This window comes from Pseudomonas sp. BRG-100 (genome assembly GCF_000737955.1).
Classification (GTDB): Bacteria; Pseudomonadota; Gammaproteobacteria; order Pseudomonadales; family Pseudomonadaceae; genus Aquipseudomonas; species Aquipseudomonas synxantha_A.
In genome coordinates, this window is sequence record NZ_JPRX01000001.1 from 4,814,753 (window position 1) to 4,868,643 (window position 53,891).

Below are 53,891 nucleotides of genomic sequence, written 5' to 3' on the forward strand. Positions count from 1 at the left end.
TGAAAAGTACCGAGCTATTCAATACCCACAGCTTTTTGCAAAGCCTCAAAGATCAGTCGAACCTTGCAGCGCTTCAGGGTTCACAGCAGGGGCGTCATGTATTTATCTCTATCGTTGTGTACCTACAGACACAGGTGCAACGTCTGAGCTCTTATGCAAAATAATCCCCGGAAACAGGCCGCACCGCCTGTCCGGACCCGACCACCCGGACTATCATGCCGATAGCCCAATCCCTTACCGCAAGGAGCCGCTCGGAACGCCGATGCGCCAGATCTGGAAATCTTTTCGAGCCCTTTATTTCGCCTCTTTGATGATGCTGATTGGCTCCGGCCTGCTCAGTACTTACCTGGCCTTGCGCCTGGCGGCAGACAATGTCGACAGTTTGTGGGTCGGTGCGCTGATGGCCGCCAACTATTTTGGCTTGGTACTGGGCGGCAAGATCGGGCATCGCCTGATTGCCCGCGTTGGACATATTCGTGCCTACGCGACTTGCGCCGGAATCGTCGGCGCGGCAGTGCTGGGTCATGGCTTGATTGATTGGCTACCTGCCTGGATCGTGCTGCGGATAATCGTCGGCCTGGGGATGATGTGCCAGTACATGGTTATCGAAAGCTGGCTCAATGAACAGGCGGATGCCAAGCAGCGTGGCGTAGTGTTCAGCGGCTACATGATCGCGTCCTACCTCGGGTTGGTACTGGGGCAGTTGATCCTGGTTATGCATCCTCACCTTGGGCTTGAACTGCTGATGTTGGTCGCGCTGTGTTTTGCGTTGTGCCTGGTGCCTGTGGCCATGACCCGACGCATTCACCCCGCGCCCCTGCACCCGGCCCCGATGGAGCCCCGTTTTTTTATAAAGCGTGTGCCACAGTCTCTTAGTACGGTGCTGGGCGCGGGCTTGATCGTTGGGTCGTTCTACGGTTTGGCGCCGCTCTACGCGTCTCAGCAGGGGCTGACGACTGAGCAAGTCGGCTTGTTCATGGGGAGCTGCATTTTTGCCGGCTTGGTCGTTCAGTGGCCGCTGGGATGGCTATCGGACCGCTATGACCGCGCGCTGTTGATTCGCTGCTTTGCGTTGTGCCTGGCCGTAACAGCGTTGCCGCTGGCGATCATGACTCAAGTACCGCTGGAAGTGCTGTTTGTGGCAGGCTTCTTCTGTTCGCTGGTGCAGTTCTGCCTTTACCCATTGGCAGTGGCTTTTTCCAACGATCATGTAGAAGGTGATCGTCGGGTTTCGCTGACGGCCATGTTGTTGGTGACCTACGGCATAGGCGCCAGTATCGGCCCACTGCTGGCGGGCGTAGTGATGAAGTTGTTCGGCAGCCAGATGCTCTACGCGTTTTTCAGTTTGTGTGCGTTGATCCTGGTATGGCGCATCCGCCCCAAAGCAGTGACCAACCTGCACCAGGTCGACGACGCCCCGCTGCATCACGTGGCGATGCCTGACAGCATGTCCAGTTCACCGCTGGTAGCAGCGCTAGACCCACGGGTGGATGAGCAAGTGGTACAGGAGCAGATGCAGGTCACTGTCCCTGACCCGGAACCCGAGCCAGACCCGGTAACTGATGAGCCAGCCAATGAAGAGCCGCAGGAGCCGGTGGACCCGGATGAACATCCCCATGACTTGAGCAGGGCACGCCCCTGAACGAAAAACGGGCAGTTCCTATCAGGAACTGCCCGTTTTTTATTTCAGCGTCCAAACCTTAAAGATCATCGTCCTTGTCGAAGCGCCGAGCCTCGCGCTGCAGCTGGTAGACAAAACGCTCCACCTGGCGCTGCACCAAACCACTCATGTTGTGAAAGCGCACGCCAGCAAAGGTCGTGTTGATCTTGTCTTCGAAGTGCAGGTAGCGCAGTTCGACGGAGGTGGTCATGCTGCCAAAGGGCAGGGCGGCGATAAAGCGGTCATAGACCTGGCCCAACTGCAGGCGCTCGGAGATATCGCCCTCAAAGCGCAATTTGCAGCCGGTGGCGGAAATGTCCAGAAGTTTGCCGCTGATCGGTGCCTTGAGCTTCTCGCCGCCCAGTTCGATATTCACCAATTGCGCAAGTTTCAGCGCGGCGCGAAATGCATTGCGCCGCTGATGGTAAACCACTTCATCAGGCATGCTGCCGCTATAGATACGGTGGCCGTCTTTTTCGCTGATGTTCAGCGTGCCATTGCTTTCCCAGGCAACCCGTACACCTTCATGGAAGCCTTCGATACGAAAGGGTTCGCCGTTCTCGAGGTAGCGCTCACCGTCTCGGGGGATCATTTCATCCAGGGCCAGCGTTTTGCTGTCCCGATCAATATCCACCAAATAGCTTTGAAAGCGCTGGCTGCGTTCGTGGAAAGTGATGATCAGCGGATCATGGCTTTCTTGCAGCATCCGTAATGTGCTGGCGACTTCCAGAGGCGTAGTGAGCACCTTCGGTGGCTGCGGTGCATCTTCCGCATTAGGGGCGTTGAACACGGTTCTTCCATCTCCAGACAAAGTACGACTACACGCAAGAACCGGCATTTTGCCAGTATGTAGCGCTCCTTGGATAGGTCGCGCTGTAAACCGGTGTCAGGCTTGGCTGCGGGTACTTGGCTTGACCAGGCGAGAGGTGGAGCCTTGGGCGTTGTACAGGGCCGGAGGCTCACCACCGTGCAGTATGCGCAACTGATTGGCGGTCGTGGCTTGCTGAAGCTGGATTGATTGGCCGTTGAGCAGGTTGGCTTCCTGGCACTGGGCAAGCAATTGATTGAGTTCTTTGCTTTGCGCCAGTAATTGATCACCGACCGAGGAATGGCTGGCCAGTTGTGCCAGGCCTTCGTGATCGGCAGGCAGGCCCAGGCTGATGAGTATCTGGCTGCGCTTCTTGCCGTGTTGTTCGAGCAACACAATCAGCGACTGCTTGCGCGCCAGGATTTCTTCGAGCAAGGGCATGTCCCGGCCGTACAGGGCCAGGGATTCTTCCTTGAGCAGCTCAAGCAACTGGTGCGTGGGCGCCAGATCATCAATGATCAGTTGAAGCAGATGTTCGTCGTGGTGCATGGCTGGCCTTGGGTTTTAAGCGTCCAAAAGCCCTGCGCAGGCTTTTGCCTAGCGCTCGGCTTCGAAGTTAAGCAGCTTACTGGCTACACGGCTGCTGTCGACTTTATAGCTGCCGTCGGCGATGGCCTGTTTCAACTCAGCCACGCGAGCTTTATTGACAACCGGCTGATCACGCAGCGAGTCAGTGACCTTCTGCAACTGTTGAGCCTCATTGCTCAGGTGTACCGATTCCCCGCTCTGGCTGGCGCTGGCCTGCTCTGCCTTGGCGGGCAGGGGCTGGGACTTGGCTTCTACGCTGTCCTTGGCACCGTTGGTGCGCGTATTGCCCGGCAAAGCCTGGGTGCTATTCAAACGACTGAAATCAATGACCATGGTGAAAAAAACCTCTGGGTATTTGGACGCTTGCCATGTTTTCGGCCATACCCGGGCAAACTTTAGGCTCGATTGACAATAAACCTGTACCGCTCGACATCCAATACACAGTGTAGGAAAAGCCGGGCTGTGATTCCAGTGATCTATAAAGCAACTTCGACCTGACCTGGCGCCGTGACCCGCGCCTTGATCACGCGATTGGAGTTGAGGTTCTTGACGCGAATCTGTTCGCTCATGCCGCCGTTGGACAGTGCCTCCCCTGGCATCCTTACGTTCAGCCCGCCACTGCTGGCAGAAATCACCACCTGGTCACCCTTGCGAATCACTTCGGCCTGTTCCAGATGAACCAGTGTGATGACTTGATCGGTGACCATTGGTCGGGTGAGTCTCTGCCCGATAGCCTGGTCCACTGAGGTCAGGTAGCCCTGGTTGATCAGGCTGATATCGCGCTCGCGCAGGGCCACATCTTCGTAGCCGATGATGCCGGTGCGTTTCAACGGTCGCGCGACCACTACCACATCGCGGAACAGCTTGACCTGAGCCGGCACGAATACCGTCCAGGGCGAGGCGCCTTCACAGCGAACTTTTACCGTTACGCGTCCGATCGGCTGGGCAGGGCTTTCCAGCGTGGCTGTCAATTCCTTGTCGCACATCGGCATGCGCAAGCGCGGGTCCAACTGGCTGACCTGAATTTCATAACGTCCCGGGGTCTGCGTGGTCGCCAGATAATCTTCTACAGTGAATTCAAGAAAACCCTGGGTGACGCCGATAAGGAGATCAGGCAGGGTGACATTGTCGGCGCGTGCGGTAGCGCCAATGCTCAAGGCAAGCAGCGCCATCACGGTGCTGAACAGCCTGCGGTGGCTAGGGCGTCGGGAAACTGTCGTTTTAATATCCATGTTTAATAAATAGCAAAGCTCGTGCCGTTTAGTGTTGGGTGCGCGTCGTACCCCCAGGATTTAGGAGTCAGGGCATGGCAGGTGTAATGGATTCAGTAAACCAGCGCACACAGCTGGTAGGGCAGAATCGCCTGGAGTTGTTGCTTTTTCGCCTGGATGGCAAGCAGTTGTACGGCATCAACGTATTCAAAGTGCGGGAAGTGCTGCAATGCCCCAAGCTGACGATCATGCCCAAGTCCAGCCCAGTGGTGTGTGGCGTAGCCAACATCCGTGGTGCAACTATTCCCATTCTTGACCTGGCGATGGCCACGGGCTCGGCGGGTTTGCAAGACCGCCAGAACCCCTTTGTAATCATCACCGAGTACAACACCAAGACCCAGGGTTTCCTGGTGCGCTCGGTGGAGCGTATCGTCAATATGAACTGGGAAGAGATCCACCCGCCGCCCAAGGGCACGGGGCGCGATCACTACCTGACGGCGGTGACACGGGTCGATAACCAGTTGGTCGAAATCATCGACGTGGAGAAAATCCTCGCCGAAGTGGCGCCCACCTCGGAAACCATCTCTGTGGGTGTGGTGGATGCCGAGACTGCACACAAGGCGGTGTCTCTGCGCGTATTGACCGTGGACGACTCCTCAGTGGCGCGCAAGCAGGTCACACGCTGCCTGCAGACCGTTGGTGTAGACGTGGTGGCCCTCAATGATGGTCGTCAGGCCTTGGATTACCTGCGCAAGCTGGTGGACGAAGGCAAGAAGCCCGAAGAAGAATTCCTGATGATGATCTCCGACATCGAGATGCCGGAAATGGACGGCTACACGCTCACGGCCGAGATACGCAACGATCCACGCATGCAAAAACTGCATATCATCCTGCATACTTCGTTGTCGGGGGTATTCAATCAGGCAATGGTCAAGAAGGTTGGTGCTGATGACTTTCTGGCCAAATTCCGTCCTGATGACCTCGCATCCCGGGTAGTCGACCGGATCAAGGCAGCAGATCACGGCTAGGGGATTTCCCCCGGCGATCACACGATTTAAGAGGCGGTATCATTGTCTACGGGTAATTTGGATTTCGAACAGTTCCGGGTCTTCCTGGAAAAAGCCTGTGGCATATTGCTCGGTGAAAACAAGCAGTACCTGGTATCCAGCCGTCTCAACAAACTGATGGAACAGCAGGGCATCAAGTCCCTGGGTGAGTTGGTCCAGCGGATCCAGGGGCAGCCGCGCAGCGGGCTCAAGGAAATGGTGGTCGATGCCATGACCACCAACGAAACCCTGTGGTTTCGAGATACCTACCCCTTTGAAGTGCTCAAGAACAAAGTGTTGCCGGAAGCCATCAAGGCCAGTCCTGGCCAGCGCCTGCGTATCTGGTCGGCGGCTTGTTCCTCGGGGCAGGAGCCGTACTCGATCTCGATGTCCATCGACGAGTTCGAGCGAACCAACATGGGCCAGTTGAAAGCCGGCGCGCAAATTGTTGCTACCGACTTGTCCGGCACCATGCTCACCAACTGCAAGACCGGTGAGTACGACAGCCTGGCCCTGGGCCGCGGTTTATCCCAGGAGCGCCTGCAGCGTTACTTCGACCCCAAAGGCGCCGGGCGCTGGGCGATCAAGGCACCGATCAAGAATCGCGTGGAGTTCCGCTCGTTCAACCTGCTCGACAGCTACGCCAGCCTGGGCAAGTTCGACATGGTGTTCTGCCGCAACGTGCTGATCTATTTCTCGGCCGAAGTGAAGAAAGACATCCTGTTGCGTATCCACGGCACGCTCAAGCGCGGCGGTTACCTGTTCCTCGGTGCTTCCGAAGCGTTGAATGGCCTGCCGGACCATTACCAGATGGTGCAGTGCAGCCCGGGGATCATCTACCAGGCCAAGTAAGTCGCACGCAGTTAAAGTGTGGGAGGGGGCTTGCTCCCGATAGCGGTGGTTCAGTTGATGTCTTTATCACTGATACACCGCTATCGGGAGCAAGCCCCCTCCCACATTTGTTTCTGCGGCAACGTTGAAGAAAGCGGCAACTCCCCATTGCCGCTTTACTGGCGCCACGCGGAAACCCGTTGCCGCTTTTCTGGCATAGTCGCCGGCACCTACCCTCGAAACCCTTGATATACGGGCCTCCGCAAGACTGGCACGCACCTTGCTATAACCCTGCTAACGAACAGCAGGTCAGCCTAAAGGTTTCCGCCATGAGCATCAGCTTCGATAAAGCGCTCGGTATCCATGAACAAGCCCTGGGCTTTCGCGCCCAGCGTGCCGAAGTCCTGGCCAATAACATTGCCAACGCCGATACCCCGAACTACAAGGCTCGGGACCTGGACTTCTCTGCCGTGCTCGCCGCACAGCAAGACAAGACCAAGAACGGCACCTTCGCCTTGAACATGACCAACAGCCGTCATATCGAAGCGCAAGGCCTGAGCAAGGGTGACGAGTCGTTGCTGTATCGCACGCCGATGCAGCCGTCGATCGACCAGAACACCGTCGACGCGCAGTTGGAGCAATCGAACTACGCCGAGAACTCGGTGAACTTCCAGGCCAGCTTTACCCTGCTCAACAGCAAATTCAAAGGGCTGATGTCAGCCCTGCGTGGAGAATAAGCCATGTCCCTGTCCAGTGTTTTCAATATTGCCGGCAGTGGCATGAGCGCGCAGACCACGCGTTTGAACACCGTCGCCAGTAACATCGCCAACGCCGAGACCGTCTCTTCGAGCATTGACCAGACTTACCGTGCCCGTCACCCGGTGTTTGCCACCATGTTCCAGGGTGGCCAGGCCGGTGGCAGCGATTCGTTGTTCCAGAACCAGGACGCAGCCGGCTCCGGCGTGCAGGTGCTGGGTGTGGTCGAAGACCAGAGCAACCTGGAGGCCCGTTACGAGCCCAACCATCCGGCCGCGAACGAAAAGGGTTACGTCTACTACCCCAACGTCAACGTGGTCGAGGAAATGGCTGACATGATCTCCGCCAGTCGTTCGTTCCAGACCAATGCGGAAATGATGAACACCGCCAAAGCCATGATGCAGAAGGTCCTGACCCTGGGTCAGTAATAAGGGGCGCCAAATAATGGCCATCGTTGATACGTCAAACAACACGGCAGTCCAGGACCTGTTCAATTCCAAGGTCAAGGACGCTTCGAACAATGTCTCGAATGTTTCCAAAGCGGCCACTGGCAACCAGTCGCTGGGCAAGGACGCATTCCTGCAGTTGCTGGTAACCCAGCTGAAAAACCAGAACCCGCTGTCGCCCCAGGACAACGGCGCGTTCGTGGCCCAACTTGCCCAGTTCAGCAGCCTGGAAGGCATCAACACCCTGAACGACTCGGTGAATAACATCTCCAGCAACTTCAGCTCTTCGCAAGCGCTGCAGGCTTCATCGCTGGTGGGGCGGTCGATCATTATCCAGACCGACAAAGCCATGGTTGATACCAGCAAGAGCATGAACGGTTCGGTAGAGGTGCCATCGGCGGCGGGTAACGTTTCCGTCAAAATCACCGACAAGGACGGCAACGTCGTGCGCACCGTGGATATGGGCGCGCAGAGTGCCGGCAGCCAGAGCTTTATTTGGGACGGCAAGAATGACAAGGGCGAGGTCGCCCCAGCCGGCACCTACACCTTCAATGCCTCCACCAAGAACGACAAAGGTGACGCGGTGGCCCTGGCCACCTCGCTACCGGCCACGGTCACCAGCGTGACCTTGAGCAAGACCGGCGGCGAAATGCTGCTCAACCTTGCAGGCGGCATGGGCAGCGTCAAGCTGTCGCAAATTCAGACTATCGGTACATAGAGCCGGCTAAATACGGCAGAGGGAGAGAAACATGTCTTTTAATATCGGCCTTAGCGGCCTCTATGCGGCCAACAAACAACTGGACGTGACCGGCAACAACATCGCCAACGTCGCGACCACTGGCTTCAAGTCATCCCGTGCGGAATTCGCCGATATCTACGCGGCTTCCAAGTTGGGCACCGGCCAGAACAGTATCGGCAACGGTGTGAACCTGGCGGCAGTGTCCCAGCAGTTCACCCAAGGCGATGTCAATGGTAGCGGTGGCATCCTCGACATGGCGATCCAGGGCGGTGGCTTCTTCGTGCAGAAGGGCAGCGACGGCTCGCTGGAATACACCCGTAGCGGTGCCTTCCGCGCGGACAAAGACGGCTATATCACCAACAATACCGGCACCTCGCGCCTGCAAGGCTATGCCGCGGACGAGAATGGCAAGATCACCAAGGGTGGCCTGGTCGACCTGCAGCTGAACCTGGCCAACCTGCCCCCGAAGGCGTCTACCAAGGTGGACTCTTCCAGCAACCTGAACTCCTCGTCGCCGGTGATCGATCAGTCCAAGAACCCGTTTGATCCAACCAAATCCGAAACCTTCACCACGCAATACAGCACCACCTTGTACGACTCCCAGGGCAACGCGCACCCGATGGTGCAGTACCTGGTGAAAACCGATGCCAACCAGTGGCAGGCCTACACCTTGATCGATGGCCGCAATCCTGATGGTTCGGCGCCTACCGGTACCGGTGCTGACGTGAAGGCGCCTGTGCCGTCGACGTTGAGCTTCGATGGTGCTGGTAACCTCAAGAGCATCGTGACCGGCGGTGTTGCCGGTAACACCTTGACCATCAAGGATTGGGTACCTGGCACGGTGACCGATGGCGTATGGAAGGCTAACGATGCGACGGCGAACAAGGACGGCATCGCCATCAACATGGGCACCGTCACCCAGTACAACTCGGCCAGCTACCGTAACCCGCCGGTCACAGATGGTTACGCCACCGGCCAGATCACCGGCTTGAAGATCGATGGCAGCGGTGTGCTCTTCGCCACCTTCAGTAACCAGCAGAGCAAGGCCATCGGCCAGATTTCTCTGGCCAGCTTCAACAATGAGCAGGGCCTGCAGCCCGCCGGCGGTACGACCTGGAAAGAGACCTTCGCGTCGGGTCAGCCGGGCTTCGACGCACCGGAATCTGGCACTCTGGGGTCGATCAAGGCCACCTCCCTGGAGAACTCCAACGTCAACCTGACCAACGAGCTGGTTGACCTGATCAAGGCCCAGAGCAACTACCAGGCGAACGCCAAGACCATCTCCACCCAAAGCACCATCATGCAGACCATCATCCAGATGACCTGATAGGTTAGTGCTTCAAAATGTGGGAGGGGGCTTGCCCCCGATAGCGGTGTATCAGCCAAGTATCCATTGACTGACACCACCCTATCGGGAGCAAGCCCCCTCCCACATTTGCATCTGCTTCACGCTGCCAATCCAGTTATTGACCGAACCGCAGTACCGCAACAAGGGCTTTATGCCCGCCCAAGAAAAAGCCCCCGATACACCCTAGGTGTATCGGGGGCTTTTCTGCCTTAAGTGGTTAAACCCTCGGCAGGTTCAGCTTATTGGCAAGCTTCGCAATCCGGCTCGTCAATCGCGCAGGCCTTTGGCACAGGTGCCGGACCGGCAGGAGCTGCGAGAACCGAATCATCACCATGGTTGCCGCTGGAAACAGCGTTCAACTTACCGGTGTTGATGGTCGACTTCTCGGTGCTGGTCGCGGCCAGGGCACGGAGGTAGTAAGTGGTTTTCAGGCCACGGTACCAGGCCATGCGGTAGGTCACATCCAGCTTCTTGCCCGAAGCGCCGGCGATGTAGAGGTTCAGCGACTGAGCCTGGTCGATCCACTTCTGACGGCGGCTGGCGGCGTCAACGATCCACTTGGTATCCACTTCGAAGGCGGTCGCGTAGAGCTCTTTGAGTTCTTGCGGGATGCGTTCGATCTGCTGCACGGAACCGTCGTAGTACTTCAGGTCGTTGATCATGACCGAGTCCCACAGGCCGCGGGCTTTCAGGTCGCGAACCAGGTATGGGTTGATCACGGTGAATTCGCCCGACAGGTTCGATTTCACATACAGGTTCTGGTAGGTCGGTTCGATCGACTGCGACACGCCAGTGATGTTGGCGATGGTGGCGGTCGGTGCGATGGCCATGATGTTGGAGTTACGAATACCTTTTTGCACGCGGGCACGAACCGGCGCCCAGTCCAGGGTTTCGTTCAGATCAACGTCGATGTACTTCTGGCCACGGGCTTCGATCAGGATCTGTTGCGAATCCAGCGGCAGGATGCCCTTGGACCACAGCGAACCCTGGAACGTCTCGTAGGCGCCGCGCTCGTCGGCCAGGTCGCAGGACGCCTGGATCGCATAGTAGCTCACCGCTTCCATGGATTTGTCGGCGAACTCGACCGCAGCATCCGAACCGTAAGGAATGTGCTGCAGGTACAGCGCGTCCTGGAAGCCCATGATACCCAGGCCCACTGGACGGTGCTTGAAGTTGGAGTTCTGCGCCTGTGGCACCGAGTAGTAGTTGATGTCGATTACGTTATCGAGCATGCGTACTGCGGTGTTGACGGTGCGCTCCAGCTTGGCGGTGTCCAGCTTGCCGTTGACGATGTGGTTCGGCAGGTTGATCGAGCCCAGGTTGCAAACGGCGATCTCGTCCTTGTTGGTGTTCAAGGTGATCTCGGTGCACAGGTTCGAACTGTGGACCACGCCCACGTGCTGCTGCGGGCTGCGCAGGTTGCATGGGTCCTTGAAGGTCAACCAAGGGTGGCCGGTTTCGAACAGCATGGACAGCATTTTGCGCCACAGGTCTTTGGCCTGGATGGTCTTGAACAGCTTGACCTTGCCTGGGTACTCGGTGAGGGCTTCGTAGTACTCGTAGCGCTCTTCGAAGGCCTTGCCGGTCAGGTCGTGCAGGTCCGGCACTTCGGATGGCGAGAACAGGGTCCACTTGCCGTCATCGAAGACGCGCTTCATGAACAGGTCAGGGATCCAGTTGGCGGTGTTCATGTCGTGGGTACGACGACGGTCATCACCGGTGTTCTTGCGCAGCTCGATGAACTCTTCAATGTCCATGTGCCAGGTTTCCAGGTAGGCACACACAGCGCCTTTGCGCTTGCCACCCTGGTTAACGGCGACGGCGGTGTCGTTCACCACTTTCAGGAACGGTACAACGCCCTGGGACTTGCCGTTGGTGCCCTTGATGTAAGAACCCAGTGCGCGCACCGGGGTCCAGTCGTTACCCAGGCCGCCGGCGAATTTGGACAGCATGGCGTTGTCGTGGATCGCGTGATAGATGCCCGACAGGTCATCCGGCACGGTGGTCAGGTAGCAGCTCGACAGCTGAGGACGCAGGGTGCCGGCGTTGAACAGGGTCGGGGTCGACGACATGTAGTCGAAGGACGACAGCAGGTTGTAGAACTCGATCGCACGGTCTTCTTTGTTCTTCTCTTCAATCGCCAGGCCCATGGCCACGCGCATGAAGAACACTTGCGGCAGTTCGAAGCGGATACCGTCCTTGTGGATGAAGTAACGGTCGTACAGGGTTTGCAGGCCCAGGTAGGTGAACTGCTGGTCGCGCTCGTGGTTGATCGCCTTGCCGAGTTTTTCCAGGTCGAAGGTGGCCAGGATCGGGTTCAGCAATTCGAACTCGATACCCTTGGCGATATAGGCCGGCAGGGCTTTGGCGTACAGGTCAGCCATCTCGTGGTGAGTGGCGCTGTCGGCGACTTTCAGGAAGCCCAGGCCTTCGGCACGCAGGGTGTCCATCAACAGGCGCGCGGTCACGAACGAGTAGTTCGGCTCGCGTTCAACCAGGGTACGGGCGGTCATCACCAGCGCGGTGTTGACGTCGGTCAGGGCCACGCCGTCGTACAGGTTCTTCAGGGTTTCGCGCTGGATCAGGTCACCGTCGACTTCTTCCAGACCTTCGCAGGCCTCGGTGATGATGGTGTTCAGGCGGCCCAGGTCCAACGGGGCAAAGCTGCCGTCAGCCAGGGTGATGCGGATCGACGGGTGCGCTTGTACGGCAGCTTCTTCGGCCGGGGAGCGTACGGCACGTTCCTTGGCGCGCGAATCGCGGTAGATCACGTAGTCGCGGGCCACTTTTTGCTCGCCGGCACGCATCAGGGCCAGTTCAACCTGGTCCTGGATTTCTTCGATGTGGATGGTGCCGCCCGAAGGCATGCGACGCTTGAAGGTCGCGGTGACCTGTTCGGTCAGGCGGGCAACGGTGTCGTGGATGCGCGACGAGGCAGCAGCGGTGCCGCCTTCAACTGCAAGAAACGCTTTGGTGATGGCGACGGTGATTTTGTCATCGGTATAAGGAACGACAGTGCCGTTACGCTTGATCACGCGCAGTTGGCCAGGTGCGGTGGCGGACAGATCCAGATTCGAATCAGCGGCCTGCGGCACGGAGCCTTGCGGGTTCTCGCGAGTTGTGTCGGTTTGCATGGGGGGTTGTCTCCACATTCTATATTTATTTGGGCACCATCAAGGTGCCCACCGTTCCGTCCTGAAGCACTTACAGCAGGCCAGGGCCTGGCATAACAACTTCGGGACAGGAGGAAGGGAGCTCATCGCGCCGCTTCCATGCCGAAGTCTTTGGCTTGGGGCCGGGAGCCCTTCGCCGTATTCCTGCTGGGTGACAGTGGCCTGGTTCAAGCCCTGCAACACCCGTACCGTCTTCAGCCAAGCGGGCTTGAAAACGGCTGCCATCCGCGTGCGCGGTTTGGGCTTTGAAAAAATGCTTTGGTTCAACCAAACGTGAGCAAGAAAGCGCTTGAGTTTCTGGTCTGACTTGTGTTTGGTTTTTTCGCTTAAAACCCTACATGTAGGGTTTTTTTAGCGCCGAGGTACAAGATAATGCGTTTTTGGGGGGTTAGCAACGCACTACCTGTGGATAACGCTGTGAGTAAAATGTGTATGAATCGTGGAACACCCGTGTAGGCCGCATTACTACTGGATCACACCGTTTGTCACCGAATATTCCGAGGTGCAAACCGTTGGTTGGAATTTTGAGGGCGCGAACCCTATCACAAAAAAACGCCATCACCGAATGGAATTCCTGGCTTGTATTTAAGGGTTGGGGCATGGCTACAATCGGGCTTTGTTATGCCCTTAAAACATGACAAACAGGGTATGGGCGGTGGAGGCCGCGTGAGCCAAAGAATTTCTAATAATAATGAGGTGGCGCGTGGAGCAAGATGCCTGGCAGATACTGATCATCGAGGACGACGAGCGACTCGCCGAGTTGACCCGTGAGTACCTGGAAAGCAACGGCCTGCGCGTGTCGGTGGAAAGCGATGGCGCCCAGGCTGCGGCGCGCATCATCGCCGAGCAGCCGGACCTGGTGATCCTCGACCTGATGCTGCCCGGCGAAGATGGCCTGAGCATCTGTCGCAAAGTTCGCGAGCGCTATGAGGGCGTGATCCTGATGCTTACCGCGCGTACCGACGACATGGACCAGGTGCAGGGCCTGGACATGGGCGCTGACGACTATGTGTGCAAGCCCGTGCGCCCGCGCCTGTTGCTGGCGCGTATCCAGGCGCTATTGCGGCGCAGCGAGCCGGCGTTACCGGCGGCGGGGGAAAACCAGCGCCGCCTGCAGTTCGGCCCGCTGGTGGTGGACAACGCGCTGCGCGAAGCCTGGCTGCACGATGGCGGGATCGAACTGACCAGCGCCGAATTCGACCTGCTGTGGCTATTGGTTGCAAATGCCGGGCGCATCCTGTCCCGGGAAGAAATCTTCATTGCCCTGCGCGGCATTGGCTACGACGGCCAGGACCGCTCCATTGATGTGCGCATCTCGCGCATTCGGCCGAAAATCGGCGACGACCCGATCCACCCGCGCCTGATCAAGACCATCCGCAGCAAAGGCTACCTGTTCGTCCCCGAAGCCGCTGCCGACATGCCGCTGTGAATTCGATCTTCCTGCGCATCTACGGCGGCATGTGCGCGGCGCTGATCCTGGTGGCGTTGCTCGGCGCCCTGGCGTTGCATCTGCTCAACGACGTGCGCAGCGGCCAATACCGCGAAAGCCTGGCCCACGGCACCTTTGCCTTGATGGGCGATAACCTGCAAGCCATGAACGCCATCGAACGGCTGCGTGCCTTGGCGGTATGGGAGCGTTTGCTGGGCATTCCGCTGGAGCTGCGCACGTTTACAGAGGCGCAACTGGACCTGGGCCAGCGCAACCGCTTGCAACGCGGCCAGGTGCTGGTGGAACAGACCGGCCCTCATGCGGCGCGGGTGCTGCGACTGGTCAGCGAGCAGGAACAGCTGGTGCTCACCGGTGAAGTGCAGCAGATCAGCGAGCAATTGGCCCGTGCAACTATCTACCTGCTGGCCGACGAACTGGTGCGTTTTCCGGTGGCTGAGCAGCCACAACGCCTGGCCGACATCAAGCAGGCCAAGGGCTTTGGTTTTGAGATGCACTTGATGGCCCTCGACCAGGCCGATATGGACGACGACCAGCGCCGTCGCGTGGCGGAAGGCGATACGGTGATGGCTCTGGGCAAGGGTGGCGATTCGATCCGCGTATTTGCCGGCATGGTCGGTACGCCGTGGGTGCTGGAAATCGGCCCGCTCTATCAAATGAACCCCTATCCGGCACAGTGGCTGATTCTGATCACCTTGATCGGCCTGACCCTGATTGGCTTGATCGTTTATCTGCTGGTGCGCCAGCTGGAGCGTCGGCTCAAAGGCCTGGAGGCGGCAGCGACGCGGATCGCCAAGGGCAACCTGGAGGTGCGCGTGCCGGCCCGGGGCGCCGATTCGGTAGGGCGCCTGGCTGCCGCGTTCAATGGCATGGCCGAGCACTTGCAGCAATTGCTGGCGATTCAGCGCGAACTGGTGCGTGCGGTGTCCCATGAGCTGCGCACGCCGGTAGCGCGCCTGCGTTTTGGCCTGGAGATGATTGGTGACGCCGCCACTCCCGAGGCGCGGCGTAAATACCTGGAAGGCATGGACGGCGATATCCAGGACCTCGATGGCCTGGTGGATGAAATGCTCACCTATGCGCGCCTGGAGCAGGGCGCGCCGGAGTTGAATTTCCAGCGAGTGGACCTCGATGCGCTGCTTGACCAAGTGATTGGCGAATTGTCGCCACTGCGCCCGCAGGTCACCGTGACTCGCGGTGTCTGCCTGTCATCGGCCCACTGGGAGGACGCCTGGGTCGACGCTGAGCCGCGTTACCTGCACCGCGCCCTGCAAAACCTTGTCAGTAACGCCATGCGCCACGCCAAGGGCCAGGTGCTGATCAGTTATCAGGTCGGCCAGCTGCGCTGCCGTATTGATGTGGAAGACGATGGCCCCGGCGTGCCGGAGAGTGCCTGGGAGCGAATTTTCACGCCGTTCCTGCGCCTGGACGACAGCCGTACCCGCGCCTCGGGGGGCCATGGCCTTGGCCTGTCGATTGTGCGGCGGATCATCTATTGGCACGGCGGGCGGGCGTTGATCAGCAAGAGCAACAACCTGGGCGGGGCATGCTTCAGCCTGAGTTGGCCAAGGGATCAAGACAAACCCTGACACCGCTATCGGGACCAAGTCTACCTAGCGCCGATGGCCACCAGGCTCAACAACTGCTCCCCTTCCACCCCAAACTGCCCCTCCAACTCTTTGCCATCACCCCATTCTTCAGAAAGCTCCGTGAGCAACCGCAGCCGCACATGGCCCGCCTGTGACCACTCCAACAGCTCGGCATGTTCAAAATAAAAGCGCTTTTGCACGATGGGGTAGAGCGCCTTGAACAGACTCTCCTTGATCGAAAACGTCAGCGTCACCAGCAACCCATGCAGCTCACGCGGTATGGTCGCCATACGCTGCAGCTCGTTGGCTGTCAGAATTTCCCCGGCCAGGCGCTCCGCCCGCTCCAGAGTCAGCACATTCTCCAGGTCCATGCCCAGCCCGCGCCATTGCGCCTTATGCCCGACAATCGCTGCGGCGTGCCCGGTGCTGTGGGTGATGGAACCACTGATATGCCCTGGCCAGACCGGCGCGCGGTCTTCACCGATGGCTGGAATGCAGTTGAGGTTATCCAGGCGTTGCAGCGCTTCTCGGGCGCACAGGCGCCCTGCGAGAAACTCCGCCTGACGCTTGGCAACCGAGCGCTGGATGCTCGCCGGCGGCGGCACAGCGCTGCGTTGGAAATCGCCTGCGTCCAATAAGGCCGGATCAAATCGGGTGCTCAAAAACACCGTGCCAGGTAAGGCGACAGGCAGCGGCCAACGGGCATCGAGCGGGGTGCAGCAAGAGGGTAGGGGCGTCATGCGCGGTATTTTGCCGAGTTGGCGCGCCAGTGGATAGTCCGGCGCGGTTCAGGTGTGGTTAAGAGCCTGTTCAGGGGGAGTTCAGGGGCGCCTGCGTAGTCTGGACCTCACAGGCCAAACGCATATGAGGTAATGACCATGACTGCGATCAAGAAGCTGATGTTGGCGTTAACCATGCTCGGTGCCACCGCCGGCGTGCAGGCCAGTGATGGCGCCTTTGCGGCCTTTGGCGGCGAAAAAACCAGGAAATCCGGCAACCTGATCCATCGTGTCAGCTTCGAAGACGTCGGCACCCAGGCCGCGCCGTGGGGTCAGGCCCTGGGCGTTACCGCTGCGCAACCCGACTATCGCAGCGGCTACACGCACCTGACGGGCCAGTACAATGGCATTAAACTGCGCCCGCAAGACGTGCAGGGCCGCTATGATATCCCTCTGTCGGACAGTTGAATTGCCTTGGAGAGCCTTATGAAATTGCTGGTGGTGGAAGATGAGGCGCTGCTGCGTCATCACCTGTTTACCCGCCTGACCGACAGTGGGCATGTGGTCGAAGCTGTGGCCAATGCCGAGGAAGCCCTGTACCAGACCGGCCAGTTCAACCATGACCTGGCGATCATCGACCTTGGCCTGCCCGGCATGGGTGGCCTGGACCTGATCCGCCAATTGCGTACCCAGGCCAAGACTTTCCCGATCCTGATCCTGACCGCTCGCGGCAACTGGCAGGACAAGGTCGAAGGCCTGGCGGCCGGTGCCGACGACTACGTGGTCAAACCCTTCCAGTTCGAAGAGCTGGAGGCGCGCATGAATGCCTTGCTGCGCCGCTCCAGCGGCTTTACCCAGTCCACTATCATCGCCGGGCCGTTGCTGCTGGACCTCAACCGCAAGCAGGCCTCCCTGGATGAACAGCCGCTGGCGTTGACCGCCTACGAATATCGGATCCTTGAGTACTTGATGCGTCATCATCAACAGGTGGTGGCCAAGGATCGCTTGATGGAGCAGCTCTACCCTGATGATGACGAGCGCGATCCGAACGTGATCGAAGTGCTGGTCGGTCGCCTGCGCCGCAAGCTGGAAGGCCCCGCCGGGTTCAAGCCGATCGATACCGTGCGCGGCTTGGGTTACCTGTTCAATGAGCGCTGCCGTTGATTCGCTCGCTACGTGTGCGCCTGATGCTGGCGGCCGCCACCCTGGCCGTGCTGTTTATGCTCGGCCTGTTGCCGGCCATGCAAGGCGCCTTCAGCCTGGCCCTGCAGGATTCCATCGAGCAGCGTCTGGCGTCGGATGTGACCACCCTGATTTCTGCGGCGCGGGTGGAAAATAACCGCCTGCTGATGCCGGCGCAGTTGCCTGACGAACGTTTCAACCTTACCGACAGCCGCCTGCTCGGCTATATCTACGACCGCGAAGGCCATCTGGTGTGGCGTTCGCGGGCGACCCAGGAAGAAAACATCAACTACAAACCGCGTTACGACGGGCGCGGTAATGAGTTTGCGCGCATCCGCGAGGCCAATGGCCAGGAATTCTTCGTGTATGACGTCGAGGTCCGGTTGCTGGGGGGCAAGAGCGCCGCCTTCAGTATCGTCGCCCTGCAACCGGTGCGTGAGTACCAGTTGACCCTCGAAGGCTTGCGCGAGAACCTTTATCTTGGATTCGGCGCGGCCCTGCTGGTGCTGTTGACGCTGCTGTGGCTGGGCCTGACCTGGGGCCTGCAAGCCTTGCGGCGCCTGAGTCAGGAACTTGACCAGATCGAAGGCGGTACCCGCGAAAGCCTCAGTGAAGAACACCCCCGCGAACTGTTGCGCCTGACCGGCTCGCTCAACCGTTTGCTGCACAGCGAGCGCGAACAGCGTACGCGCTACCGTGACTCCCTTGACGACTTGGCCCACAGTTTGAAAACCCCGCTGGCGGTCTTGCAGGGGGTGAGCGAAGACATGGCCCAGCGTCCCGAAGAGCGCAGCCAGGCGTGGGTATTGCAATCGCAGATTGAGCGCATGAGCCAGCAGATCGGCTACCAATTGCAGCGTGCGAGTCTGCGTAAAAGCGGACTGGTGCGTCACCAGGTACGTCTGGAGCCCGTGCTGCAAAGCCTGTGCGATACGTTGGAGAAGGTTTACCGCGACAAGCGTGTCACCGTCACCTTTGATCTGCCACCTGAGTGCGACGTGCCCATCGAGAAAGGCGCGCTGCTCGAAATGCTCGGCAACCTGCTGGAAAACGCCTATCGCCTGTGCCTCAAGCAAGTGCGAATCAGCTTGGTGGAAAACCTGGACGGCCTTGAGCTGTGTATCGAAGATGATGGCCCAGGCGTGCCACCGGACCAGCGCGCCCGGATCCTGCAAAGGGGCGAACGTCTGGACCGCCAGCACCCGGGGCAGGGCATCGGGTTGGCGGTGGTCAAGGACATCATCGAAAGCTATCACGCGCGTTTGACGTTGGGGGATTCAGCGTTAGGGGGGGTTGCGTTCAGGATTCATTTTCCGGCCTTGTGATCTGCACTGGCCTCTGAATGTATTCACACATCAGATTTTGTAAACCCGATCAACTGTGGGAGCTGGCTTGCCTGCGAAGAGGCCCTCCCAGGCGCTATACCTTTAACTCTCCTGCGCCCTGTAGGCCCCCGGCGTCAACCCCGTCCACTTCTTGAACGCCCGATGAAACGCCGACGGTTCGGAAAACCCCAACTGTTCAGCGATCTCCTGCAAAGACAAATCCGCCCGTCCCAGGTGGTAAATGGCGATATCCCGGCGTAACTCATCCTTCAACGCCTGAAAGCTCGTGCCTTCTTCGCGCAGATGCCGGCGCAGGGTTTGCGGGCTGATGTGCAAATGCTGGGCGACGGCTTCCAGGTCCGGCCAGGGCGTGCGGTCGCGGCTGAGCAAGCGGCGCAACTGGCTGCTCAGGCTGTCGCCTTCATCCGGCCGCGACAGCAAGTCGGCAGGGGAGCGCTGCAAAAAATGCTTGAGAGTGCGTTCATCCTGCAACAACGGCAGGCTCAGGTAGCGGCTGGGAAACACCAGGCTGCTGGTCGGCGCACCGAACACCAAGGGGCAGGGGAACAGCAGGTCGTACTCGCCAGCATGGTCCGGCATCGGGTAACTGAAGGTGGCCTGTTGCAGCCGGATTCGCTGGCCGATCAGCCAACTGCCCAGGCGATGCCAGATCACCAGCAGGCATTCACTGAGGAAGTGATCCGGGTCCCATAGCTGCGAGTCATCCAGGCTCAGCCGCGCCATATCGCCTTCTTTCGTCAGCTGCCAGCGCGGGCCCTGTGGGAATAGGCTATAAAACAATAAGCCGCGTTCCAGAGCCTTTTCCAGCGTGCGGCAGTGGATCAGGGCGTGGCACATCATGGCGAAGGTGCCACGCTTGCTCGGGCCTTCGGCGAACCCCAGGTATTCGTCATCCAGCCCCAGCCAGAGCATTTGCAGCAACCGCGTAAATTGCTCCGGAGCGATACGGGCGCGGGGCTCGGTCAGCAGTTCGGGGCTGATGCCCACCTGCTGCAACAGCCCTGAGTAGTCGTAACCCACACGACGCGCACCGCCGAGGGCGGCTCGGGCGTAGTGACTGGCGATGGTACGTTCACGCATGAAAGGGCCTCATCCATGGAGTGGCGGATGGTAGTCAGACCCCGGCGCGACGGCAAGGCGGATATCCGCCAAATTGTAGGACGAGACGGGGTGGGCGGGCGGAAATCCGCCACCTTGTTCCACGGCTCAAGCGCGTCAATAAACGCCAAGCCCCGATGTTGAAGGGCCTTCAGGGTGTTTAAGCAAAGTGGCACGCTGTTTGCGATAGGGATTGCAGCGCAGGCTCTCTCCTACAGGCTTCGCAAACAACAAATCCCTCCAGTGCAGGAGGGTTCGCAATTCAAGTGTCGTGGGCAATGGCGGATATTTGCCACACGGGACGATTGAGGAACTTTGCAATGACGACTCGTCAGCCAATCTACAAATCCCTGTATTTCCAGGTGATCGTTGCAATCGTTATCGGTATTTTGCTCGGCCACTTCTACCCGCAGACCGGCGTGGCCCTCAAGCCACTGGGTGACGGCTTTATCAAGCTGATCAAAATGGTCATCGCCCCCATCATCTTCTGCACCGTTGTCAGCGGTATCGCTGGCATGCAAAGCATGAAATCGGTCGGCAAAACCGGTGGCTACGCACTGCTGTACTTCGAAATCGTGTCCACCATCGCCTTGCTGATCGGCCTGGTCGTGGTCAACGTTGTGCAGCCGGGCGCCGGCATGCACATCGACGTCGCCACCCTGGACGCTTCCAAAGTGGCGGCCTACGTCACCGCCGGTAAAGACCAGAGCATTGTCGGCTTTATCCTCAACGTCATCCCGAACACCATCGTCGGCGCCTTTGCCAACGGCGACATCCTGCAAGTGCTGATGTTCTCGGTGATCTTCGGTTTCGCCCTGCACCGCCTGGGTGCCTACGGCAAGCCGGTGCTGGACTTCATCGATCGCTTCGCCCACGTGATGTTCAACATCATCAACATGATCATGAAGCTCGCGCCAATCGGTGCCCTGGGCGCCATGGCGTTCACCATCGGTGCCTACGGTGTGGGTTCGCTGGTGCAGCTGGGCCAGTTGATGATCTGCTTCTACATCACCTGCATCCTGTTCGTCGTGCTGGTGCTGGGCGCAATCTGCCGCGCTCACGGTTTCAGCGTGTTGAAACTGATTCGCTACATCCGTGAAGAGCTGCTGATCGTACTGGGTACTTCGTCTTCCGAATCCGCACTGCCGCGTATGCTGATCAAGATGGAGCGCCTGGGTGCGAAGAAGTCCGTCGTCGGGCTGGTGATCCCAACCGGTTACTCCTTCAACCTCGACGGTACGTCGATCTACCTGACCATGGCTGCCGTGTTCATCGCTCAGGCGACCGACACCCACATGGACATCACCCACCAGATCACCCTGCTGCTGGTGCTGCTGCTGTCCTCCAAAGGCGCTGCAGGTGTGACTGGCTCGGGCTTTATTGTCCTGGCTGCCACCCTGTCGGCTGTCGGCCACCTGCCGGTTGCCGGCCTGGCGCTGATCCTGGGTATCGACCGCTTCATGTCCGAAGCCCGTGCCCTGACCAACCTGGTGGGTAACGCCGTAGCCACCATCGTTGTGGCCAAGTGGGTCAAGGAGCTGGACACCGACAAGCTGCAAAGCGAGCTGGCATCCGGTGGTACCGGTATCTCCGAAACTCGCGAGCTCGATGACCTGGGTGTGGCCGAAGGCCCTGCTCCTGTGGTCAAGTAAGCCGCTGATGGCGTGATCTGACGCTTAGGCAATTGGCAAACGCCCCGACTGGTTCGGGGCGTTTGCGTTTGTGCGCGGCCACTTTTTGATTATTTTGCTTTACAGTAAACGACGATTTTTCAACGCTGGCAGGAAGGTTTGATGGACAGTGTGGATTTGAATGTCCTGCGTAGCGTCCTGGAATGGCGCCGCGCCGGGCAGCGCGTGGTGCTGTACAGCGTGGTACAGACCTGGGGCAGCGCGCCGCGCCCTCCGGGGGCGATGCTGGCCTTGCGTGGCGACGGTGTGGTCATTGGTTCTGTGTCCGGAGGCTGCATCGAAGATGACTTGATCGCACGCCTGCAGGACGGGCGGCTGGCGGACGACGGACCACCAGTGCAGCTGGTGACCTACGGCGTCACCCGCGACGAAGCGGCACGTTTTGGCTTGCCGTGTGGCGGCACGCTGCGCCTGACCGAAGAGCGGGTGGATGATTGGGCCTGGGTCGAGCAACTGTTGGCGCGCTGTGAAGACCACCAGGTCGTCGCACGTGAATTGAACCTGGCCACGGGCGCGGTAACCCTGAGCGCTGCGAGCAAGACTGATGTGGTGAGCTTCGACGGCGAACGCCTGCGCGCCATTTACGGCCCGCGCTGGCGGCTGCTGCTGATCGGCGCCGGGCAACTGTCGCGCTACGTCGCCGAAATGGCGCGCTTGCTGGATTTCGAAGTGCTGATCTGCGACCCCCGCGAAGAGTTCGTCTACGGCTGGGAAGAGCAACATGGCCGCTTTGTACCTGGTATGCCCGACGAGGCGGTGTTGAACATCCACACCGATGAGCGCACGGCCATCGTTTGCCTGACCCATGATCCGCGTTTGGATGATATGGCGCTGCTGACGGCGCTGAACTCCGCTGCGTTCTACATCGGCGCCCTGGGTTCGCGGGTCAATACCCAGAAGCGCCGGGAGAACCTGGCGGCGCTGGGCTTGTCGGAGGATGCGATTGCGCGCTTGCACGGGCCGATTGGTTTGCATATCGGCAGCCATACACCGGCGGAGATTGCCCTGTCGTTGATGGCGGAAATTGTCGCGATCAAGAATGGCGTGGCACCGATGCAGAAAAAGCCCCTGGCGGTAGCGGCGCAGTGACCGTTACAGCGATTGTGCTGGCAGCGGGGCAGGGCAGTCGCTTTCGCGCCGAAGCCGGGGCGGATCAAGACAAGTTACTGGCTGCTTGCGTGGGGCTGGATGGCGTTATCCGGCCGGTCATCGAGCAGGTGCTGCGCAACTTGCCTGAGCGTGTTGTAACGCGCTGGCTGGTGACGTCGCCGGGGCGCGGGGAGGTTATCCGCCTGGCAGAGGCTTATGGCTGTCAGGTTGTACTGCTGGACTCGAGCGGGATGGGCGACAGCATTGCGGCCGCGGTCAAGGCCAGCGGTGCAGCGGATGGGTGGCTGGTGGTGTTGGGGGATATGCCGTTTATCCAGTCATCGAGTATCGAGCGGGTTATTGCCAGCGTGGAGGGCATCACTGTGCCGGTATCTGCCGGGCAGTATGGGCACCCGGTGGCTTTCGATCACACGTTTGGGCCGGCGCTGATGGCTCTGAGTGGGGATCGTGGGGCCAAGCCGTTGTTTGCACAAACACAGGTGCGAGAGGTGCAGGTAGATGATCCTGGTGTGCTTTGGGATGTCGATGTGCCGCAACGGTTGAGTTTTACTGCAGGTTAAGTGTGGGAGCTGGCATTCCAAGTAGCCATAAAAAAGCCCCGCCTGATTGCTCAGGCGGGGCTTTTTAGTGGCGGATGGAATCAGACGAGGGGTTTAGGCTCTTCTTCCACGGCCTTGTGCTCTACCGCCTGGGCAGCCGCTGCGGCAGCTGCTTCAGCTTCCTTGCGACGACGACGCACTTCACGCGGGTCGTTCGGCGCACGGCCATTTTCGGTAAGGGCGCTGGCAGGTGCAGCTTCAACCACTGGGGCAGCCACTTCGGCAACCACTGGGGCTTCAACTTCAACCACGGGTGCGGGCTCCACAACCGGCGTCGGCTCAACCACTGGGGCTGGCTCGGCGACGACTTCAGCAACCGGCGTCGGCGCTTCTTCTACCGCAGGGGCAGGCGTTGGCGCATCAACCGGGGCAGCTGGCTCAGCGGTCCACTGGAAGGCGGTCTGTTCTTCGCGAACTTCACGCACAACCGGGGCGGCTTCTTCGGCAACCGGTGTTTCTACAGCCACTTCAACCACTGGCGCAGGCTCGATAACCGGTGCGGGCTCAACAGCAACCACTTCGGTTTCTGGCTGTGCGTCGCGAACCGGAGCAACTTCCACTTGCGCAACCACTGGGGCTTCGATAGGGGTCGTGGCTTCAACAACTGGCGCTTCCACAACCGGCGCTTCAACCACTGGGGTCTGGACAACGGGTGTTTCTACGGCAGCAGTTTCTTCGACAGCGGCGGTAGCACGCTCGGCTTGCTCGTGAGCCTGGGCTTCAGCAGGTGCGCTGATGACCGAGCTGGCGACGGCAGCGGTAACGGCCAAGCCGGCAGCCAGTTCGGCGCCCGTTGGTTCGTTGCTGGCCGCTTCTGCGTTTTCGCCGGCTTCTTCCGAGCCTTCGATCACGTTGCCGTTGGCGTCACGCTGACGCTCACGACGGTTGCTGCGACGACGCTGGCCACGGGAGCGGCGGCGTGGACGATCGCCTTCGGCGTTGTCCTGGCCGTCTTCCTGCAGTTGCTCTTCGCCGGTCAGTACTTCTTCTTCGCTGGCGGCAGCGGCTTGCTCGGCGCGTGGTTGACGCTCTTCACGCGGCGGGCGCGGCTGGCGCTCTTCACGTGGGGCACGCTCTTCACGCGGCTGGCGCGCCGGGCGTTCTTCGGTGGTTGCGGCAGTGGCAGCAGCGACGGCAGGTGCCGCATCCAGCGGCTCGCGCAGTTCACGCACACGCTCTTCACGCTCGCCACGCGGCTTGCGATCTTCGCGCGGGGCACGCGGGGTACGTGGTGCGCGCTCTTCACGCGGTGCACGTTCTTCACGGGCTACGGCCGGGGCTTCTTCACGGGCTTCGCGAGGAGCGCGCTCTTCACGGGGGGCGCGTTCTTCACGCGGTGCACGTTCTTCGCGTGGCTTGCGTTCTTCGTCACGGCGGCCGTTGCGGTTGCGGCTCTGCTGGCGGCCGTTGCGACGCTCTTCGTTGCGCGCCGGGCGCTCGGTGGCAGGCTTTTCAACCACAACCGGGGCGGCAGGCTCTTCCTTGGTGGCGAACAGGCTGACCAGCGACTTCACCAGGCCCTTGAACAGGCTTGGCTCAGGCAGGGCGGCTGGCGCGGCAACCGGGGCGGCGGCTTCGGTCGGTACCGGTGCGTTGGCGCGGGCCGGCGCAGTCTTGACGGCCGCTTCCTGGCGAACCAGGGTGCGGGTCGCAGCGGCTGGCTGGACTTCTTCGACTTCGGCAGCAGCCGCGGCGATTTCATAGCTGGACTGGCCGCTGTGGGCTTCCGGGCTGTCATCACGCAGGCGCTGGACTTCGAAGTGCGGCGTTTCGAGGTGATCGTTCGGCAGGATGACGATACGGGCACGGGTGCGCAGTTCGATCTTGGTGATCGAGTTGCGTTTTTCGTTGAGCAGGAAGGCGGCAACCGGAATCGGCACTTGTGCGCGAACTTCGGCGGTGCGGTCTTTCAGGGCTTCTTCTTCGATCAGGCGCAGGATTGCCAGGGACAGCGATTCAACGTCACGGATGATGCCGGTGCCGTTGCAACGCGGGCACACGATACCGCTGCTCTCACCCAGGGACGGGCGCAGGCGCTGACGGGACATTTCCAGCAGGCCGAAGCGCGAGATACGGCCCACTTGTACGCGGGCACGGTCGGCTTCCAGGCACTCGCGGACTTTCTCTTCCACGGCGCGCTGGTTCTTGGCAGGGGTCATGTCGATGAAGTCGATCACGATCAGGCCGCCGATGTCACGCAGGCGCAGCTGGCGGGCGATTTCTTCAGCCGCTTCCAGGTTGGTCTGCAGGGCGGTTTCTTCGATGTCGCTGCCTTTGGTGGCGCGCGCCGAGTTGATGTCGATGGACACCAGGGCTTCGGTCGGGTCGATGACGATGGAGCCGCCGGAAGGCAGTTCGACCACGCGCTGGAAGGCGGTCTCGATCTGGCTTTCGATCTGGAAACGGTTGAACAGCGGAACGCTGTCTTCGTACAGCTTGATCTTGCTGGCGTACTGCGGCATCACCTGGCGGATGAAGGTCAGGGCTTCGTCCTGGGCTTCAACGCTGTCGATCAGCACTTCGCCGATGTCCTGGCGCAGGTAGTCGCGGATGGCGCGGATGATCACGTTGCTTTCCTGGTAGATCAGGAATGGCGCGGAACGATCCAGGGACGCTTCCTTGATAGCGGTCCACAGTTGCAGCAGGTAGTCGAGGTCCCACTGCATTTCTTCGCTGCTGCGGCCCAGGCCTGCAGTGCGAACGATCAGGCCCATGTCGGCCGGTGCGATCAGGCCGTTCAGCGCTTCGCGCAGTTCGTTGCGCTCTTCGCCTTCGATGCGACGGGAAATACCGCCGGCACGCGGGTTGTTCGGCATCAGGACCAGGTAACGGCCAGCGAGGCTGATGAAGGTGGTCAGGGCGGCGCCCTTGTTGCCACGTTCTTCTTTCTCGACCTGGACGATGACTTCCTGGCCTTCGCTCAGGACGTCCTTGATGTTCACGCGGCCTTCGGGGGCTTTCTTGAAGTATTCGCGGGAGATTTCTTTGAGGGGCAGGAAGCCGTGGCGCTCGGAGCCGAAATCGACAAAGGCAGCCTCAAGGCTTGGTTCGATGCGAGTAATACGGCCTTTATAGATGTTGGCCTTCTTTTGCTCGCGTGCACCGGATTCGATGTCCAGGTCGTAGAGGCGTTGGCCATCTACCAGTGCAACACGCAACTCTTCGGGTTGAGTCGCGTTAATCAGCATTCTTTTCATGTTGTACCGTCGGTTTCCGGGCTGCCGGAAACGGCGTTCGGCACACACGACTTCTCACGGTCGGTGTCAGGTGCGTCAAGAGTGGTTGGCCACTCCAGTGTCCAGCAAAACCTGCCAATTGGGCCGGTATCGCGACGGACGCGTCCTGCTCGTTAGCGGTGGTGACAAAGGCACCACTTCAACAAAAGCTAAGGTCAGGAGGAGGAATCAACCGGCGACTGTGGACGAGATGAAGCGTCTGAAACAAGCCTAGTGCTACACAGTCCGACGGTTGTGCATCTCCACCCTACACGTATCCCTGATAATTCGGGTGCTGCCGCGCGCAGAATCCGCAGCGGGTTGGCATTTACCGTGGGCTCCAATGGGGAGTCCACGCTCATGGCTAAACAAGACTAGGTGTGGGCGACTGCGCTCTCACTCAGCTCTTAACAGGCGTTGTTTCCGAAGCATCTGCCATGGTCTGGCTCAAGACTGACTGCACTTTGTGAACTGGCCGTAAATATCGGCGCAAAACGCGAGTATTCACTCTGCTTTTTGCACTCGCTTCAGGCCTCATGTCACCTGCGCTTGTTACAATCCCGAGCCTTCCAAGGTGGCCGAAGCCCCGTAGGACGGCCTCGCGTCCTGATGAATTGCGATGGTCAGGGCCGGCAATTTGCCGCATGTCCTCTGCCCAGGCCGCTTTTGGCGGCGTTCGCGACTATAGCAGCAATGATTAAGTGCTTCAATTCCATAAAAAATTGTTATCATCGCGGCCATGACGACTACCACCCCCCCGACCCCCAGCGTCCAGCTGCTTGAGGTCTCGCCGGAATATGCCGGCCAACGCATCGACAATTTTCTCCTGGCCCGGCTCAAAGGCGTGCCCAAGACCTTGATTTACCGCATTTTGCGTAAAGGCGAAGTGCGCGTGAACAAGGGGCGGATCAAGCCTGAGTACAAGTTGCAGGCGGGCGATATCGTCCGTGTGCCGCCCGTGCGCGTGCCTGAGCGCGACGAGCCTGTGCCCTTGGCCCAGGGGCTGTTGCAGCGCCTGGAAGCGTCGATTGTCTTCGAAGACAACAAACTGATCGTGATCAACAAGCCGTGCGGCATCGCAGTTCACGGCGGCAGTGGCCTGAACTTCGGCGTGATCGAAGCCTTTCGCCAGTTGCGCCCGGATGCCAAGGAACTGGAGCTGGTCCATCGCCTGGACCGTGATACCTCCGGCCTGTTAATGATCGCCAAGAAGCGCAGCATGTTGCGCCACCTGCACACCGCCCTGCGTGGCGACGGTGTGGACAAGCGCTACATGGCGCTGGTGCGTGGCAATTGGGCCAGCTCGATCAAGAGCGTTCGTGCACCGCTGCAAAAGAGCAACCTGCGTTCCGGTGAGCGTATGGTCGAGGTGGACGAGGAGGGCAAAGAAGCCCTGACCCTGTTCAAGGTACTGCGCCGCTTCGGCGACTTCGCCACCATGGTCGAAGCCAAACCGGTCACTGGTCGTACTCACCAGATACGCGTGCACACCCTGCACGCGGGGCACTGCATTGCCGGTGACACCAAGTACGGTGATGAGGGTTTCTCCAAGGAGATCCGCGATCTGGGCGGTAAACGTCTGTTCCTGCACGCCTACATGCTCACTGTGCCGCTGCCCGATGGTGGCGAGCTGAAATTGCAGGCGCCGGTCGACGAGATGTGGGCCAAGACCGTGGAGCGTTTGAGTGTCGCACCCTGACTACAAACTGCTGATCTTCGATTGGGATGGGACGCTGTGCGATTCCATTGGTCGGATTGTCGAGTCGATGCATATGGCTTCGACTCGCTCGGGTTTTGAGTTGTGCAGCGACATCGCGGTCAAGGGCATCATTGGCCTGGGCTTGCCTGAAGCAATCCGCACGCTTTACCCGCAAATTGCCGACGACGAGCTGATAGCGTTCCGCGAGCACTATGCCGATCACTACATTGCGCTGGAGGCCGAGCCTTCGCCGCTGTTCGACGGTGTGGTGCAGTCGCTGGAGGCTTTGCGTGCCGAGGGCTTTCAGCTGGCGGTCGCCACCGGAAAAGCCCGTCGCGGGCTGGATCGGGTGCTCAAGGCGCATGGCTGGAAAGACTATTTCGACATTACCCGTGCGGCTGATGAAACCGCCAGCAAGCCCCATCCTCTGATGCTGGAGCAGATCCTGGATCATTGCGGTGTATCGCCGCGCCAGGCATTGATGGTGGGTGATGCGTCTTTCGACCTGATGATGGCGCGCAATGCTGGCATGGACAGCGTGGCGGTCAGCTATGGCGCCCAGGCTGCCGAGGCGTTGCAGCAATACGAGCCGAGGCTCACGATTGATCATTTTTCTGAATTGCAGGCCTGGCTCAGCCGGGCCCGATAAGTCTTTGCTGGGGTTGATGGCATGAGTGACGAGTGGAAAGCGCCCGAAAAGGCCGAAAGCAGTGATGATAAAAGCTGGAAGCTGCTGGAGAAGACCCTCCTGGCCAGTGTCCAGGAACAGCGTCGTTCGCGGCGCTGGGGGATTTTTTTCAAGCTGCTGACCTTTGTTTACCTGCTTGGGATGCTGGCGCTGTTCAGTCCGCTGATGGATATGGAAAAAAGCGCTACCCGCGGTAGTCACTACACCGCCCTGATTGAGGTGCGCGGTGTGATTGCCGACAAAGAGCCCGCGAGTGCCGACAATATCGTCACCAGCCTGCGCGCCGCCTTCGAAGACCCCAAGGTCAAGGGCGTGATCCTGCGTATCAACAGTCCTGGCGGCAGCCCTGTGCAGTCGGGCTATGTGTATGACGAGATTCGCCGGCTGCGCGCACTCCATCCGGATACCAAGCTCTACGCGGTAATTTCCGACCTGGGCGCCTCGGGGGCTTATTACATCGCCAGTGCCGCTGACCAGATCTATGCCGATAAGGCCAGCCTGGTGGGCTCCATTGGTGTGACGGCGGCCGGTTACGGTTTTGTCGGCACCATGGAGAAGCTGGGGGTGGAGCGTCGCACCTACACCTCGGGTGAGCACAAGGCGTTCCTGGATCCTTTCCAGCCGCAAAAGGCGGATGAAACCGCGTTTTGGCAGAGCGTGCTCGATACCACTCATCGCCAGTTCATTACCAGCGTCAAGCAGGGCCGTGGTGACCGGTTGAAGGATAAGGATCATCCGGAGTTGTTCTCCGGGTTGGTGTGGTCGGGCGAGCAGGCATTGCCGCTGGGCTTGATTGACGGATTGGGTAGTGCCAGCTCGGTGGCGCGGGATGTGGTTGGCGAGAAGGAGTTGGTGGATTTTACGGTCGAGGAATCGCCGTTTGATCGCTTCTCTAAAAAGCTCGGCGCCAGCGTGGCTGAGAAGCTTGCGCTGTACATGGGCTTCCAAGGCCCGACGCTACGCTGATACCCCGAGCCTGCTGTAGATCAAAAGGTGGGAGGGGGGCTTTCTCCCTCCCGCATTTGGCCGGTGGTGTATTTAAGGGATTTGCACGCCCTCAGCGAGCAGCATATCCACCAGCCGAATCAGCGGCAGCCCGACAAGGCTGGTCGCATCCGGCCCTTCGGTGCTTTGGAACAGGCTCACGCCCAGCCCCTCGGCCTTGAAGCTGCCCGCGCAGTCATAGGGCTGCTCGATCCGCAGGTAGCGCTCAATACGCTCTGCATCCAGCTCGCGCATGGTTACCGTGAAAGGCACGCAGTCGACCTGGCAATGCCCTGTGTTGCTGTTGAGTAGTGCCAGCCCGGTAAGAAAGCTCACACGCTTGCCACTGGCCGCCAACAACTGTTCGCGGGCGTTTTCAAAGGTGTGAGGCTTGCCGATGATCCGGCCTTCCAGTGCAGCGACCTGGTCAGAGCCAATGATTAAATGGCCAGGATGGCTGGCGGCGAGGGCGCGGGCTTTTTCTTCGGCCAGGCGCTTTACCAGTTCGATGGCGGATTCGTCCGGGCGGTGGCTTTCGTCGATATCCGGCGAGCTGCAGGTGAAAGGCAGGTGCAGGCGGCTCAGTAATTCCCGGCGATAAACCGAGCTGGACGCGAGTAATAAAGGCAGCATATACGTCTCCTCAAGGCAGTCATCGATTCTAGCGACGCGACCGGCTGACGCACAGGGCTGAATTTCCTTTGACATGGCTGGGTGCATCCCTATAATGCTGCGCCTATGTTGAATGACCCGATTCCACCTCACGTTGACCCGCGCAAATTGGCTGATCGTGGCACCACCCTTCAAGGTGAAGTGCTGCTGGCCGATTTGGAGAGACTCTGCGACCCGCTTTCCGACACTGTCGGTACGGTGCAGGCTAAATTCGTTTTTGAACGAGATGAACGTAAGTCTGTGGTAATCCACAGCTTTATCGACACCGAAGTCAAAATGGTTTGCCAGCGTTGTCTTGAGCTGGTCACCCTGCCGATCCACAGCGAATGCAGTTATGCTGTGGTGAAAGAGGGTGCGAATACCCAGTCGTTGCCGAAAGGTTATGACGTGCTGGAACTGGGCGAAGATCCATTGGATCTGCATGCACTGATCGAGGAGGAGCTTTTGCTCGCCTTGCCCATTGTGCCTGCTCATCATCCGGAAGAATGCCAGCAGCCGGAGGGTCTCGATGACGAGGCCGAGCCGAGCGAGGACGAGGTAACGCGGTCCAACCCGTTCAGTGTATTGGCGCAGTTAAAGCGTGACCCAAACGTTTAGGAGTTAATCAATTATGGCTGTTCAGCAGAACAAAAAATCCCGCTCTGCCCGTGACATGCGCCGTTCGCACGACGCTCTCGAGGCTAGCACCCTGTCCGTGGAAAAGACCACTGGTGAAGTTCACCTGCGTCACCACGTATCGCCAGAAGGCGTATACCGTGGCCGTAAAGTGATCGACAAGGGCGCTGACGAGTAATCACTTGTCTGCCCAAGTCATCGCGATTGACGCAATGGGCGGGGACTTCGGTCCCCGCAGCATTGTTCAGGCCTGCATTGCCAGCCTGTCTGCTACGCCCTCGCTGCACCTGACCCTCGTCGGTCAACCTACCCTTCTTGAAGAACTGATTGCCAGCCATCCGGCGGTGGATCGTGCGCGCCTGACCATTACGCCCGCCAGCGAAACCATCAGCATGGATGAAAAGCCGGCCGCAGCCTTGCGCGGCAAGCCCGACTCTTCAATGCGTGTGGCTCTTGAGCTGCTGCGTGATGGCAAGGTGCAAGCCTGTGTCAGTGCCGGTAATACAGGGGCGTTGATGGCCTTGTCGCGGCATGTGCTCAAGACCTTGCCGGGTATCGACCGCCCGGCGATGGTGGCGGCGATCCCGACGCAGAAGGGCTATTGCCAGTTGCTGGACCTGGGCGCCAATGTCGATTGCAGTGCCGAGCACCTGTTGCAGTTCGCCGTGATGGGCTCGGTGGCCGCTGAAGCGCTGGGCGTAGCCCGGCCAAGGGTCGCCCTGCTGAATATCGGCACCGAGGACATCAAGGGCAACCAGCAGGTCAAGCTGGCCGCCACGTTGTTGCAAGGCGCGCCGGGCTTGAACTACATAGGTTTTGTCGAAGGTGACGGCTTGTACCGTGGTGAAGCCGACGTGGTGGTGTGTGACGGGTTTGTCGGCAACATCCTGCTCAAGTCGAGCGAGGGCTTGGCAACCATGATTGCCACGCGTATCGAAGCCTTGTTCAAGCAGAGCCTGGTATCGCGCATGGTCGGTGCCCTGGCGCTGCCGTTGATGCGCCGCTTGCAGGCCGACCTGGCACCGGCACGGCACAACGGAGCGAGCTTTCTCGGCTTGCAGGGCATTGTGGTCAAAAGCCACGGCTCGGCCGGCGTGCAGGGGTTTCAAAGTGCGATTGCGCGGGCGTTGATCGAGATACAGGAAAACCTGCCGCAACGCCTGCACGGCCGTCTTGAGGATCTGTTGCCTTAGGCGAATTGGTCCGGGAGTGCTTAAATGTGACCGGCCAGTTCAATTGACCATCCAATCTGTCAGTTTCGCGCGCTCCCACCGTTGGAGTGCGCATTTTTGACGACCAGATCATTAGGGGCTTGTTACATGTCTACATCCCTCGCATTCGTCTTTCCAGGGCAGGGTTCGCAGTCCCTCGGCATGTTGGCCGAGCTGGGCGCGCAATACCCGCTGGTCCTGGATACCTTCAAGGAAGCTTCCGATGCCCTGGGTTACGACCTGTGGGCGCTGACCCAGCAGGGGCCGGAAGAGCAGCTCAATCAAACCGATAAAACCCAGCCGGCCATTCTGACCGCTTCGATCGCCCTGTGGCGCTTGTGGCTGGCAGAAGGTGGGGCGCGTCCGGCATTTGTTGCCGGGCACAGCCTGGGCGAATACAGCGCCCTGGTGGCGGCGGGCAGTCTGACCCTTGGTGAAGCGGTCAAGCTGGTCGAGCGTCGTGGCCAGTTGATGCAAGAAGCCGTTCCGGCCGGGCAGGGCGGCATGGCCGCGATCCTGGGCCTGGATGATGCGGTGGTAATCGAGGCCTGCGCCGAAGCGGCGCAAGGTGAGGTGGTCAGCGCGGTGAACTTCAACTCCCCGGGGCAGGTGGTGATCGCCGGCGCCAAGGCGGCTGTTGAGCGCGCCATCGAAGGCTGCAAGGCCCGGGGTGCCAAGCGTGCACTGCCGTTGCCGGTGAGCGTGCCGTCCCACTGCGAACTGATGCGCCCGGCTGCCGAGCGCTTTGCCGAGTCTATCGCGGCCATCAACTGGCAGGCGCCGCAGATCCCGCTGGTGCAGAACGTCAGCGCGGCCGTGGCTGCCGACCTCGACACCCTCAAGCGCGACCTGCTGGAGCAACTGTACAAGCCGGTGCGCTGGGTTGAATCGGTCCAGACCCTGGCTGCCAACGGCGCCAACGAGTTGGTCGAGTGCGGCCCGGGCAAAGTCCTGGCCGGCCTGAACAAGCGCTGCGCCGACGGTGTGTCGACCGCCAACCTCAATACCCCTGAAGCCTTCGCTGCCGCTCGCGCGGCACTGGCCTGAATCCCGTACTTAGGAGAAGCCTGCATGAGTCTGCAAGGTAAAGTTGCACTGGTTACCGGCGCTAGCCGTGGCATTGGCCAGGCCATCGCCCTGGAGCTGGGCCGTCAGGGCGCCGTTGTGATCGGCACCGCCACTTCCGCCTCGGGCGCCGAGCGTATCGCCGCGACCCTGAAGGAAAACGGCGTGCAGGGTACCGGCCTTGAGCTGAATGTGACCAGCGATGAGTCCGTGGCTGCCGTATTGGCCGAGATCACTGCACAGTTCGGTGCGCCGGCGATTCTGGTGAACAACGCCGGTATCACCCGTGACAACCTGATGATGCGCATGAAAGACGACGAGTGGTACGACGTGGTCGATACCAACCTGAACAGTCTGTTCCGCCTGTCCAAGGGTGTTTTGCGCGGCATGACCAAGGCGCGTTGGGGCCGAATTATCAATATTGGCTCCGTAGTGGGTGCCATGGGCAACGCAGGCCAAGTAAACTACGCTTCCGCCAAGGCCGGTCTGGAAGGTTTCAGCCGTGCACTGGCACGTGAAGTCGGTTCGCGGTCGATTACGGTCAACTCGGTGGCCCCAGGGTTCATCGACACCGATATGACCCGCGAACTGCCGGAAGCACAGCGTGAAGCGTTGCTGACGCAGATTCCGCTGGGCCGTCTGGGCCAGGCTCAAGAGATCGCGAATGTGGTCACTTTCCTGGCATCCGACGGTGCGGCATACGTGACTGGGGCTACAATCCCGGTGAACGGCGGGATGTACATGAGTTAAATTGTGACGGATCGCTTCAAAAAAATGTCATACGAGCTGTCTAAAATCCGTTATAAAGCTGCAACTTAATTTATAGGCAGGTGGCCGACCGGGTACAGGGTGAAGCTTTCAGTTGAAAAGCTGAAATGGCTTTCTATACACTTACCCACTGGCCAGCTGCCTGAATTTGTCCATTAGGAGTTAAACAAGGTATGAGCACCATCGAAGAGCGCGTCAAGAAAATCGTTGCCGAGCAACTGGGCGTTAAGGAAGAAGAAGTGGTCAACACTGCTTCCTTCGTAGAAGACTTGGGTGCCGATTCCCTTGACACCGTTGAGCTGGTGATGGCTCTGGAAGAGGAATTCGAGACCGAAATCCCGGACGAAGAAGCTGAAAAAATCACTACTGTTCAAGCTGCCATCGACTACGTTACCAGCCACCAGGCGTAATAGTTTGTAGTCGTCGCTTGCTGTCAGGGAAAAACCGCACTGCTGTAACGGCGTGCGGTTTTTTCTTTAGGCGGTGATGAAAAGTAAGCTGCGAATCGAAGTGTCGTCATTAGAAAAAGGAGAGTGCTGTGTCGCGTAGACGCGTCGTAGTCACCGGTATGGGTATGTTGTCGCCACTGGGTACGGATGTGCCGAGCAGTTGGCAGGGCATTCTGGCTGGCCGCAGTGGTATTGGTCTGATCGAACACACGGACCTTTCTGCCTATTCCACCCGTTTTGGCGGCTCGGTAAAGGGCTTCAATGTCGAGGAATATCTCTCGATCAAAGAATCCCGCAAGCTCGACCTGTTCATTCAATACGGCTTGGCAGCCGGTTTTCAGGCAGTGCGTAACGCTGGCCTGGAAGTCACCGACGCCAACCGTGACCGCATCGGCGTGGCCATGGGTTCGGGGATTGGCGGTTTGACCAATATCGAAGAAACCAGCCGCACGCTGCACGATTCCGGCCCGCGTCGAATTTCACCGTTCTTCGTGCCCGGCTCGATCATCAATATGATTTCCGGCTTCCTGTCCATCCACCTGGGTGCACAAGGGCCTAACTACGCCATCGCAACGGCGTGCACCACGGGCACCCACTGCATCGGCATGGCGGCGCGCAACATCGCTTATGACGAAGCGGATGTGATGATCGCCGGTGGCGCTGAAATGGCCGCCTGCGGCCTGGGCATGGGTGGCTTCGGTGCATCCCGTGCGTTGTCGACCCGCAATGACGAGCCCACCCGAGCCAGCCGTCCGTGGGACAAGGGCCGTGATGGCTTCGTGCTGTCTGACGGCGCCGGTGCCCTGGTGCTGGAAGAGTTGGAGCACGCCAAGGCGCGTGGCGCCACCATCTACGCCGAGTTGATCGGCTTTGGCATGAGCGGCGATGCCTATCACATGACGTCGCCACCGTCCGACGGTGCCGGTGCTGCGCGCTGCATCACCAATGCACTGCGCGATGCGAAGGTCAACCCTGACCAGGTGCAGTACATCAACGCCCATGGTACTTCGACGCCGACCGGCGACCTGGCGGAAGCCGAAGCCATCAAGTCGGTGTTCGGTGAACATGCCTACAAGCTGGCGGTCAGTTCCACCAAGTCCATGACCGGCCACCTGTTGGGTGCGGCGGGCGCGGTCGAGGCGATCTTCAGTGTAATGGCGATCAAGGATCAGGTCGCTCCGCCGACCATCAACCTTGATGAGCCGGACGAAGGCTGCGACCTGAACTTCGTGCCCCACGAAGCGCAACCGATGCCGATCGACGTGGTGATCTCCAACTCGTTCGGGTTTGGTGGCACCAACGGCTCCCTGGTGTTCCGCCGGTTTGCCGAGTGATGCACAGCTGGGTCGACGGTCAGCCGGCGGGCAGCGTGCCCCTGAAAGATCGTGGCCTGGCGTATGGCGATGGGATATTCGAGACCATCGCCGTCAAGGCCGGGCAGCCGTTGCTGCTCGACCGTCACCTGCAACGCCTGGAAGAGGGTTGCAGGCGCTTGGCACTGGTGGCCGATCACGGGTTGATTCGCAACGAAGTGCTTGGCTTCGCCGCTGCGCTGGGTGACGGTGTCCTTAAGTTGATCCTCACCCGTGGCGACAGCCTGCGCGGTTATGGCATCAACCCTGGCGCCCCGGTGCGTCGTATCTTGCAGGGCAGTGCGCCCGCTATTTACCCGCCCGCCCATGCAATCGAAGGCATCCGCCTGTTCCCCTGTACCACGCGCTTGGCTGAGCAGCCGCTGCTGGCCGGTCTCAAGCACCTCAACCGCCTGGAGCAAGTGATCGCCCGTGCCGAATGGCAAGATACCGAACATGCCGAAGGCCTGATGCTGGATATGTCCGGGCGGGTGATCGAAGGCGTGTTCAGCAACCTGTTCCTGGTGCGCAACGGCTTGTTACTAACCGCTGATCTGACCCGTTGCGGCGTGGCCGGGGTGATGCGCGCCGAACTGCTGGCCCAGGCACATGCGCTGGGCGTCCCGGTGGTCGTGGCCGACATCAATATTGAGCAGTTGCAGCAGGCCGATGAAGTCTTTGTCTGCAACAGCGTATATGGCATTTGGCCGGTGCGTGGATGCGCTGCGATGAGCTGGCCGGTTGGGCCGCTCACCCGTAAACTGCAGGGTATTGTTCGCGCGCTATTGGATATTTGAGTTGATACGAAAACTGGTGTTACTGCTGCAGATCAGCCTGGTCTCGGCAGCGTTGCTCGTGGGCTTTTCGGCCTGGAAACTCGACTCTGCCCTCAAGCAGCCCCTGAAGCTGCCCCAGGAGCAGTTGCTCGACGTGCCGGCTGGCGCTACCCCGACGGGTACTTTCAATCGTCTGGAAGCCGACGGTGTACTCGACGATGCATTCTGGTTACGCCTGTACTGGCGCTTCAACCTTGAAGGCCAGCCACTGCACAGCGGCGAATACCGCATGACACCCGGCCTCACTGCCGAAGGCTTGATCGGCCTGTGGCAGCGCGGCGAGGTGGTGCAATACAGCCTGACCCTGGTGGAGGGCTGGAATTTCCGCCAGGTGCGCACCGCCCTGGCCAAGCATGAAAAAATCGTTCAGACCCTTCCTGGCCTGACTGACAGCGAAGTGATGGACAAGCTCGGCCATGCGGGTGAGTTTCCGGAAGGGCGTTTCTTCCCTGACACCTACCGTTTTGTACGCGGCATGACCGATGTCGAATTCCTGAAAAAAGCCTACAACCGCCTGGACGATGTGCTCGCCCAGGAGTGGAGCAAGCGTGCCGACGATGCGCCGTACACCGACCCTTATCAGGCACTGATCATGGCGTCCCTGGTGGAAAAGGAGACCGGCGTGCCGCAAGAGCGTGGGCAGATTGCCGGTGTGTTCGTGCGCCGCATGAAGATCGGCATGATGCTGCAGACTGATCCCACCGTGATTTACGGCCTGGGTGAGCGCTACAACGGCAAGTTGACCCGCGCCCACCTCAAGGAAGCCAACCCCTACAACACCTATATGATCGCCGGCCTGCCGCCCACGCCTATTGCGATGGTCGGTCGCGAGGCGATCCATGCAGCGCTGAACCCGGTGCCGGGCAGCAGCCTGTATTTTGTCGCCCGTGGCGACGGTAGCCATATTTTCTCGGATAACCTGGATGCCCATAATGCCGCCGTGCGCGAGTTCCAGCTCAAGCGGCGTGGCGATTACCGCTCCAGCCCGGCGCCGGTGGTGAAACCGCTGGAAGATGCAACCGCACCTGCCGAGGCACCGATTGAGCCCGCGCCGGACAGTACCGCGCCGCAAAGCCCGCAATGACTCTGACTAAGGACTGCCTGTGACTGGCTTGTTTATTACCCTGGAAGGCCCGGAAGGTGCCGGTAAAAGCACGAACCGCGACTACCTGGCCGAGCGCCTGCGTGCGCAGGGCGTCGAAGTGGTGCTGACCCGCGAGCCGGGCGGTACGCCGCTGGCCGAGCGTATACGCGAAGTGCTGTTGGCCCCGGGTGATGAGCCAATGAACCCGGACACCGAGCTGCTGCTGGTATTTGCCGCCCGAGCCCAACACCTGGCCGAAGTGATTCGCCCCGCGCTGGCACGCGGCGCCGTGGTGATTTGTGATCGGTTCACGGATTCCACCTACGCCTACCAGGGCGGTGGCCGAGGCTTGTCAGTAGAGCGTATCGCCACCCTTGAAACCTTCGTACAGGGCGATGTGCGTCCGGATTTGACCCTGCTGTTCGATCTGCCCGTGGAAGTGGGCATGGCCCGCGCCAGCGCTCGCGGTCGCCTGGATCGTTTCGAACTGGAAGGCCCGGTATTTTTCGACGCGGTGCGCAGCGCTTTCCTGCAGCGCGCCAAGGCTGAGCCGGCGCGTTATCACCTGCTCGATGCGGCGCAGCCGTTGAACCAGGTGCAACAGGCCATCGATGCGCTGTTGCCGACTCTGCTGGAGCGCACTCGTGGCTGAGTCCTACCCGTGGCAGGACAGCTTGTGGCAGCAACTGGCCGGTCGTGCCCAGCACGCCCATGCCTATTTGCTGCATGGCCCCGTGGGCATCGGTAAACGTCACCTCGCCGAGCGCTTGATGGCTAGCCTGTTGTGCCAGCGCCCGGTCAATCTGCAGGCGTGTGGCGAGTGCAAATCCTGCCTGCTGCTCAAGGCTGGCAGTCACCCGGACAACTATGTGCTGGAGCCCGAGGAAGCCGACAAGGCGATCAAGGTCGACCAGGTACGCGACCTCGTCAGCTTCGTAGTGCAGACCGCGCAGATGGGCGGGCGCAAAGTGGTGCTGATCGAGCCAGTCGAGGCGATGAACATCAACGCCGCCAACGCCTTGCTCAAAAGCCTTGAAGAACCGTCCGGCGACACCGTGCTCTTGCTGGTGAGCCATCAGTCCAGCCGTTTGTTGCCGACGATTCGCAGCCGCTGCGTACAGCAGGCGTGCCCGTTGCCGAGCGAGGCCATGAGCCTGCAATGGCTGGCGCAGGCGTTGCCGGAGTGCACCGAGCAGGAACGGGTCGAGTTGTTGACCCTGGCGGCCGGTTCACCCCTGGCAGCCGTGAAGCTGCAAGCCCAGGGCGTGCGTGAGCAACGGGCACTGGTTGTGGAGGGTGTGAAGAAGCTGCTCAAGCAGGAGCTGTCCGCCACGCAACTGGCCGAAAGCGCCTGGAAGGATATTCCCCTGCTGCTGTTGTTCGACTGGTTCTGCGACTGGTCCAGCCTGATCCTGCGCTACCAACTGACCCAGGATGAAAACGGCCTTGGCCTGGCGGATATGCGCAAGGTGGTGCAATACCTCGCGCAGAAAAGTGCCCAGGACAAAGTGCTGAACATCCAGGACTGGATTCTTGCTCAGCGCCAGAAGGTACTCGGCAAGGCCAACCTCAACCGCGTGCTGTTGCTTGAGGCGCTGCTGGTGCAGTGGGTTGGCCTGCTCGGGCGCCGTTAATTTCCGGGGCCGACAGGTGTATGGTTGGCCAGACCCTTTTCGTGAATTAAGCCCTGACTTCCTATGCTCGTAGATTCCCATTGCCATCTTGATCGCCTTGACCTTGCCCAGCACGGCGGTTCCCTCGACGCCGCCCTTGAAGCTGCACGCCAGCGTGGGGTAGGGCACTTTCTGTGCATCGGCGTCAGCGCTGAAAACGCCGGCGACGTCAAAGCCCTGGCTGATCGCTACGCCGATGTGGATTGCTCGGTGGGCATCCACCCGCTGGACCTCAAACCCGGCGAAGCCCCGGCTCTGGATTGGCTATTGGGCGAACTCAACCATCCACGGGTGGTGGCCATTGGCGAAACCGGCCTGGACTACCACTACGAGCCTGAAGCCGCCGAGTTGCAGCAGGCCTCTTTCCGCCTGCACTTGCAAGCCGCCCAGCAGACCGGCAAGCCGGTGATCGTCCACACCCGGGGGGCCCGCGCCGATACCTTGACCTTGCTGCGCGAAGCCGCGCTGCCGCAGGCCGGTGTGTTGCATTGTTTTACCGAAGACTGGGACATGGCCAAGGCTGCTCTGGACCTGGGGTTCTATATTTCCCTGTCGGGTATCGTCACCTTTCGCAACGCCGACGCGCTGCGCGACGTGGCTCGCCAAGTGCCAGCCGATCGCCTGCTGGTGGAAACCGACTCGCCGTACCTGGCACCTATTCCCCATCGCGGCAGGCCAAACCTGCCTGAATATGTGCGTGACGTGGCCGATTACTTGGCGATGCTGCGCGGCGAGTCGTACGAGCGCTTCGCCGAGCAGACCACCGAAAACTTCAAACGCCTGTTTCCGTTGGCCCATGTAGCCGGATAGTACGGCTGAATCGCAGGCAAAAAAAACCCGGGTTCTGGGGGGTGAATCCGGGCTAAGACCATTAGGAGTAAAACAAGGGCACGCAGTCCGTCGGTACCCAGGTCGTCGCGTCACTTGGGGGAGATGTCGCGGCGACAGTTGAAGTATTGATCAGTATCCGATTCAGTCCAGTCAGATCTGATCGTTTTTTAAACAGATTTGGAATACGCCCGCTTAGCTTGAGTTCTCATTGAGCAGGTGGGCAGCTTCAGGGGTGCGTCTATTTCTGACTGATATCGATAAAAACGTTGGCGTATTGAAAGTTAAGTGCATCGCGGGTTCACATAGACATTGCCCAACGACCGTTCAGTCGGGATAATCCCTCGCATCGGGTAAATCGTATCGCCACGTATCTGTGGCCCTGCGCAACCCTCCCTATTCCGACCTTTGCAGACTTCTTCCTCATGCACAAAGAACCCCGTAAGGTCCGTGAGTTTCGCCGCCGTGAGCAGGAAATTCTCGACACCGCACTCAAGTTATTCCTCGAACAGGGCGAAGACAGCGTCACGGTAGAGATGATTGCGGATGCCGTGGGTATCGGCAAGGGCACCATCTACAAGCACTTCAAATCCAAGGCCGAGATCTACTTGCGCCTGATGCTCGACTACGAGCGCGACTTGAACGAGCTGCTGCACTCGGCCGATGTCGACAAGGACAAGGAAGCGCTGTCTCGCGCTTACTTCGAGTTCCGTATGCGTGACCCGCAGCGCTACCGCCTGTTCGACCGCCTGGAAGAGAAGGTGGTCAAGGGGCACCAGGTGCCGGAAATGGTCGAGGAGTTGCACAAGATCCGCGCCTCGAACTTCGAACGCCTGACCCTGCTGATCAAGGGGCGCATCAGTGAAGGCAAGCTTGAAGACGTGCCGCCGTATTTCCACTACTGCGCCGCCTGGGCCCTGGTGCATGGCGCCGTGGCGCTGTATCACTCGCCGTTCTGGAGCAATGTGCTGGAGGACCAGGAAGGTTTCTTCCAGTTCCTGATGGACATCGGCGTGCGCATGGGCAACAAGCGCAAGCACAGCACTGAACTGCCTGGCCCTGAAAAAGGTGATGAGACCCCGGCTACGTAAGTTATTCGCTGCAGTGATGGGGCAATGATTTACTGCCAGGGTATTAACCCAGGAATATACTCAGGCAAGGACCTTGCTAAAAGCTGATTTATGAGTCAGTTTTTAGTGCGCCCGAATTATCTTCTGCCGGAGTGATCCATGATCGTTGATCGTCAAGGCAGGCGTTTTCGCAATTTGCGGATCAGCCTGACCTCAGCCTGCAATTACGCGTGTACCTACTGCGTGCCTGACGGCAAGCGGCTGGTGGCTGCCCAGGACGAACTCTCGGCCGCGGCCATGGCCCGGGGCGTGGCTTACCTGATTGAAGCGGCGGGCATCGAACGCCTGCGCATCACTGGCGGCGAACCGCTGGTGAGCCCCAAGCTGGAAGCGTTCATGGACGCGGTAGGGCAGATGGGCCTCAGCGACATCAGCCTCACGACCAACGGCCAATTGCTGGCGCGCAAACTGCCGTTGCTGGTGGATGCCGGCATTCGGCGTATCAATGTCTCCCTCGATACCCTGGATGCCGATGCCTTTCGCAGCATCGCTCGTGGCGGCGACCTGGCCACCGTGCTCGATGGCATGGACCAGGCCAGCGCGGCCGGCATCAAGATCAAGGTCAACATGGTGCCATTGCGTGGCCAGAACCTGGATCAGGTGATGCCTCTGCTTGATTACTGCCTGGAGCGTGGCTACGAGTTGCGCTTTATCGAATTGATGCGCATGGGGCACCTGGCGAAAGACTCCAACGCGTTCCTCCAGCAATTTGTCAGCTTGCAGCAATTGCTCAGCCTGATCGGTGAGCGCCACGAATACCTGCAAGCCAACGCGCCCGTTGACGCTACCGCCGTACGCTACGAAGTACCGGGCAAAGGCTTCTTCGGCGTGATCGCCAACGAAAGTGTACCGTTCTGTCGTACGTGTTCGCGGTTGCGGTTGTCCTCCACGGGCTGGCTGCATGGTTGCTTGTCCTCAAGCAATCGCCACTACGTCGGTGACTTGCTTGATCAACCGCGCCACCAGGCATTGCCGGCCTTGCAGGGCTTGTTGATGAAGGCGCTGGGCGACAAGCAGGAAGTGGCGTTTTCGGGCGGCGCGACGATCATGAAGATCATTGGCGGCTAAGGTCGCGCATGCCTCAATGTGTTGTCCTTCAAGCTGGCGCAGAACCTGCATCTCACGCCCATTCGCCGGTTTTCCGTCACCGGCTTCTGGAGGATTAGGATGCGTAGTCTGGTTTTACTGCTGGCGGCGTTGGCCCTGAGTGGTTGTATGACCGTCAGCGATATGGCCGAAGGCACTCGCTATCAGATGAGCGATGCCGGGCTGCTGGACCATAGCGACACCCGGCGTACGGCCTCGGTGCGCATACAGCCGGATTCCTTTGTATTTATCGCCCAGGGCGCCTTCGTGCCGCCGGGCAGCGCGTACCCGCGACCCAACGTGGTCGCCGAGGAAGCGTTCAACGGTTTCGTCGAATATTTCCCCATGGTCCGTCGTGCCCGCCAACCCGAAGGTCTCGAGCAGGCCATGGCCGAAGCCCGCGAGGCGGGGGCTCACTACCTGCTGTATTGCCGTTTTGCGGCAGCCGATGACCGTATCGGCAATGCCGATGAGTGGACCGACCAGCAAGCTCTGGACCGCCTGGGGCTGGACAGCGGTGTGATCCAGGTCATGTTGATCGAGACCAGCACCCAGTATTTGATTGATACTGCACGTATTCGCAGTCGTGGCGGTTTACTGACGTTCCACGACACATCGCCACAAGATCTGATTGCCCGCCCCCTGGCGCAATACGCCCGAGGCTTGCTGGGCATGAGCAATCAGTAGACCTGAGGAGAAGCCCCATGACCGATTCCGCCAAGGCCAATGACCTATTGGCCCAACTGCCCAAGGGCAAGGGGCCGGCACCGGTGCATCTGTGGAATCCGGATTTTTGCGGCAACATCGACATGCGCATTGCCCGCGATGGCACCTGGTTTTACCAGGGCACGCCTATCGGGCGAAAGCCGATGGTCAAACTGTTTTCCAATATCCTGCGCCGAGACGGCGATGATTATTTCCTGGTGACGCCGGTAGAGAAAGTCGGCATCAGCGTCGATGATGCGCCATTTGTGGCGGTAACCCTGGACGTGCAAGGGCAGGGCGAAAGCCAGGTATTGCGCTTTACCACCAACGTCGACGAGCAGGTCGAGGCCGGCCTCGAACACCCCTTGCGGGTGGTGACGGACCCTGTCACCCAGGAACCTGCACCCTACGTGCGAGTTCGTACCAACCTTGAAGCCCTCGTGCATCGCAACGTGTTCTACCAATTGGTGGAGCTGGCGGTGACTCGTCCGATAAACGGTCAGAACTGGCTTGGCGTATGGAGTGCAGGGGAGTTTTTCCCCATCGGCCTGGAACCCTGAGGCTGATTTTGCCTTCACCCTGAAATAATCTCCTTGCTGTAAATGCCTGCTTTCGGTTATCAATTTGTACATGATTAGACATGTTCGATTTGATAAGAAAAAACGCGTCGTCGACGAGCTCATCCGCCGTATCGAAGGTGGGGTCATGGCCGACGGTTTGCTATTGCCAGGTGAGCACCAGTTGGCCGAGGAGTTTGCGGTCAGCCGTGGCACGCTGCGCGAAGCGCTGGCCGAGCTAAAGCGCCGTAACTATATCGCCACCCAGAGTGGCGTCGGCTCCATCGTCACCTTTGATGGCATGGTCCTCGACCAACGCAGCGGTTGGGCCCAGGCCCTGGCAGACACGGGGGCTCAGGTGAGCACCGACGTGCTGCGTTTCGAAGCGGTGACGCGCCCGGACCTGTTCAGCCGTTTCGGCACCGATCAATTTATTGCCCTGGATCGCCGCCGGAACACGGCCGATGGCGTTGCGGTGTCTCTGGAGCGTTCGTTGATGCCAGCAGTGGGCGGCCTGGAAAGCCTGCCCCGCATTGGCCTGATCGATGATTCCCTGACCATCACCCTGGCGGCCTACGGTTATGTGGGCGCCGAAGGCGACCAGTGGATCGGCGCCGAGCCCCTGAGCGATGAAGATGCTCAATTGCTCGGGCGCGCTACCGGCACGGTATTTCTCAAAGCTTCGCGCACCACCTACGACCGTCGCGAACGCTTCATGGAGCATGTCGAAAGTTTGCTCGACCCGCTGCACTTTCGCCTGCATCTGCAGTTTGGAGCCGCCAAATGACCCGGGAAGACCGCGCACTCGGTGCCTTCTACGGCTTGGCCCTGGGCGACGCCCTGGGTATGCCCACACAATCCTTGAGCCGCGAACAGGTGAAAGCGCGCTTCGGAACCATCACCGCCCTGGAAGACGCCGACGCCGACCAGCCCATTGCACCGAACATGCCCGCCGGTTCCATTACCGATGACACCGAGCAGGCCATCCTGGTCGCTGAGTTGCTGGTGCAAGGCCAAGGCCGGATCGAACCTGCCGTGCTTGCCCAGCGCCTGATCGACTGGGAAGCGGGAATGCGCGCCAAGGGTTCCCAGGACCTGCTCGGGCCGTCGACCAAACGGGCGATCGATATGATCCTGGCTGGCCATACGCCGCAAGAGTCCGGACGCTACGGCACCACCAATGGTGCGGCCATGCGCATCACCCCGGTGGGCATCGCCGCCGATGTCAGCGAGACAGCCTCGTTTATCCAGGCGGTGATCCAGGCTTGCCAGGTCACCCATAACACCAGCCTGGGTATCTCCAGTGCCGCGGCCGTGGCGGCGGTGGTCTCCGCCGGTATCAATGGCGTGGACCTGGGCGAAGCTTTGAACATCGGCATTCAGATTGCCCAGCAGGCTGAAAGCCATGGCCACTGGGTGGCCGGTGGACGCATTTCCACCCGCATCAGCTGGGCCCGCACCCTGAGTGTCGGCAGCGATGACAAGGCCCTGTTTGCCGATTTGCTCTACGAATTGATCGGGACGTCTGTTGCCTCGCAGGAGTCGGTGGTGGTGTCGTTCGCCCTGGCGCAGCAAGTCGCGTCCGGCGATATGAATGCCTTCGAAGCACTGTGCCTGGCCGCCAGCCTGGGGGGCGACACCGACACGATCGCCGCGATCCTGGGGGCCATGCTCGGCGCGTGCCTGGGGATGCAGTGCTGGCCAGAGGCGCTGATCGAGCAGGTCAAGCAGGTCAATGGCCTGGACTTGCAGCCGCTGGTCCAAGCGTTATTGGCCTTGCGATAAACACGGAACTAAATGTGGGAGCTGGCTTGCCTGCGACAGCGGTTTTCCAGTGGCTGCTGGGCTGGTTGACACACCCCAATCGCAGGCAAGCCAGCTCCCACATTAAAAAGCGTTGAGTCAGGAAGACTGGATAAAGATTCGACTCGCTGCCACAACCACAACAATACAGGCACCAGGAGCACCCCTTCATGAGCAGCACCTCTAGTGGCCAAAGCGCCGGGCAGTTGGAAACACGCGGCATCGAGCCGGTCCCGGAAGGCGAGTGCAACGGCCATCCGCTGCAACTGTTCTGGGTATGGTTTGCCGCCAATATCAGCATCCTCGGCTTGCCGCTCGGTGCGACGTTGGTCGCGTTTCGGGGCCTGGCCATCTGGCAGGCGATCATCGTCGCAATCCTTGGCGCAGCGGGTTCCTTCGCGGTAGTGGGCATCATCTCCATCGCCGGCCGTCGTGGTCGCGCGCCCAGCCTGACGTTATCCCGCGCTATCTTTGGCGTACGCGGCAATATCGGCCCGACGGTGGTCTCGCTGATGTCGCGCCTGGGTTGGGAAACCGTCAACACCACCACGGCCGCCTTTGTGTTGCTGTCCTTGTGTTCGATCCTGTTCGGTTCGGCGGTAGAGGCGAAAAGCGCCCCCGTACTCACGTTGATCTTCATCGCCATCTTTGTACTGCTGACCCTGGCGGTATCCGGCCTCGGCCACGCCACGCTGCTGGTGATCCAGAAGTGGGCCACCTATGTATTTGGCGGTTTGAATATCCTGGTGGGCGGCTTTCTGTGTGCCACTATCGACTGGAGCGCGGTGTTCAATGCCACACCTGCGCCGTTGAGCGCGATGATCATCGGCGTCGGCACCATGGCCGCCGGCACCGGCATTGGGTGGGCCAACGCCGGTGCCGATATGTCGCGCTACCAGCACCGCAGCGTCAAGGCTGTGCGCCTGGTGGCCAGCGCCGCCTTTGGCGCGGGCATCCCGCTGGTGTTGCTGATTACCCTTGGTGGCCTGCTGTCGGTGGGTAACGACGACCTGGCGTCGGCCACCGACCCCATCATCGCGATCCGCGACATGCTGCCCACCTGGATGGCGGTGCCTTACCTGATCACCGCATTCGGCGGGCTGTTGCTGTCGAACAATCTGTCGGTATATTCGGCCGGCCTTACCACCCTGACCCTGGGTCTGAAGGTCAAGCGCGTGCACGCGGTGATTGTCGATATCGTGGCGATCTTCGCCGGTTCCATCTATTTCATGCTGATCGCCGACAGCTTCTATGGCCCGTTCATCACCTTCATTTCGTTGCTGGCGGTGCCGATTACGGCGTGGGTCGGGATCTTCGTGGTCGACCTGATACACCGGCATTACTACAGCCCCAAGGACTTGCTGGATGTCAGTCCGAGCAGCGCTTACTGGTATCGCGGCGGTGTGGAGTGGCGTGCCTTCGGCGCCTGGGCCGTGGCTATCGTGCTGGGGTTCTGCTTCACCACCATCGGCACCACCGCGCAAAATATCTGGTTCGCCGGGCCGCTGTCCGACTCCTGGTTGGGCCACAACGGCCTGGGCTGGGTCGTCACCTTCCTGGTCGCAGGCGGCCTTTATGCGGTACTGGGCGGCGCGTCTGATCGTCGCCCGGCTTTGGTAGAGGGTACCCATGCCTAGATTGCTGCATACCGGCCAGGTCATTGTCGACTTGGTCATGGCCCTCGACACCCTGCCGGCAACTGGCGGTGACGTACTGGCCAAATCTGCCAGTTTCGAAGCGGGCGGTGGCTTCAACGTCATGGCGGCGGCGCGGCGCAATGGGATGTCGGTGGTCTACCTTGGGCGCCACGGCAATGGCCGGTTTGGTGACTTGGCTCGCGCCGCGATGCAGGCTGAAAAGATTGAAATGGCATTGACTGCGAGCAACGAGAAGGACACTGGTTTGTGTGTGTCCCTGACCGAGGCCACCACTGAGCGTACGTTCATTTCCCATATCGGCGCCGAAGGCGAATTGAGTGCCGAAGATTTGGCCAGGATCGTCCCGCTCGCCGATGACTACGTGTACGTCAGTGGCTACAGCCTGCTCCTTGAGGGCAAGGCGCAGCCGTTGATCGACTGGCTGCTGGCGCTGCCGCGAGAGATCGTAGTGGTGTTCGATCCTGGACCGCTGGTCAAGGCGCCGGATTCAGTCTTGATGCGTGCGTTGTTGCCACGTATCGATATCTGGACCAGCAATGGCCCGGAAGCTCTGGCGTTTACCGGTGCCCCTGAGATCGCCGCGGCGTTGCCTGAGTTGAGTCGACATCTGCCTGCGCAAACCTTGCTGGTCGTACGTGATGGGCCCAATGGTTGCTGGGTAGGGCGCACAGCTGAAATTGAACATGTACCCGGTTTCAAGGTGCAAGCGGTCGACAGCAACGGTGCGGGGGATGCGCACGCAGGGGTGTTTATTGCCGGCTTGGCGCAGGGCTTGAAACCTGTCGAGGCGGCGCGTCGAGCGAATGCTGCGGCGGCGTTGGCGGTGACACGTTGGGGGCCGGCCACATCACCTGCCACTGCCGAGGTCGATGCACTACTCAGGGAATAAACACACGTCAAAATGTGGGAGGGGGCTTGCTCCCGATAGCGGTGTATCAGCCAGCTTATCTATAGCTGGCCCACCGCAATCGGGGGCAAGCCCCCTCCCACATTTTGAATCTATGTTTAGCCTGCTTTTTTCAACGCCTGGATCAATTCATGTTTACGCATGGTCGAGCGGCCCGGAATGTTCTTGGCTCGCGCCTCCTTCATCAGGCCCTCCTTGGTTTGCGTACCCAACGAAGCCCCACTGCTGCGCGGGTGCCCCTCACGGCTAGCTGCCGCACGCTTGGCCGACTCCTGCCGGTCCTGGGATTTCTTCGCCGGCGCTTTATGCTGGCCCGAGCCGCCGGCCTTTTCACCGCCGCCGGACTGCTTGTTGACGGTGGCCCAGGCCCGGGCTTCGGCTTCTTCCTTGGACAATCCCTTGTGCTCATAACTGTCTTCGATATGAGCGGCCTTGCGTTTCTGTTCGGCGGTGTATTTGGCTTTGCTTCCACGAGGCATCGCTAAAACTCCTTCTGGCCCCGGTCGCAGGGCCAGACCAGAAATGACTTACCGAGGGCCTGCACCGTCGAGCTTGCGGGCCTCATCCACACCCGAGGCGGTGAGCTTGATCGGCAGGTTCAACGAGTATTCACCGGCGTCGTCGGTGGTCACATGCCCATCCTTGATCAGCCCGCGGTCTTGCAGAAACGCCAAGACACTGGCGACTTCTTTCTCACCGCGGTAGTTGTCCAGTACCTCCTTGCCCAAGCCCTGGGGGTGAGCGTGCAGCAGGCGGGTGAGGACTTCTTTTTCAAGGTTTCTATCGACGTTCATGTGTACCTCTTCACTGGGAAATGATCGGGTGTTTGTGTTGCCAAGGATGTATCAAGGCGCTGGCTGTTTCGGTGCACCTGGCAGATTCGAGTCGTCGCCTTTATTGATCTTCGGCTCATTGACCGAGGGGCCCATTTTGCCGTTACCGACCGCAGCCGGGGCCTGGCGCTGGGTATCATGGCCCTGGGTGTGAGGGTCGGCGCCGTTGGTGTTGTCGATGATCGCGCCGCCGTTGGTATCCAGGCCAGTGCCCATGGATTTCTGCGATTCAGTCGTCGCGTCGGGCGTCGGGTCGGTGGGGCCGGTCGACGAAGTCGCCGCAAAGGCGCTCAAGGACGCAGCGGACAGCAGGCCGGTGAGGGCGAGGGCAGCAAATTTGGAATTTTTCATGAGGGTGTCTCCATATGATTAATGTCCTTACCCTTTATTGGTCAGCCACCCTTTGCTGTTCGTGCCTTGATGGCGACGAACGGTATCAGCTCACCTGTATCACTTTATGTATCGATACTCGCCGCACGATCAGGCGCGCCACGGTGATCGACCAGTTCAGTGCCGCGATGACCAGTACGCTCAACAGCATCGTCGACAGGCCGAATTCGACAATCATTTTGCCCGCGAGCCATGGAAACCCGAAGACGCCGATAAAGTACGCCAGGCTGAACAGCAATAACGCCTGGGACATGGTGCCGCTGGGTGCTTCACTGGCCACCAGCCCATTGATCACCGAGTACGTCAGACCATACCCGACCCCCAGCGTGGCGGCAGCCACCAGATAGCTGAAGTTACCGCTCACCCCGAACGCGAATAGCGCAACCGCGCCAAACATGACGCCGGACAATACGCACGCAGCCTGATAGGCATCACGCTTGACCACAAAGCCGGCGATCAACAGCCGGCTGGTAATCGCAGCAGTCAGGAAACCTGCGAAGAACAGTGAATAATCCAGCTGATGGGCCAGCGCATAGCTGGTCTGGAATGACGACAACCCACCAAACACGCAGCCACCCAGGCCGACCATCAAAATCGCGAACGCTGCCTTGGACGTCAGCACGCGGCGGCTTGCTGTCCAAGTGATCTTCGAAGCCGGCACGTTTGCATGCTGTTTGAACTGCGCGCCCATGCGCCAGAACATCACAACCCCGGCAAGGCTGGCCAACCCGGCAATGTAGAACGCTGTCGTCAGGGGCAAGCCCAGCGCGGTGGCGGCGCGCCCCAGCAACGGGCCGGAACCGATCCCGCTCAACATGCTGCCGGACAGCAGGGCAAAATACTTGGCGCGCTGCTGGGGTTGCACCAGCAGCGTCACGATGATCGGCCCCAGGGTATAGAACACGCCCCAGCCCAAGCCCAGGGATAACCCGAACAGCATCAGGCCCTGGCCAAACCCGGGGGACAGGGCAAACCCGAGGCAGGCCACCACCAGCATCACACCCGTGCCCGCAATCGCTCGCGCTGCGCCCAGCGCATCCGCCAGGTGCCCGGAAACGACCACCGCCACAAAGGTGCTGAGCATTGCCGTGGCAATGACACTGCCGGCGTCGTGCTCGTTGCCGCCGCGTGAATGAATCAGCAGTGACAGCAAAAAGGTCGAGCCATAGGACAGCGACAATAAGAAACTGGCGAGGCAGAACAGCGCGAATGTCTTCGCGCCAACTGCAGACGTGGTGGGCATGAGCAGGACCTGAATGTTGGAATTATGCCGCTTGTTTACCATGGGCGCTCATGGGGATTGTTCTGTGATTACTGGTGCTGGCATTACTCTGGGGCGGAGTAAAAACACTTCGGTCGGCATGAAATTGCGCTGCAATCGGTCATCAAACCGCCTTAGTATGTGGGCTTTGAAATTGCCCAAGGCGCGCCCATGACCATCGAGATTCGCCCCGCCGTACCCAGCGATGCTGCGCAGATCCTGAGTTTCATCACCGAGCTTGCCGAATATGAGAAAGCCCGGCACGAAGTGATCGCCAGCGTGGTGGATATCGAGCGCAGCCTGTTCAGCGAGGGCGCTACCGCCCATGGCCTGATCTGCCTGCGCGACGGTTTGCCGATTGGTTTTGCCGTGTTCTTTTTCAGCTACTCCACCTGGCTGGGCAGCAACTGCCTGTACCTGGAAGACTTGTATATCAACCCGGAACAACGCGGCGGCGGAGCGGGCAAGAAGCTGTTGCGCCACCTGGCGAAGATCGCCTGCGATAACGGCTGTGGGCGTTTCGAGTGGAGCGTGCTGGACTGGAATGAACCAGCGATTGCCTTCTACAAATCCATCGGTGCCCAGCCTCAGGAGGAGTGGGTGCGCTATCGCATGGAAGGCGAGGCGCTGAGGGATTTTGCCCAAGGCTGACCGACATTCCAAACCGGCTATCAATGGCCGGTTTTTTTTGCTTTCGCTCACAATATGGGATGCAAATTTATATATTGAGATATTTCAAGGTCTGGGTTTATAGTCGCCTGCATCAGCACTCACTACCAAAAATAAAACAGGTGAAGCGATGCAGGCACAACCGTTGTCCCTACCTGCCGTGCCCGAGCCGACTTACGGCGAGCGGCTGAAGAACAAGGTGGTGATCATCACCGGCGCTGCGCAAGGTATTGGCGAGGCGATCGTGGCTTGCTTCCAGGCCCAGCAGGCGCGACTGGTTATTGCGGACATCCAGGCTGAAAAAGTCGAGAAAGTAGCCGCTTGTTGGCGCGAACGTGGCGCCGAGATTTGCGCACAACCTGTAGATATCACCTCCAAAGAGCAATGGCAGGCGCTGGTCAATCTCGCCATCGAGCGCTTTGGCCGGGTGGACGTACTGGTCAACTGCGCCGGGGTCAATGTGTTTCGCGACCCGCTGGAAATGACCGACGAGGATTGGCGCCGCTGTTTCGCCATCGACCTTGATGGCGCCTGGTACGGTTGCCGTGCGGTGCTGCCGCACATGATCGAGCAGGGCATCGGCAACATCATCAATATTGCCTCCACCCATTCCAGCCACATCATCCCCGGCTGCTTTCCTTATCCTGTCGCCAAGCATGGCCTGCTCGGCCTCACTCGCGCCCTGGGCATCGAATACGCGCCCAAGGGTATCCGCGTAAACGCTATCGCCCCGGGCTATATCGAAACCCAGCTTAACGTCGACTACTGGAACGGCTTCCCCGACCCCCACGCCGAACGCCAGCGCGCGTTTGACTTGCACCCGCCCAAGCGCATCGGCCAACCCATTGAGGTGGCGATGACCGCGCTGTTCCTGGCGACCGACGAGGCACCCTTTATCAACGCCACGTGCCTGATGATCGATGGCGGGCGTTCGGTGATGTACCACGACTAAATCGTTTTCCAATAACAAGAAAGAGGTGGTTCATGTTCAAGAAGACTCTTGGCGCTGTGGCGCTGGCGATGGTGTTCAGCGGCTTTGTATCGGCTGAAGAAGTGAAGATCGGCTTCCTGGTCAAGCAGGCCGAAGAGCCGTGGTTCCAGACTGAATGGGCTTTCGCCGAAAAAGCCGGTAAGGAGCATGGCTTCACCGTGATCAAGATCGCCGTGCCCGACGGCGAGAAAACCCTCTCGGCCATCGACAGCCTCGCCGCCAACGGTGCCAAGGGCTTTGTGATCTGCCCACCGGACGTGTCCCTGGGCCCGGCCATTGTCGCCAAGGCCAAGGTCAATGGCCTGAAAGTCATGGCCGTGGATGACCGCTTTGTCGATGCCAAGGGCAACTTCATGGAAGACGTGCCGTACCTGGGCATGGCCGCGTTTGAAGTGGGCCAGAAACAAGGAGCCGCCATGGCCGCCGAAGCGAAAAAACGCGGCTGGGACTGGAAGGACACTTATGCGGTGATCAACACCTTCAACGAACTCGACACCGGCAAGAAGCGCACCGACGGCTCGATCAAATCCCTGGAAGACGCCGGTATTCCCAAGGATCACATCCTCACCGCCGCGCTTAAAACCCTCGACGTACCCGGCAGCATGGACGCCACCAACTCGGCCTTGGTCAAGCTGCCGAGCGGGGCGAAGAACCTGATCATCGGCGGCATGAACGACAACACGGTACTGGGCGGCGTGCGCGCCACCGAAAGTGCCGGCTTCAAGGCGGCCAACGTCATCGGCATCGGCATCAATGGCACCGACGCCATTGGCGAATTGAAGAAAGCCGACAGCGGCTTCTTCGGTTCCATGCTGCCGAGCCCGCACATCGAGGGCTACAACACCGCGCTGATGATGTACGAGTGGGTCACCAAGGGCACAGAACCGCCCAAGTACACCGCAATGGACGAAGTCACCCTGATCACCCGCGAGAACTTCAAGGAAGAGCTGACCAAAATCGGGTTGTGGAAATGAGCGCTGCGGCCCTGCGTTTTGACGCTATCGGCAAAACCTTTCCCGGGGTCAAGGCGCTGGACGGCATCAGCTTCACCGCCCACCCCGGGCAGGTGCATGCCCTGATGGGCGAGAACGGTGCGGGCAAGTCGACGCTGCTGAAAATCCTCGGCGGCGCCTACATTCCCAGCAGCGGCAGCGTGCAGATCGGCGCGCAGGTCATGGCGTTCAAGAGCGCTGCCGACAGCATCGCCAACGGTGTCGCGGTGATCCACCAGGAACTGCACCTGGTGCCGGAAATGAGCGTGGCCGAGAACCTGTTCCTCGGGCACTTGCCGACGCGTTTGGGTGTGGTCAACCGCGGCGTGCTGCGCCAGCAGGCGCTGGCATGTCTCAAGGGCCTGGCCGATGAGATCGACCCC

The 53,891-nt window shown here is 60.0% G+C and carries 55 protein-coding genes; 42 read left to right on the top strand and 13 right to left on the bottom strand.

The genetic code is table 11. The features are described from left to right. The first annotated feature begins 262 nt into the window (after positions 1–262). Positions 263–1,642, top strand: a complete 1,380-nt coding sequence (locus JH25_RS06075; protein ID WP_005790600.1) for an MFS transporter — start codon at positions 263–265, stop codon at positions 1,640–1,642. Positions 1,643–1,700: 58 nt separating this feature from the next. Here JH25_RS06075 and JH25_RS06070 read toward each other — a convergent pair whose 3' ends face one another. From JH25_RS06070 to flgA, 4 genes are all read right to left on the bottom strand, one after another. Continuing rightward, complete coding sequence (locus JH25_RS06070) at positions 1,701–2,450, bottom strand: flagellar brake protein (RefSeq protein ID WP_005790597.1); 750 nt, start codon at positions 2,448–2,450, stop codon at positions 1,701–1,703. Between the two features lie 96 nt (positions 2,451–2,546). Beyond that, positions 2,547–3,017 carry a flagella synthesis protein FlgN gene (locus JH25_RS06065; protein WP_005790595.1) on the bottom strand — a complete coding sequence of 157 codons (471 nt, stop codon included), beginning with the start codon at positions 3,015–3,017 and terminating at the stop codon, positions 2,547–2,549. A gap of 48 nt (positions 3,018–3,065) precedes the next feature. Continuing rightward, a complete protein-coding gene (flgM, locus tag JH25_RS06060; RefSeq protein WP_032879838.1) occupies positions 3,066–3,389 on the bottom strand; it encodes a flagellar biosynthesis anti-sigma factor FlgM in 324 nt (107 codons plus the stop codon). 143 nt (positions 3,390–3,532) lie between these two features. Beyond that, positions 3,533–4,288, bottom strand: a complete 756-nt coding sequence (gene flgA, locus JH25_RS06055; RefSeq protein WP_032879840.1) for a flagellar basal body P-ring formation chaperone FlgA — start codon at positions 4,286–4,288, stop codon at positions 3,533–3,535. A gap of 74 nt (positions 4,289–4,362) precedes the next feature. Between flgA and JH25_RS06050 the strand changes: the two genes are divergently transcribed. The 6 genes from JH25_RS06050 to flgE all read left to right on the top strand — a co-directional run bounded on the left by JH25_RS06050 (position 4,363) and on the right by flgE (position 9,412). Then, on the top strand, positions 4,363–5,295 hold the full coding sequence (locus JH25_RS06050) for a chemotaxis protein CheV (protein WP_005790590.1): 933 nt from the start codon (positions 4,363–4,365) through the stop codon (positions 5,293–5,295). Between the two features lie 42 nt (positions 5,296–5,337). Further along, the gene (gene cheR, locus JH25_RS06045) at positions 5,338–6,165 is read left to right on the top strand and encodes a protein-glutamate O-methyltransferase CheR (protein WP_005790588.1); all 828 of its coding nucleotides are present in this window, start codon (positions 5,338–5,340) and stop codon (positions 6,163–6,165) included. A gap of 308 nt (positions 6,166–6,473) precedes the next feature. Next, positions 6,474–6,881 (top strand): flagellar basal body rod protein FlgB, encoded by a 408-nt coding sequence (gene flgB, locus JH25_RS06040; protein WP_003193573.1) that lies wholly within the window; start codon positions 6,474–6,476, stop codon positions 6,879–6,881. A 3-nt stretch (positions 6,882–6,884) separates the two neighbouring features. Beyond that, positions 6,885–7,328, top strand: coding sequence for a flagellar basal body rod protein FlgC (gene flgC, locus JH25_RS06035; protein WP_005790586.1), 444 nt, complete (start codon positions 6,885–6,887; stop codon positions 7,326–7,328). A gap of 16 nt (positions 7,329–7,344) precedes the next feature. Then, complete coding sequence (flgD, locus tag JH25_RS06030) at positions 7,345–8,064, top strand: flagellar hook assembly protein FlgD (RefSeq protein WP_032879841.1); 720 nt, start codon at positions 7,345–7,347, stop codon at positions 8,062–8,064. 31 nt (positions 8,065–8,095) lie between these two features. Next, positions 8,096–9,412 carry a flagellar hook protein FlgE gene (gene flgE / locus JH25_RS06025; RefSeq protein ID WP_032879842.1) on the top strand — a complete coding sequence of 439 codons (1,317 nt, stop codon included), beginning with the start codon at positions 8,096–8,098 and terminating at the stop codon, positions 9,410–9,412. 260 nt (positions 9,413–9,672) lie between these two features. On the opposite strand, the gene JH25_RS06020 is transcribed toward flgE, so the two are convergent. Then, the gene (locus tag JH25_RS06020) at positions 9,673–12,567 is read right to left on the bottom strand and encodes a ribonucleoside-diphosphate reductase subunit alpha (protein ID WP_032879843.1); all 2,895 of its coding nucleotides are present in this window, start codon (positions 12,565–12,567) and stop codon (positions 9,673–9,675) included. 742 nt (positions 12,568–13,309) lie between these two features. On the opposite strand from JH25_RS06020, the gene JH25_RS06015 reads away from it, so the two are divergent. Then, entirely contained in the window at positions 13,310–14,035 is a 726-nt protein-coding gene (locus JH25_RS06015; RefSeq protein WP_032879844.1) for a response regulator, read from the top strand. Further along, complete coding sequence (locus tag JH25_RS06010; RefSeq protein ID WP_032879845.1) at positions 14,032–15,642, top strand: ATP-binding protein; 1,611 nt, start codon at positions 14,032–14,034, stop codon at positions 15,640–15,642. Before JH25_RS06015 ends, JH25_RS06010 begins: the two co-directional genes overlap by 4 nt. A gap of 20 nt (positions 15,643–15,662) precedes the next feature. Here JH25_RS06010 and JH25_RS06005 read toward each other — a convergent pair whose 3' ends face one another. Beyond that, on the bottom strand, positions 15,663–16,382 hold the full coding sequence (locus JH25_RS06005) for a 4'-phosphopantetheinyl transferase family protein (protein WP_032879846.1): 720 nt from the start codon (positions 16,380–16,382) through the stop codon (positions 15,663–15,665). 138 nt (positions 16,383–16,520) lie between these two features. On the opposite strand from JH25_RS06005, the gene JH25_RS06000 reads away from it, so the two are divergent. From JH25_RS06000 to JH25_RS05990, 3 genes are read left to right on the top strand one after another with little or no spacing between them, the layout of a single operon-like run. Beyond that, on the top strand, positions 16,521–16,829 hold the full coding sequence (locus tag JH25_RS06000) for a hypothetical protein (RefSeq protein WP_005790571.1): 309 nt from the start codon (positions 16,521–16,523) through the stop codon (positions 16,827–16,829). 18 nt (positions 16,830–16,847) lie between these two features. Continuing rightward, positions 16,848–17,525, top strand: a complete 678-nt coding sequence (locus JH25_RS05995; protein WP_005790569.1) for a response regulator — start codon at positions 16,848–16,850, stop codon at positions 17,523–17,525. Then, entirely contained in the window at positions 17,522–18,868 is a 1,347-nt protein-coding gene (locus JH25_RS05990) for an ATP-binding protein (protein ID WP_032879848.1), read from the top strand. Before JH25_RS05995 ends, JH25_RS05990 begins: the two co-directional genes overlap by 4 nt. Before the next feature lie 102 nt (positions 18,869–18,970). On the opposite strand, the gene JH25_RS05985 is transcribed toward JH25_RS05990, so the two are convergent. Further along, positions 18,971–19,969, bottom strand: coding sequence for an AraC family transcriptional regulator (locus tag JH25_RS05985; protein ID WP_032879850.1), 999 nt, complete (start codon positions 19,967–19,969; stop codon positions 18,971–18,973). A 338-nt stretch (positions 19,970–20,307) separates the two neighbouring features. Between JH25_RS05985 and JH25_RS05980 the strand changes: the two genes are divergently transcribed. The 3 genes from JH25_RS05980 (at position 20,308) to JH25_RS05970 (ending at position 23,348) form a co-directional block, all read left to right on the top strand. After that, positions 20,308–21,639 (top strand): dicarboxylate/amino acid:cation symporter, encoded by a 1,332-nt coding sequence (locus tag JH25_RS05980; RefSeq protein ID WP_003189258.1) that lies wholly within the window; start codon positions 20,308–20,310, stop codon positions 21,637–21,639. A gap of 141 nt (positions 21,640–21,780) precedes the next feature. After that, complete coding sequence (locus JH25_RS05975) at positions 21,781–22,767, top strand: XdhC family protein (protein WP_032879851.1); 987 nt, start codon at positions 21,781–21,783, stop codon at positions 22,765–22,767. Next, entirely contained in the window at positions 22,764–23,348 is a 585-nt protein-coding gene (locus JH25_RS05970) for a nucleotidyltransferase family protein (protein ID WP_032879853.1), read from the top strand. The genes JH25_RS05975 and JH25_RS05970 overlap by 4 nt, the downstream gene beginning before the upstream one ends. A gap of 80 nt (positions 23,349–23,428) precedes the next feature. On the opposite strand, the gene rne is transcribed toward JH25_RS05970, so the two are convergent. Then, positions 23,429–26,575 (bottom strand): ribonuclease E, encoded by a 3,147-nt coding sequence (rne, locus tag JH25_RS05965; protein WP_201772886.1) that lies wholly within the window; start codon positions 26,573–26,575, stop codon positions 23,429–23,431. A 766-nt stretch (positions 26,576–27,341) separates the two neighbouring features. On the opposite strand from rne, the gene rluC reads away from it, so the two are divergent. The 3 genes from rluC to JH25_RS05950 are packed head-to-tail and all read left to right on the top strand — an operon-like array spanning position 27,342 to position 29,955. Further along, entirely contained in the window at positions 27,342–28,301 is a 960-nt protein-coding gene (gene rluC, locus JH25_RS05960) for a 23S rRNA pseudouridine(955/2504/2580) synthase RluC (RefSeq protein ID WP_005790558.1), read from the top strand. Continuing rightward, a complete protein-coding gene (locus JH25_RS05955) occupies positions 28,288–28,950 on the top strand; it encodes an HAD-IA family hydrolase (RefSeq protein WP_032879857.1) in 663 nt (220 codons plus the stop codon). The genes rluC and JH25_RS05955 overlap by 14 nt, the downstream gene beginning before the upstream one ends. A gap of 21 nt (positions 28,951–28,971) precedes the next feature. Then, the gene (locus JH25_RS05950; RefSeq protein ID WP_032879858.1) at positions 28,972–29,955 is read left to right on the top strand and encodes a S49 family peptidase; all 984 of its coding nucleotides are present in this window, start codon (positions 28,972–28,974) and stop codon (positions 29,953–29,955) included. A gap of 72 nt (positions 29,956–30,027) precedes the next feature. Here JH25_RS05950 and JH25_RS05945 read toward each other — a convergent pair whose 3' ends face one another. Continuing rightward, complete coding sequence (locus JH25_RS05945) at positions 30,028–30,606, bottom strand: Maf family protein (RefSeq protein WP_032879859.1); 579 nt, start codon at positions 30,604–30,606, stop codon at positions 30,028–30,030. 105 nt (positions 30,607–30,711) lie between these two features. On the opposite strand from JH25_RS05945, the gene JH25_RS05940 reads away from it, so the two are divergent. The 20 genes from JH25_RS05940 (at position 30,712) to JH25_RS05845 (ending at position 48,354) form a co-directional block, all read left to right on the top strand. Continuing rightward, positions 30,712–31,242: a YceD family protein gene (locus JH25_RS05940; RefSeq protein WP_005790551.1), complete on the top strand. Its 531-nt coding sequence runs from the start codon at positions 30,712–30,714 to the stop codon at positions 31,240–31,242. Positions 31,243–31,255: 13 nt separating this feature from the next. After that, on the top strand, positions 31,256–31,438 hold the full coding sequence (rpmF, locus tag JH25_RS05935; protein WP_003179396.1) for a 50S ribosomal protein L32: 183 nt from the start codon (positions 31,256–31,258) through the stop codon (positions 31,436–31,438). A gap of 4 nt (positions 31,439–31,442) precedes the next feature. Continuing rightward, positions 31,443–32,453 carry a phosphate acyltransferase PlsX gene (gene plsX / locus JH25_RS05930; RefSeq protein ID WP_032879860.1) on the top strand — a complete coding sequence of 337 codons (1,011 nt, stop codon included), beginning with the start codon at positions 31,443–31,445 and terminating at the stop codon, positions 32,451–32,453. A gap of 126 nt (positions 32,454–32,579) precedes the next feature. Continuing rightward, positions 32,580–33,518, top strand: coding sequence for an ACP S-malonyltransferase (gene fabD / locus JH25_RS05925; RefSeq protein ID WP_032879861.1), 939 nt, complete (start codon positions 32,580–32,582; stop codon positions 33,516–33,518). A 24-nt stretch (positions 33,519–33,542) separates the two neighbouring features. Beyond that, positions 33,543–34,286, top strand: a complete 744-nt coding sequence (gene fabG / locus JH25_RS05920) for a 3-oxoacyl-ACP reductase FabG (protein WP_005790544.1) — start codon at positions 33,543–33,545, stop codon at positions 34,284–34,286. A gap of 191 nt (positions 34,287–34,477) precedes the next feature. Further along, the gene (gene acpP / locus JH25_RS05915) at positions 34,478–34,714 is read left to right on the top strand and encodes an acyl carrier protein (RefSeq protein ID WP_003175607.1); all 237 of its coding nucleotides are present in this window, start codon (positions 34,478–34,480) and stop codon (positions 34,712–34,714) included. Positions 34,715–34,842: 128 nt separating this feature from the next. Next, complete coding sequence (gene fabF / locus JH25_RS05910) at positions 34,843–36,087, top strand: beta-ketoacyl-ACP synthase II (protein ID WP_005790527.1); 1,245 nt, start codon at positions 34,843–34,845, stop codon at positions 36,085–36,087. Then, on the top strand, positions 36,087–36,902 hold the full coding sequence (gene pabC / locus JH25_RS05905; RefSeq protein WP_032879862.1) for an aminodeoxychorismate lyase: 816 nt from the start codon (positions 36,087–36,089) through the stop codon (positions 36,900–36,902). Before fabF ends, pabC begins: the two co-directional genes overlap by 1 nt. Position 36,903: 1 nt before the next feature. After that, a complete protein-coding gene (gene mltG / locus JH25_RS05900; protein WP_032879863.1) occupies positions 36,904–38,025 on the top strand; it encodes an endolytic transglycosylase MltG in 1,122 nt (373 codons plus the stop codon). Positions 38,026–38,044: 19 nt separating this feature from the next. Beyond that, a complete protein-coding gene (gene tmk / locus JH25_RS05895) occupies positions 38,045–38,677 on the top strand; it encodes a dTMP kinase (protein ID WP_032879864.1) in 633 nt (210 codons plus the stop codon). Continuing rightward, positions 38,670–39,659, top strand: a complete 990-nt coding sequence (locus tag JH25_RS05890; protein ID WP_032879865.1) for a DNA polymerase III subunit delta' — start codon at positions 38,670–38,672, stop codon at positions 39,657–39,659. Before tmk ends, JH25_RS05890 begins: the two co-directional genes overlap by 8 nt. A gap of 63 nt (positions 39,660–39,722) precedes the next feature. Next, positions 39,723–40,508, top strand: a complete 786-nt coding sequence (locus JH25_RS05885; protein ID WP_032879866.1) for a TatD family hydrolase — start codon at positions 39,723–39,725, stop codon at positions 40,506–40,508. A gap of 443 nt (positions 40,509–40,951) precedes the next feature. Beyond that, on the top strand, positions 40,952–41,617 hold the full coding sequence (locus tag JH25_RS05880) for a TetR/AcrR family transcriptional regulator (protein WP_032879867.1): 666 nt from the start codon (positions 40,952–40,954) through the stop codon (positions 41,615–41,617). 138 nt (positions 41,618–41,755) lie between these two features. Further along, positions 41,756–42,724 (top strand): GTP 3',8-cyclase MoaA, encoded by a 969-nt coding sequence (locus tag JH25_RS05875; protein WP_005790516.1) that lies wholly within the window; start codon positions 41,756–41,758, stop codon positions 42,722–42,724. 99 nt (positions 42,725–42,823) lie between these two features. Continuing rightward, positions 42,824–43,429 carry a DUF4823 domain-containing protein gene (locus JH25_RS05870; RefSeq protein WP_005790515.1) on the top strand — a complete coding sequence of 202 codons (606 nt, stop codon included), beginning with the start codon at positions 42,824–42,826 and terminating at the stop codon, positions 43,427–43,429. A gap of 17 nt (positions 43,430–43,446) precedes the next feature. Continuing rightward, the gene (locus JH25_RS05865) at positions 43,447–44,007 is read left to right on the top strand and encodes a DUF1285 domain-containing protein (RefSeq protein WP_032879868.1); all 561 of its coding nucleotides are present in this window, start codon (positions 43,447–43,449) and stop codon (positions 44,005–44,007) included. Positions 44,008–44,077: 70 nt separating this feature from the next. After that, positions 44,078–44,791 (top strand): GntR family transcriptional regulator, encoded by a 714-nt coding sequence (locus tag JH25_RS05860; RefSeq protein ID WP_005790512.1) that lies wholly within the window; start codon positions 44,078–44,080, stop codon positions 44,789–44,791. After that, on the top strand, positions 44,788–45,789 hold the full coding sequence (locus JH25_RS05855) for an ADP-ribosylglycohydrolase family protein (protein WP_005790510.1): 1,002 nt from the start codon (positions 44,788–44,790) through the stop codon (positions 45,787–45,789). The genes JH25_RS05860 and JH25_RS05855 overlap by 4 nt, the downstream gene beginning before the upstream one ends. 188 nt (positions 45,790–45,977) lie before the next feature. Continuing rightward, positions 45,978–47,444: a purine-cytosine permease family protein gene (locus JH25_RS05850; RefSeq protein WP_032879870.1), complete on the top strand. Its 1,467-nt coding sequence runs from the start codon at positions 45,978–45,980 to the stop codon at positions 47,442–47,444. After that, the gene (locus JH25_RS05845) at positions 47,437–48,354 is read left to right on the top strand and encodes a PfkB family carbohydrate kinase (protein WP_032879871.1); all 918 of its coding nucleotides are present in this window, start codon (positions 47,437–47,439) and stop codon (positions 48,352–48,354) included. Before JH25_RS05850 ends, JH25_RS05845 begins: the two co-directional genes overlap by 8 nt. A gap of 116 nt (positions 48,355–48,470) precedes the next feature. On the opposite strand, the gene JH25_RS05840 is transcribed toward JH25_RS05845, so the two are convergent. The 4 genes from JH25_RS05840 to JH25_RS05825 form a co-directional block, all read right to left on the bottom strand. After that, positions 48,471–48,851: a hypothetical protein gene (locus JH25_RS05840; RefSeq protein ID WP_032879873.1), complete on the bottom strand. Its 381-nt coding sequence runs from the start codon at positions 48,849–48,851 to the stop codon at positions 48,471–48,473. Positions 48,852–48,899: 48 nt separating this feature from the next. Continuing rightward, the gene (locus JH25_RS05835; protein ID WP_005790502.1) at positions 48,900–49,166 is read right to left on the bottom strand and encodes a hypothetical protein; all 267 of its coding nucleotides are present in this window, start codon (positions 49,164–49,166) and stop codon (positions 48,900–48,902) included. 51 nt (positions 49,167–49,217) lie between these two features. Next, on the bottom strand, positions 49,218–49,556 hold the full coding sequence (locus JH25_RS05830) for a hypothetical protein (RefSeq protein WP_005790501.1): 339 nt from the start codon (positions 49,554–49,556) through the stop codon (positions 49,218–49,220). A gap of 85 nt (positions 49,557–49,641) precedes the next feature. After that, complete coding sequence (locus JH25_RS05825) at positions 49,642–50,838, bottom strand: MFS transporter (protein ID WP_032881256.1); 1,197 nt, start codon at positions 50,836–50,838, stop codon at positions 49,642–49,644. Positions 50,839–51,027: 189 nt separating this feature from the next. Between JH25_RS05825 and JH25_RS05820 the strand changes: the two genes are divergently transcribed. The 4 genes from JH25_RS05820 to JH25_RS29115 all read left to right on the top strand — a co-directional run. Beyond that, a complete protein-coding gene (locus JH25_RS05820; protein WP_005790497.1) occupies positions 51,028–51,507 on the top strand; it encodes a GNAT family N-acetyltransferase in 480 nt (159 codons plus the stop codon). 148 nt (positions 51,508–51,655) lie between these two features. Continuing rightward, positions 51,656–52,477 (top strand): SDR family oxidoreductase, encoded by an 822-nt coding sequence (locus tag JH25_RS05815; RefSeq protein ID WP_032879874.1) that lies wholly within the window; start codon positions 51,656–51,658, stop codon positions 52,475–52,477. Positions 52,478–52,509: 32 nt separating this feature from the next. After that, entirely contained in the window at positions 52,510–53,490 is a 981-nt protein-coding gene (locus JH25_RS05810) for a substrate-binding domain-containing protein (RefSeq protein ID WP_032879876.1), read from the top strand. After that, on the top strand, positions 53,487–53,891 hold a 405-nt coding region (locus JH25_RS29115; protein ID WP_236648065.1), incomplete at its 3' end, for an ATP-binding cassette domain-containing protein. The genes JH25_RS05810 and JH25_RS29115, both read left to right, overlap by 4 nt.

Excerpts from the sequence above, each read along its gene's own strand:
- JH25_RS05865 (WP_032879868.1), top strand. The coding sequence starts at position 43,447 with ATGACCGATTCCGCCAAGGCCAATGACCTATTGGCCCAACTGCCCAAG.
- JH25_RS05985 (WP_032879850.1), bottom strand. The coding sequence starts at position 19,969 with ATGCGTGAACGTACCATCGCCAGTCACTACGCCCGAGCCGCCCTCGGC.
- JH25_RS06020 (WP_032879843.1), bottom strand. The coding sequence starts at position 12,567 with ATGCAAACCGACACAACTCGCGAGAACCCGCAAGGCTCCGTGCCGCAG.
- JH25_RS05815 (WP_032879874.1), top strand. The coding sequence starts at position 51,656 with ATGCAGGCACAACCGTTGTCCCTACCTGCCGTGCCCGAGCCGACTTAC.
- JH25_RS05980 (WP_003189258.1), top strand. The coding sequence starts at position 20,308 with ATGACGACTCGTCAGCCAATCTACAAATCCCTGTATTTCCAGGTGATC.
- flgM (WP_032879838.1), bottom strand. The coding sequence starts at position 3,389 with ATGGTCATTGATTTCAGTCGTTTGAATAGCACCCAGGCTTTGCCGGGC.
- JH25_RS06000 (WP_005790571.1), top strand. The coding sequence starts at position 16,521 with ATGACTGCGATCAAGAAGCTGATGTTGGCGTTAACCATGCTCGGTGCC.
- flgD (WP_032879841.1), top strand. The coding sequence starts at position 7,345 with ATGGCCATCGTTGATACGTCAAACAACACGGCAGTCCAGGACCTGTTC.
- fabD (WP_032879861.1), top strand. The coding sequence starts at position 32,580 with ATGTCTACATCCCTCGCATTCGTCTTTCCAGGGCAGGGTTCGCAGTCC.
- JH25_RS05845 (WP_032879871.1), top strand. The coding sequence starts at position 47,437 with ATGCCTAGATTGCTGCATACCGGCCAGGTCATTGTCGACTTGGTCATG.
- JH25_RS05850 (WP_032879870.1), top strand. The coding sequence starts at position 45,978 with ATGAGCAGCACCTCTAGTGGCCAAAGCGCCGGGCAGTTGGAAACACGC.
- JH25_RS05820 (WP_005790497.1), top strand. The coding sequence starts at position 51,028 with ATGACCATCGAGATTCGCCCCGCCGTACCCAGCGATGCTGCGCAGATC.
- flgE (WP_032879842.1), top strand. The coding sequence starts at position 8,096 with ATGTCTTTTAATATCGGCCTTAGCGGCCTCTATGCGGCCAACAAACAA.
- rne (WP_201772886.1), bottom strand. The coding sequence starts at position 26,575 with ATGCTGATTAACGCGACTCAACCCGAAGAGTTGCGTGTTGCACTGGTA.
- JH25_RS05870 (WP_005790515.1), top strand. The coding sequence starts at position 42,824 with ATGCGTAGTCTGGTTTTACTGCTGGCGGCGTTGGCCCTGAGTGGTTGT.
- JH25_RS06075 (WP_005790600.1), top strand. The coding sequence starts at position 263 with ATGCGCCAGATCTGGAAATCTTTTCGAGCCCTTTATTTCGCCTCTTTG.
- JH25_RS05950 (WP_032879858.1), top strand. The coding sequence starts at position 28,972 with ATGAGTGACGAGTGGAAAGCGCCCGAAAAGGCCGAAAGCAGTGATGAT.
- rluC (WP_005790558.1), top strand. The coding sequence starts at position 27,342 with ATGACGACTACCACCCCCCCGACCCCCAGCGTCCAGCTGCTTGAGGTC.
- JH25_RS05875 (WP_005790516.1), top strand. The coding sequence starts at position 41,756 with ATGATCGTTGATCGTCAAGGCAGGCGTTTTCGCAATTTGCGGATCAGC.
- flgB (WP_003193573.1), top strand. The coding sequence starts at position 6,474 with ATGAGCATCAGCTTCGATAAAGCGCTCGGTATCCATGAACAAGCCCTG.
- JH25_RS05885 (WP_032879866.1), top strand. The coding sequence starts at position 39,723 with ATGCTCGTAGATTCCCATTGCCATCTTGATCGCCTTGACCTTGCCCAG.
- JH25_RS05880 (WP_032879867.1), top strand. The coding sequence starts at position 40,952 with ATGCACAAAGAACCCCGTAAGGTCCGTGAGTTTCGCCGCCGTGAGCAG.
- JH25_RS05860 (WP_005790512.1), top strand. The coding sequence starts at position 44,078 with ATGATTAGACATGTTCGATTTGATAAGAAAAAACGCGTCGTCGACGAG.
- JH25_RS05830 (WP_005790501.1), bottom strand. The coding sequence starts at position 49,556 with ATGAAAAATTCCAAATTTGCTGCCCTCGCCCTCACCGGCCTGCTGTCC.
- JH25_RS05810 (WP_032879876.1), top strand. The coding sequence starts at position 52,510 with ATGTTCAAGAAGACTCTTGGCGCTGTGGCGCTGGCGATGGTGTTCAGC.
- JH25_RS05975 (WP_032879851.1), top strand. The coding sequence starts at position 21,781 with ATGGACAGTGTGGATTTGAATGTCCTGCGTAGCGTCCTGGAATGGCGC.
- acpP (WP_003175607.1), top strand. The coding sequence starts at position 34,478 with ATGAGCACCATCGAAGAGCGCGTCAAGAAAATCGTTGCCGAGCAACTG.
- rpmF (WP_003179396.1), top strand. The coding sequence starts at position 31,256 with ATGGCTGTTCAGCAGAACAAAAAATCCCGCTCTGCCCGTGACATGCGC.
- JH25_RS05840 (WP_032879873.1), bottom strand. The coding sequence starts at position 48,851 with ATGCCTCGTGGAAGCAAAGCCAAATACACCGCCGAACAGAAACGCAAG.
- JH25_RS05995 (WP_005790569.1), top strand. The coding sequence starts at position 16,848 with ATGAAATTGCTGGTGGTGGAAGATGAGGCGCTGCTGCGTCATCACCTG.
- flgC (WP_005790586.1), top strand. The coding sequence starts at position 6,885 with ATGTCCCTGTCCAGTGTTTTCAATATTGCCGGCAGTGGCATGAGCGCG.
- pabC (WP_032879862.1), top strand. The coding sequence starts at position 36,087 with ATGCACAGCTGGGTCGACGGTCAGCCGGCGGGCAGCGTGCCCCTGAAA.
- flgA (WP_032879840.1), bottom strand. The coding sequence starts at position 4,288 with ATGGATATTAAAACGACAGTTTCCCGACGCCCTAGCCACCGCAGGCTG.
- JH25_RS05825 (WP_032881256.1), bottom strand. The coding sequence starts at position 50,838 with ATGCCCACCACGTCTGCAGTTGGCGCGAAGACATTCGCGCTGTTCTGC.
- JH25_RS05835 (WP_005790502.1), bottom strand. The coding sequence starts at position 49,166 with ATGAACGTCGATAGAAACCTTGAAAAAGAAGTCCTCACCCGCCTGCTG.
- JH25_RS06005 (WP_032879846.1), bottom strand. The coding sequence starts at position 16,382 with ATGACGCCCCTACCCTCTTGCTGCACCCCGCTCGATGCCCGTTGGCCG.
- JH25_RS06065 (WP_005790595.1), bottom strand. The coding sequence starts at position 3,017 with ATGCACCACGACGAACATCTGCTTCAACTGATCATTGATGATCTGGCG.
- JH25_RS05945 (WP_032879859.1), bottom strand. The coding sequence starts at position 30,606 with ATGCTGCCTTTATTACTCGCGTCCAGCTCGGTTTATCGCCGGGAATTA.
- JH25_RS06050 (WP_005790590.1), top strand. The coding sequence starts at position 4,363 with ATGGCAGGTGTAATGGATTCAGTAAACCAGCGCACACAGCTGGTAGGG.
- fabG (WP_005790544.1), top strand. The coding sequence starts at position 33,543 with ATGAGTCTGCAAGGTAAAGTTGCACTGGTTACCGGCGCTAGCCGTGGC.
- JH25_RS05940 (WP_005790551.1), top strand. The coding sequence starts at position 30,712 with ATGTTGAATGACCCGATTCCACCTCACGTTGACCCGCGCAAATTGGCT.
- JH25_RS05855 (WP_005790510.1), top strand. The coding sequence starts at position 44,788 with ATGACCCGGGAAGACCGCGCACTCGGTGCCTTCTACGGCTTGGCCCTG.